A 56691-nucleotide genomic window follows, 5' to 3' on the forward strand; every position below is an offset into this window, starting at 1 on the left:
CGTGGTCCGTCTCGACGGCTGACCGCTCCCGGCCCGCCCGCCCCGGGGGGCGGCGGAGAACGCCGGAAGCAACGCAGGAAGACCACCGCAGGAACCCAGGAACCCAGGAACTCAGGAACGCAGGAAGAAAGGGCCGCCATGCGCAGACGATCCCTCCTGCGGCTGGGAGCAGCCGCTCTCGCCGCCCCCGCCCTGGCCACCGCCGTACCCGGCACGGCCGCCGCCGCACCGCGCCTCCGCATTCGCGGGGCCGACCTGTCGTCCCTGGCCAAGAGCGAGGCCCTGGGCGGGATCTACCGCCGGGCCGACGGCCGCCGGGACGACGCCGTCCGCATCCTGGCCGGGGCCGGGGTCAACTGGGGCCGGCTGAAGGTCTGGGTGGACCCGGCCGACGGCTACCACACCAGGCCGCACATCCTGCGGACGGCCCGGCGCCTGCACGCGGCGGGCATGAGGCTCCTGGTCGACTTCCACTACTCCGACACCTGGGCCGACCCCGGCAAGCAGTACAAGCCCGCCGCCTGGGAGGACCTCCACGGGACCGCGCTGGAGCAGGCCGTACGGGACCACACGGCCGACGTCCTGGGGGCGCTGCGCGCCCAGGGCACCCCGGCCGCCATGGTCCAGATCGGCAACGAGATCAACGGCGGCATGCTCTGGCCCGACGGCTCCACCGACGACTGGCCGCGGCTCGCGGCCCTGCTCACCGCGGGGGCCGAGGCGGCGCGCGCCGCCTCGCCGGGCATCCGGATCGCCCTCCACCTGGCCGAGGGGGGACGGAACGAGGCCACCCGCTGGTGGTTCGACAACGCGGTGGCGCACGGCGTCCCCTTCGACGTCATCGCCCTGTCCTTCTACGGCTACTGGCACGGCACGCTCGCCGACCTCCAGGCCAACCTGAACGACGTCTCCGCCCGCTACGGCAAGGACGTCGTCGTCGCCGAGACGGCCTACCCGTTCCGGCTGGACAGCCGGGACTCCCTGGAGAACATCATCGACCTGCCCTCCGAGCTCGTCCCCGGCTACCCCGCGACCCCCGAGGGCCAGTCCGCGTGGCTGCGCGACATCGCGGCGGTCGTGGCCGCCGTCCCGGACCGGCGGGGCCTGGGGCTGTTCTACTGGGAGCCCACCTGGACGGCCGTGCCCGGCAACGGCTGGGACCCGGCCGACCCGGCCTCCGGCAACGGCTGGGAGAACCAGGCGCTCTTTGACTACGACAACCGCGCCCTCCCCGCCCTCAGGGTGCTGGGCCGGGGCTGACGGCCCGGTCCGGCACCGGCCGGCGGGGGAGGAGGGGCGGGGCCGCCGCGGCGGCCCCGCCCCTCTGCGTCCGGCGCGCCGCACCCGTTCGGGGGGTCACGCCGCGCGTCTCACCTCACCGGGGTGAAGTCCCGCGCGCCGATGAACTCCGGGCGCCTGACGGGCGCCGCGAACGGCTCCACCGCGGCGTTCTCCACGCTGTTGAAGACGATGAAGACGTTGCTCCGCGGATAGGGGGTGATGTTGTCCCCCGAGCCGTGCATGCAGTTGCAGTCGAACCAGGTCGCCGACCCCGGCCTGCCGGTGAACAGCCGGATGCCGTGCTCGGAGGCCATCCGGGTCAGCGCCTCGTTCGACGGCGTGCCCGCGTCCTGCATCTGCAGCGACTTCTTGTAGTTGTCCTTCGGGGTGGCGCCCGCGCAGCCGAGGAACGTCTTGTGCGACCCCGGCATGATCATCAGGCTGCCGTTGGTGTCGTGGTTCTCGGTCAGGGCGATCGAGACGGACACCGTCCTCATGCGCGGCAGGCCGTCCTCGGCGTGCCAGGTCTCGAAGTCGGAGTGCCAGTAGAACCCCGAGGCGCCGAAACCCGGCTTGACGTTGATCCGGCTCTGGTGGACGTAGACGTCCGAGCCGAGGATCTGCCGTGCGCGGCCCACCACGCGCGGGTCCCGTACCAGGCCGGCGAAGACCTCGCTGATCCTGTGGACCTCGAAGACGGAGCGGATCTCCTGCGACTTCGGCTCGACGATCGAGCGCTCGTCGGCGCGGATCACCGGATCGGAGATCAGCCGCTCCAGCTCCCGGGCGTAGACGCCGACCTCGTCGGGGGTGATGAGCTGGTCGATCGCCAGGAAGCCGTCCCGCTCGTAGGCGGCGAGGTCGGAGGGCTCGATCGGCCCCGGAGCCCCCGGGTCGGACCACACGACCGGGTCCTGGCGCGGCGTGATCACCTCGGTGGCGCCCCGCGTCGGGTACAGGTCGATGGTGCGTTCGGGTGCGGTGGTCATGCTGTTGCTCCTCTCCTCTGACAAGGCCCTGTCCTCTGTGCCGGCCTGCTGCCGGGGGGATCCGCCGCCCGCGCGGCCTCCGTGCGGCCGCGGTGTTCCCGGGCGCGGCCCCGGCGCGGTCCCCTCAGACCCCTTCCGGTTCGGTGAGCAGCGGGTAGACACCGTTCTCGTCGTGGTCCTCGCGCCCGGTGACGGGCGGGTTGAAGACGCAGACGCAACGGAAGTCCGTCTTAGGACGGAGTGTGTGCTTCTCGTGCCCGTCCAGCAAGTACACGGTGCCGGGGGTGATCCAGTGCTTCTCGCCGGTCTCCTCGTTGGTGAGCTCGGCCTCGCCCTCCACGCAGTAGACGGCCTCGATGTGGTTGGCGTACCACATGGAGGTCTCGGTGCCGGCGTAGAGGACGGTCTCGTGCAGCGAGAAGCCCACGCGTTCCTTGGCCAGGATCAGGCGCTTGCTGCGCCAGGTCCCGGAGGCCGACTCCACGTCGCGGTCGGTGCCCTCGATGTCCTGCAGGGATCGGACGATCACGGTGTTCGGTGCCTTTCTTCCGACGGCCGTCCCGGTTTCCCGGAATGGGCCGAATGGGTGATGCCTGCGGTGTCCCGGGCGCTGCCGGGGGGATGCCGAGTTGCCGCTCGGCACCGCCTTACGCGGTCTCGCGGACCGCGCGGGCGAGGATCCGCAGGCCCTCGTCCAGCTCCTCGGGCGAGATGGTCAGCGCCGGGAGCAGCTTGACGACCTCGCTCTGGGGGCCGGAGGTCTCGATGAGCAGGCCGAGTTCGAAGGCGCGCGAGGCGACGGCGCCGGCGCGGGACCTGTCGTGGAACTCCAGGCCCCACACCAGGCCGCGGCCGCGGACATCGGCGACCTCGTCGCCGTGCTCGGCGGCGATGGCGCGCAGGGCGGTCTCGACCTGCTCGCCGCGGGTCAGGGTCTGCTTCTCCGTCTGGTCGTCGGTCCAGTACGCGTTCAGCGCGGCGGTGGCGGTGACGAAGGCCGGGTTGTTGCCGCGGAAGGTGCCGTTGTGCTCGCCGGGCTCCCACACGTCCAGCTCCGGCCGGAACAGGGTCAGCGCCATGGGCAGGCCGTAGCCGCTGATGGACTTGGAGACGGTGACGATGTCGGGGACGATGCCCGCCTCCTCGAAGGAGAAGAAGGCGCCGGTGCGGCCGCAGCCCATCTGGATGTCGTCGACGATCAGCAGCATGTCCTGGCGTTTGCACAGGTCGGCCAGGGCGCGCAGCCACTCGGGCCGGGCCACGTTGATGCCGCCCTCGCCCTGCACGGTCTCGACGATCACCGCGGCGGGCTGGTTCAGCCCGGAGCCGGCGTCCTGCAGCAGCCGCTCGAACCACAGGAAGTCCTCGACCTTGCCGTCGAGGTAGTTGTCGAACGGCATGGGGGTGCCGTGGACCAGCGGCACGCCCGCGCCGGCCCGCTTGAAGGCGTTGCCGGTGACCGCCAGCGCGCCCAGCGACATGCCGTGGAAGGCGTTGGTGAAGGAGACGATCGATTCGCGGCCCTTGACCTTGCGGGCCAGCTTCAGGGCCGCCTCCACGGCGTTGGTGCCGGTGGGGCCGGTGAACATCACCTTGTGGTCCAGGCCGCGCGGCCGCAGGACGACCTCCTGGAACGTCTCCAGGAAGGCCCGCTTGGCGGTGGTGGACATGTCCAGACCGTGGGTGACGCCGTCGCGCTCCAGGTAGTCCAGCAGGGCGCGTTTGAGGACCGGGTTGTTGTGGCCGTAGTTCAGTGATCCGGCCCCGGCGAAGAAGTCGAGCCAGACGCGGCCGTCCTCGTCGTACATGCGGCTGCCCTGGGCCCGGTCGAAGACGGCGGGCCAGCCGCGGCAGTAGCTGCGCACCTCCGACTCCAGGGTCTGGAAGATGCTCAGGTCCGGCTGGGTGATGGTCACGGGAATCTCCTGGAAGAGGTTCTGCGGAGGAGTGTGGGTCTGGGGGCGCCTGCCGTGCGGGGGCGCGGCGGTCAGCGGCCGGCGGAGACGGCCGCGGGTATCGGCCCGATCCGGTACAGCACCTCGGGCTCGTGCCCGCCCTCCGGGAACAGCACGCCGTCGAAGAGGACCTCGCGGTGCACCGGCGCGCCGTGCCGGCGCGCGTAGGAGGTGAACAGGCGGTTGGAGGCGGTGTTGTCAGGGGTGATCGTGGTCTCGATCCCGTCGATGCCCAGCTCCTCGGCGACCCGGGCGGTCAGCCCGTCGAGCATCGCCGCGGCGAGGCCGCGTCCGCGCTGCCCGTGGTCGACGGCCACCTGCCAGACGACCAGGGTCCGGGGGCGCTGCGGGCGGATGTAGCCGGTGACGAATCCCACCGGCCGGCCGTCGCCGTCGCGCGCCACCACGGAGGTGGCGGCGAAGTCGCGGCACCACAGGAGGTAGCTGTAGGAGGAGTTCAGGTCGAGCGTCCGGGAGTCGCGGGCGATGCGCCAGATCGCGGCCCCGTCCTCCACGCGTGGTACGTCGAGCCTCAGTCCTTCCGGTATTCCGATGGTTCTGCTGGTGGTGCTTGCATGCTCTGCCGGTGCAGCGGTCATGCAAATCCAACTTACCCAGGAAGATTTCAAATCACATCGTGATGAGGGGTTACCTTGGGGAAGTGGTTGTGATATCGCGCGTGGGTGCATGCGCGCACGAACGCCGGATGGAATGCCTGTTTTGCGGGGTATTTTTCGGGCAAACAGGAGCGCGTGTTGTCTTGATCACAGGTCCATAACATGCCGACGGGCTGTCCGAAATACACGGTTCGCCGATATCGAATCTTGGCGTTTAACGGCTTCGGAACCGGGTAGGTGATCCACGGGATTATCTTCGGAGAATTACCTCCAATTCATTTTCTATTCACGTGCGTAATCCCGGTGATATCGAATCGTGAGGTCATGCGCGCGGCTCGTCGCGGTCTTCCGGGAGAACACCCGGCCCCTTCGCCGCCGCCGGGCCGCGGGCAGGCGCCCGCGGCCCGGCGGCGGGCGCGGTCACCAGGCGGGCCGGGGTCCCGGCCGCCCGGAGCCGGGCAGGGTCCGGGCGGGGCCGGCCCCGCCCGCCGTCGCCGCCCCGGCCGGCCCCGCCGCCGTCGGGCGCGCCGGCCCGGGCCGGCCGGGCGACAGCAGCCGCTCCAGTTCGGCGAGCCCGCGCGAGGTCTGGCTCTTCACGGTGCCGACCGAGATGCCCAGGGCCAGGGCGGTCTCCTTCTCGGACAGGTCGAAGGCGTGCCTCAGCACGACGCACGCCCGTTTCCGCAGCGGCAGCCGGGCGAGCGCCCGGCGCACGTCCAGCACCGCGGGCACGTCCGGATCGGTGACGCGGTCGGGCCGCTGCGACCAGAACAGGGCGATCCGGCGGCGCTCCCGCCGCAGGCTGCGCAGGCGGGAGCGGGCCATGGCGGTGAGCACGCCGCGCGCGTACGAGGCGGGGCACTCGTCGGCGCGGGCCCGGTCCCACCGGTGCCACACCGCGACCAGGGCGTCGGCGGCGAGGTCGTCGGCTCCCCCGGCCTCCCCCAGCAGGAGATGGGCGAGACGGGACAGGTCGGTGTAGTGGCGGTCGAAGAAGGCGTGGAACTCTTCGGTGGGGGCGTCCACGCTGCCTCCTTTGGGGTCGGCGGATGCTGTGCGGTGCGCGACCACGACCCCCTGTGGCTGCGTGAACGTAGCAGGCGACTCGTACAGTGCGCCATATGAGCGAGCGCGGGAATCTGCACATCAAGGGACGCGTCCTGACCGGACCGGACCCGGACGCGGACGTCCGGGACGAGTTGTGGGTCGTGGACGGCCGGATCACCTACGAACGCCCCCGGGGCGTCCGGGAGACCGTCACGGTCGAGGGCTGGGTGCTGCCCGGCCTGGTGGACGCCCACTGCCACGTCGGCCTCGACGCCCACGGCGCCGTCGACGAGGCCACCAGCGAGAAGCAGGCGCTCACCGACCGGGACGCGGGGACGCTGCTGATCCGGGACGCCGGCTCCGCGGCCGATACCCGCTGGATCGACGACCGCGAGGACCTGCCGCGGATCATCCGCGCGGGCCGCCACATCGCCCGCACCAGGCGCTACATCCGCAACTACGCCCACGAGATCGAGCCCGGGGACCTGGCGGCGTACGTGCGGCGCGAGGCCCGGCGCGGCGACGGCTGGGTCAAGCTCGTCGGCGACTGGATAGACCGCGAGCAGGGCGACCTCGCCCCCTGCTGGCCGCGCGAGGCGGTCCGGGAGGCCATCGCCGCCGCCCACGAGGAGGGGGCGAGGGTCACCGCCCACTGCTTCGCCGAGGACTCGCTGCGCGACCTGGTGGAGGCCGGCATCGACTGCGTCGAGCACGCCACGGGGCTGACCGAGGAGACCATCCCGCTGTTCGCCGAGCGCGGCGTCGCCATCGTCCCCACCCTGGTCAACATCGCGACCTTCCCCCGGCTCGCCGAAGGCGGGGAGAAGAAGTTCCCGCGCTGGGCGGACCACATGCGCCGGCTCCACGAGCGCCGGTACGACACCGTGCGCGCGGCCTGGGACGCGGGCATCCCCGTCTTCGTCGGCACGGACGCGGGCGGCTCCCTGGCCCACGGTCTGGTCGCCGACGAGGTGGCCGAGCTGGTGGCGGCGGGCATCCCGCCGGTGGACGCCCTGTCGGCGACCACCTGGGCGGCCCGCGCCTGGCTCGGGCGGCCCTCCCTGGAGGAGGGCGCCGAGGCGGACCTGGTGGTCTACGAGGCGGACCCGCGGGCCGACGTACGGGTGCTGGCCGCACCCCGCAGAGTGGTGCTCCGGGGGCGCGTCGTGCGGTAGGCGTCCGGAACGGGGGAGCGGGCGGGGCCGGTCCCGGGACCGGCCCCGCCCCGGGAACGAAGGGGCCATGGATACCCAGGAGTTGCGATTCGAAAACCGTGACGGGTGTTACTCGTACGGGTGAACTCACGCCGTGTGTATGACTTTTGACGGTGCGTACGTCAACGATGGCAGGGTCTCAAGTCACCGGCACGAGCGATGTCCCCCATTGGCCGTGCCGGTGACGCCATGTCATCTGTGGGGGTTCCACCTGTGAACAAGTCTGTCTACAGCCTGCTCGCCGCCGCTGCCCTGGTGGGGGTGGCCGCCGTACCCGCGCACGCCACCGGGAACGGCGGCAAGGGCACGGCGAGCGCGGCCGTCCTCCGGGCGAAGCTCGACGTCTCGCTGCTCGACGGGACGGCCGCCGTGCCGCTGACCACCGAACTCAACGCCGTCCGGGCGCCCGAGAGCGCCGGGAGGACCGCCCTGACGGTCCGGCTGGAGGGCGCGCACGGCGGCAGGCCGATCAGGATGCTGCACGCGGACGCCGCCACCGCGAAGGCGACCGCGGACGAGGGGAGGAGCGAGGGGTACTCCAACGTGGTCAACGCCAAGGTGTACGTGCCCGGACTGACGCCGGGGCGGCCCCTGGTCAAGGCCGACGTGATCACCTCCCGGGCGGTGTGCGAGGCCGGCGCCCGGCCGACCGCGAAGTCGGAGATCCCCGGCACGGTCACGGTGCTCGGCAAGCAGGTCGCGGTGCGGGCCGAGGGCACCACCAAGGTCGAGGCCGACGGCCTCGGCACGGTCGAACTGCGCCTGGCCGAGACCGTCACCACCTCCCGCACCGCCGCGGCCACCGCGCTGGCGCTGGACGTCGCGGTGGACCCGGCCGAGCTGGGCGTCGCCAAGGTCAGGGGCCGGGTGACGCTGGCGGAGGCCGCCTGCGAGACGCCGGGCGGCAACGGCGGCGGGAACAGCGGCGGCAACGGCACCGCCGGCGGCGACGGCGGTGGTGACAACGGCGGCGCCACCGGTGGCGACGGCGGCGGCGACAACGGCGGAACCACCGGCGGCGACGGCGGCAAGGGCGAGACCGCGGGCAGCGGCGGGAACGAGCCGCAGACCCAGACCAGCTCCGACCGGCCCGGCGGGGGCCCCAACCTCGCCGAGACCGGCGGCGACTCCGCCACCCCGTACATCGCGGGCGGCGCCCTGGCGTTCCTGGCCGCGGGCGGCGCGCTGGTGCTGCTGCGGCGCCGTCGCGCCTCCTGACGCCCGGCCGCCGGTGAACCGGTGAAGCCGCGGCGCGGCGGCGGGACGCAGCCCGGGCCCCGCCGCCGCGCCGCTCCCGGCGCACTCCCTCAGCGCGTCCTCCGGCGCACCCCTCAGCACACCCCGAGCGCGGCCAGCGCCCGCACCAGACGGTCGGTGGTGGCCCTCTCCCGCACGGCCAGCCGCAGCCACCGCCGGTCCAGGCCGGGGAAGGTGTCCCCGCGGCGCACCGCGATGCCCAGCCCCCGCAGCCGCTCCCGCAGCGCCGCCGCCTCCGGGTGCCGGACCAGCACGAAGGGCGCCCGCGGATCCGGGGTCGCGGGCCGCAGCCCGGTGAACTCCGCGAGCCGCTCCAGCAGGTACGCCCGGTCCCCGGCGATCTCCCGCGCCGCGCGCTCGGCCTCGGCCAGCGCCGCCGGGGCGCAGCACGCCTCGGCCGCGACCAGCGCGGGGGAGGAGACCGGCCACAGCGGCTGGTGCCGCGCGAGACGGGCGACGGTCCCCGGGTCGGAGAGCACGTAGCCGACGCGCAGGCCCGCCAGTCCCCAGGTCTTGGTGAGGCTGCGCAGCACCACGGTGGTGCCCGGCAGCTCGGTGACCCGGGAGGCGAGGGACTCCCGCTCGCCCGGCACCGCGTCGATGAACGCCTCGTCCACCACCAGCGTCCGGCCCGGCCGCGCCAGCGCCTCCAGGGCGGACGCCGGGTGCAGCACGGACGTGGGGTTCGTCGGATTGCCGACGACCACCACGGGCGCCCCGGGCGGGACGAGGGCGGGGTCGAGCCGGAAACCGTCCCGTTCGGGCAGCACGACGCGCTCCACCTCGTGGCCCGCGTCCCGCAGGGCGGCCTCCGGCTCGGTGAACTGCGGATGCACCACCACCGGCCGTCCCGTGCCCGGCGCACCCTCCCGCAGCGCCCGGGCGAGCAGGACGAACGCCTCCGCCGCGCCCGCCGTCAGCAGCACGCACTCCTCGGGCAGCCCGTGCCGGGCCGCCACCGCGCGCCGGGCCGCCCGCCCGTCCGGGTAGGCGGCCAGCGAGTCGAGGGAGGCGGCGATCCGCTCCTTCAGCCAGGCGGGGGGCGTGCCGGAGCGGACGTTGACCGCGAGGTCCACCAGGTCCGCCCCCGCGTCCCTCACCTCCGCGTCGCCGTGGTGGCGCAGGTCGTGCGGGGCCGGCGCGCTCCGCCCGGGGGCGCCCGCCGGCTCAGTGGGCGTGCGCATGGCCGCCGTGGTGGTGATGGTGGTGCCCGTCGTCGTCCGGGTGGTGGTGCGGCTGCTGCGGCATGCCGACCTTGTCCTCGAAGCCGGGCAGCGCGATGCGGTAGACGCAGGAGTCGCAGTTCATCCGCAGGTCGCCCCTCAGGGCCTCCTCGTACCGCTCCCAGACCAGCCCCGCCAGCTCCTCGGTGGGGCCGATGACGTCGGCGCAGCGCACCTCGGTGTCCGGGTGGGTCCCGGCCCACTCCTCGGCCTGCGTCCGCACCCGGTCCGGCAGGATGCCGGTGAACAGGAAGTACGGCAGCACCACGATCCGGCGGGCGCCCAGCCTCCGGCAGCGCTCCAGGCCGGCGGGGACGTCGGGCGCGGCGAGCGAGACGAACGCCGCCTCCACGCCCGCGAAGCCGCGTCCCTCCCACAGCAGCCGGGCCGCCTTGTGCACCTCGGCGTTGGCGTCCGGGTCGGTCGAACCGCGGCCCACCAGCAGCACCGTCGTGCCGGCCCGGTCCCAGGGGGTCTGCCCCGGGCCGCCCAGCGCCTCGTCCAGCCGGCGCTCCAGCACGCCCAGCAGCGCCGGGTGCGGGCCCAGCGGGCGGCCGTACGCGTACGAGGTGCCCGGGTGGCGGAGCTTCTCGCGGGCCAGGGCGGCCGGGATGTCGCCCTTGGCGTGCCCGGCCGACACCAGCATCAGCGGGACGGCGGCGAAGTTCCGCACGCCGCGGCCGGCCAGTTCGGCGACGGCGTCCGCGAGCGGCGGCGGCGACAGCTCGATGAAGCCGCCCGCGACCGGGATATCCGGCCGGAGGGCGCCGAGGTCGCGCACGAAGGACCGGAACGCCTCGGCGCCGGCGTCGTCACGGGTGCCGTGGCCGACGAGAAGCAGGGCCGGCGGTGTGGTCACAGGGTCTCCTTGGCAGTGCCGGTGGAGGGCCGCCCCGCGGTCGGGTGCGGCGTCTCCAGAGGGGTGTACAGAAGGGCGTTGAGGGCGGCGGCGGCCACCGCGCTGCCGCCCTTCTCCGAGACGTTGCTGACGGCCGGCAGCCCGCTGGCGCGCAGGGCGGCCTTGCTCTCGGCCGCGCCGACGAACCCGACGGGCAGGCCGATCACCAGGGCGGGGTCCGCGTCCAGGGCGAGGAGTTCGAACAGGGCGGTGGGCGCGCAGCCGATCACCCACACCGCGCCGGGGCCCACCTCCTCCAGGGCCAGCCGGACCGCGTGCGCCGAACGGGTCAGCCCCGGGCCGCCCGAGGCGTCGGCGAGGCGGCACACCGCCCTCCGGCGGGTGATCCCGGCGGCGACCATCTCGACGTCGGCCACGACCGGCGCACCGGCGTGCAGGGCGGCGTGCGCCGCGCGCAGCGCCTCCTCGTCGGTGACCAGGTCGTCGGCGTACGCCAGGTCGGCGCTGGAGTGGATCACCCGCTCCACCACCGCCCGGGTCAGCGGCGGCAGGTGCGAGGTGTCCAGCCGGGAGCGCAGGATGCGGTACGACTCCTCCTCGATGGGGTGGACGGTGCGGGATGTCGGGGGCGTCACGGCGTCTCCTCGGGGGTGCTTCCCCCGGGCGGCGGCCCGGGGGTCTCCACGGCGGTCGTCGTCCGGGCGGCCGTCCCGGGGGCCGTTCCGCCGGCCGTGCGGGCGGTCTCCTCGATCGCGTCGACGGGGCACACCTCGACGCACTCCAGGCAGCCGGTGCACAGCTCCGCCCGCACCAGCAGCGTGCCGCCCAGCGGGCGTATCGCGTGGACCGGGCAGGTCAGCAGGCAGGCGCCGCAGCCCGCGCAGCGCGCGGTGACGGCCACGGGCGCCGGCGGGACGGCGGGCGGCATGGCGGGGAGCGCGGCGGGGGGCGTCACGAGCCCCCCTGCCAGCGGTAGCCGCGCGGGGTGACCATGCGTCCGGCGACGGTGCGGGTGGCGGTGTTGCCGACGGTCACCACGGTCATCATGTCGACCGCGGCCGGGTCGAGCCCGCCGAGCGTGGTGACGGTCACCCGCTCGCCGGGCCGCGAGGCGTTGCGCACCACGCCGACGGGCGTGTCCGGGGCGCGGTGCTCCGCCAGCAGGGCCAGCGCCTTGGGGAGCTGCCAGTCGCGTCCCCGGCTGCGCGGGTTGTAGAACGTCACCACCAGGTCCGACTCGGCCGCCGCCCGCACCCGGCGCTCGATGACCTCCCAGGGCGTGTGGAGGTCGGACAGGCTGATCGAGACGTGGTCGTGGCCCAGCGGCGCGCCCAGCAGCGCGGCGGCGGCGAGCGCGGCGGTGACGCCGGGCACGCCCACCACGTCGATGTCCGCCGTCGCCTCGGCCAGGGCGGGGGAGGCCATGGCGTACACCCCGGCGTCGCCGCTGCCGATCAGCGCCACCGCGCGGCCCGCGCGGGCCTCGGCCACGGCGGTGCGGGCCCGCTCCTCCTCCGCGCCCAGCCCCGACTCCAGCACGCGGGTGCCGGGGCGCAGCAGGTCGCGGATCTGGTCCACGTACTGGTCGAGGCCGACGACCACCGAGGCGCGGCGCAGCTCGTCGCGGGCGCGCGGGGTGAGCAGGTCGCGGGCGCCGGGGCCGAGCCCGACGAGGGCCAGTCGCCCGCGCGTCCGGCGCCGCGCCACGGCGCAGGTGGCCATCGCCGCCCGTCCGGGGACCTCCGACTTCCGCTTGGGCACGACCAGTTCGGCGCCCTCGCCGCAGGCGAGCAGCGCGGCGGCCTCCGCCACGCTCGGGGTGCCCACGGCCGCCAGCGGCGCGTCGGACGGATGGGGGACGGGCACGGCCGCCAGCTCCCCGGCGGGGTACGTCCGCACCGGCACGCCCAGCCGCCGGGCCGCCTCGACGATGCCGGGCTCGTCCGCCTTGGCCTCGACCGTGGCCAGTTCGGCGACGCTGCGGGGCGACAGCCCGGCGTCGGCCAGCGCCCGCTCCACCAGCGCGGTGATCTCGTCGGCGGGCGCGCCCCGGCTGGCCCCGACGCCGACCGCGAGGGTGGCGGGCCGCAGCACGGCCGTGCGGGCGTCCGGTTCCAGGGCGCGGTCGGTGACCAGCACGGTGTACCCGCCGCCGGACCCGGCATCGCTCTCCGCGCCGTCGCCGGCGGTCTCGATCACGTTGGGCGGCAGCGCCGGGAGGGGGAAGGGGACATGCCGCACCAGACGGACGGGCTCGCCGTCGAGGACGGCCCGCGACACCGCCGCGACGGCTCCCTCGACGGGCAGGCCGAGGGTGTCCAGACCGGGGACGCCGACGGCGTCCGTGGCGGTGGTGACGACGGGACGGCAGCCCGGCAGCACCTCGGCCACCGCGTGCGCCAGCTCGTTCGCGCCGCCCGCGTGGCCGCCCAGCAGGGCCACCGCGTACCGCTGCGCCTCGTCCACGCACACCACGCCCGGGTCGCTCTCCTTGTCGCCGAGCAGCGGGGCGACCAGCCGTACGGTCGCGCCGGTGGCCAGGAAGCAGACGATCCGGTCGCACTCGGCGAACGCGCGGGCGACGGCGTCGCGGACGGTGCCCGCACCGCCGGCGCCGCCCGTGTCGTAGACGCGGGTCGCCTCCGGCCAGGCGGCGGCCAGCCGGTCGCGGGCGCGCCGCCCGGCGGCGGTGGCGGAGACGAGGCCGATCAGGCCGTTGGGGGCGTTCACGCAAGGGCTCCTTCGGTGGCGGGGCGGGTGCCCCACAGGACGAAGACGGGATTGGCGGCGGCGAGCCGTGTCACGCCGCCGGGCAGGGGGGACAGCCGGGAGGACTGCAGCAGCACGCCGTCGCAGGCCAGCCCGGCGGCGCCGAGCGCGGCCCGCACGGCGGGCACCCGGTCCAGCGCGGCGAGCGTGACGACGACGGTGCGGCGGGCGCGGCGGGCGCACAGCGAGACGATCGCCTCCAGCTCCCGGCCCCCGCCGCCGACGAACACCGCGTCGGGGTCGGGAAGCCCCGCCAGCGCGCCGGGCGCGGCGCCGTGCACGGTCTGGACGTCCACGCCGTGGGCGGCGGCGTTGGCCCGGCAGCGCTCGGCGCCGTCGGCGGCGCGCTCCACGGCGATGGCCGCCGCGCCCAGCCGCGCGCACTCCACCGCGACCGAGCCGGAGCCCGCGCCCACGTCCCACACCAGATCGCCCGGACGCGGCCCGAGCCGGGCCAGGGCCAGGGCCCGCACCTCGTACTTGGTGACCATCGAGTCGCGGTGGACGAAGGCGTCCTCCGGCAGCGCCCACCCGGCGGGCGGGCGCCGCGGCCCGGCGAGCGCCCGGGGGGCGGGGGCCAGGAGGCGGGCCTCGTCCAGGCAGAGCACCACGCTCACCTCGTCGGGCCAGACGCGTCCGGCGGCCTCGGCGGGGGAGAGCCGCTCCACGCGCTCGCCGGCCGTGCCCAGCAGGCTCGCCACCACCAGGGTGCGCGGCAGCCCGGTGCCCGCCAGGGCGGCGCCCAGCTCGGCGGGGCCCGCGCCGGGACCGGTCAGCACGGCGGTCTTGGGGTGCGCGCGGCAGACGTTGACGGCGGTGCGCGGGTCGCGCCCGTGCGCGCTGACCACGGCCGCGTCGTCCCACGGCAGCCCGGCGCGGGCGAAGGCGAGGGCCACGGAGGGGACGGAGGGCCGCACGTCCAGGGCGCGCGGGCCGAAGCGCTCGGCGAGCGCCCGGACGATCCCGAAGAACCCCGGGTCGCCGGAGGCCAGCACCACCACCCGGCCGCCCCCGCCGGGCGCCGCGGCCAGGTGCTCCGCCACCGCGTCCAGGGCCGGGGCCAGCGGGCCCAGCACCACGCGCCGCACCCCGGGCGGCACGCCGGCGGCGTCCAGATGGCGGCGGGCGCCCACGGCCAGGGACACGTCCCGCCAGTCGGGCCCCGTGCCCGCGGCGGTGCCCGATCCGACGACGGTGATCACCGCAGCAGCCCCCCGCCGCCGGAGTGCCGGGCGATCACCGTGCGGCCCGTGAAGTCCACCAGGGCCGCCTCCGCCGCGATCCGGCGGTCCGTGAAGCGCTCCAGCACGTCCACGACCCGGCGGCACAGCTCCGCTCCCGCCGTGGGCAGCAGACCCGCCGCGTCCCACAGCTCGTAGGCGTGGCGGGCGGTGTTGGCCACGGCGACCTCGGCCGCCACCGGCTCCGGCCCGCCCACCGCGCGGGTGACGCCGGCCAGGACGGAGGTGTCCACCTTCGACCGCGTGTAGTGCGTCATCAGCACGCCGGAGGCCAGCTTGGTCAGCTTCCCCACCATGCCGACGAACACCACCCGGCCCACACCGTGCTCCACGGCCCGCCGCAGCGCGGCGCCCGTGAAGTCGCCGACCTCGATGAAGCACACCTCGGGCAGGTCCGGCAGCAGCTCCATGGCGCCCTTCTCGGTGCGGCCGCCGGTGCACAGCACCACGGCCGGGGCGCCCTGCGCGGCGGCCACCGACACCGCCTGCTCCACGCTCGCCCGCCACGAGGCCGTCGAGAAGGGCCGCACGATCCCGGTCGTCCCCAGGATGGAGATGCCGCCGAGGATGCCGAGCCGGGCGTTGGTGGTCTTCCGGGCGCGCTTCTCGCCGTCCGGCACGCTGATGGTGACGTCCACGCCGCGGGAGGCGACGTCGACGACCTCGCCCACCGCCCGGCTGATCATGGCGCGGGGCACCGGGTTGATCGCCGGGCCGCCCACCTCCAGACCGAGCCCCGGCCTGGTGACGACGCCGACGCCGATCCCGCCGTGCAGCCCGATGCCCGGCTCGTCCCGCCAGCTCACCGTGGCCGTCAGGTGCGAGCCGTGGGTGACGTCCGGGTCGTCGCCCGCGTCCTTGACCACGACCGCCTCGGTGCGGCCCGGCCGCAGCTCCGTGGAGCTCTCCACGGCGAACGTCACCCGCCGCCCCGACGGCAGCGCGACCTCCACCCACGGCTGGGGCTCGCCCGTGACCAGGTGCAGCGCGGCGGCCCGGGCCGCCGCCGACGCGCAGGTGCCGGTCGTCCAGCCGGTGCGCAGCGCCTTCGGCCGCTGCTTGGCGGTGCGCGGCAGGTCCGGCTCCCGCAGCACCGGCCCCGGCTCGGGCTCCCGGTCCGGCCGCTCACCCACGGTCCGTCTCCAGGGGTGCCGGGGCGCCCGCCCGCCGGGCCGCCCGCAGCGCACGCCGGGCCGCGGGCTCGGCACGGCGGTGGCCGTGGAAGTGCCCGGGGTGGTACAGGTGCGAGCGGGTGCCGGAGGCGGACAGCGCCGGGCCGACGAGGAACAGCGTGTGCTTCCACAGCCGGTGCTCCTTGACGGTCTCCTCCAGCGTGCCGACCGTGCAGCGCAGCACCAGCTCGTCCGGCCAGGTCGCCTGGTGGGCGATCACCACCGGGGTGTCGGTCGGGTAGCCGCCCTCCAGCAGCTCCACCGCGAGCTGCCCGGACCGCGCCGCGGACAGGAAGACCGCCATGGTCGTGCCGTGCCGGGCGAACTCCCGCACCTCCTCGCCGGGCGGCATCGGCGTCTTGCCGCCGCCCAGCCGGGTGAGGATCACCGACTGGGCGACCTCCGGGATCGTCAGCTCCCGTCCCGCGATGGCCGCCACCGCCGAGAACGACGACACCCCGGGCACGATCTCCACCTCGACGCCCAGCTCCGCGCAGCGGTCCACCTGCTCCTGGGTGCCGCCCCACAGCGACGGGTCGCCGGAGTGGATCCGCGCCACCTTCAGGCCCTCGCGGGCGGCCCGCTCGTAGACGGCGACGACGTCCTCCAGGGACATCGACGCCGAGTCCAGCACCTCCGCGTCGGCGCGGGCGTGCTCGAGGACCTCCTCGCGCACCAGGCTGGCCGCCCAGATCACCACGTCGGCCTCGGCGATGGCGCGGGCGGCGCGGAAGGTGAGCAGGTCCGCGGCGCCGGGCCCGGCGCCCACGATGGTCACCTTCCCGGCGCGGGGCGCGGCGGTGTCCGGTGCGGTGGTGTCCGGCGCGGCGGTCACAGTTTGCCTCCTCGGCTCTCGCGGCGGGCGGGGGCGATCAGCGTGGACAGATAGGGCAGGGACCCTCCGGCGGCCAGTTCCTCCGCCAGCTCGGCCGCCGGGCGGATCGACTCCTCCGGCAGCCCCAGCGACGAGCCCCACACCGCCCCCTCCAGGCGGCCCGTGGCGCGCAGCGCGTCGGCGACCTCGCCGGCCAGCCGCCCGAACTTGTACGCCACCACCGTGCCCGGACCCCGGAGGGCCTCCTCGAGCACCGCCGTCCCCGCCGTCACCGGCACCAGCGTCAGCGGTTCCGTGCCCTCGGCGAGCACCGCCCCGCCGCGCGCGGCCAGGTCCTGCATCGCGGTGATGCCCGGCACGGTCTCCACGGCGGTCCCGGGCACCAGCCCGGCGACGGTCTGGGCCAGGTAGGTGAAGGTGGAGTAGACGTTGGGGTCGCCGATGGTGGCGAAGGCCACGGTCCCGTGGACGCGCAGCAGTTCGGCGACGCGCTCGCCCGCCGCGTCCCAGGCGGCCTCGCGGCGGGCCCGGTCGCTGCGCTCGTTGAGGGCGAAGACGACCCGCTCGACCCTCTCGCGCGACACGTGGTGCAGCACGGTGGCCTCCGCCCTGCCCGTGCCGCCGTCCTCCATCACGGGCACGACCACCGCGCCCGCCGAGCGCAGCGCCTTCACCCCCTTGACGGTCACCAGATCCGGATCGCCGGGGCCGACCCCGACGCCGATCAGCCGCGGCCCGCTGCCGGTGCTGTTCATGCGGCACACCTCTCGACACACCCGTTGACGAAACGCCGGGCCACGGACGGCTCGGCGGCCCAGTGCACATGCAGATACGAGGCGTGCACACCGCCCCTGACGAAACCCTCGACCCGCCGCTCGCGGCCGGCGCCCCAGGTCAGGCCCCACGCCGGGGACCGGTCCGCCCCGAGGTCCCCGGCGTGGGGCTCCACCGCCGTGCGGTGGAATTCGTGGCCGCGCACCCGCGTCCCGGCGGCGGCCAGGACGCTGTCGCCGACGGCGACCGCCTCCCGGTAGCCCAGGGTGAGCCGCTCCGTCATCCGGGCGGTCACGTCCAGCACCCCGCACATCGGGGCGCCGTCCAGCTCCCGCGCCAGGTACAGCAGTCCGGCGCACTCGGCGGCGACCGGCGCCCCGGAGGCGGCCAGCGCCGCCACCTCCCGGCGCAGCGGCTCGTTCGCCGACAGCTGGGGCGCGTACACCTCCGGGAAGCCCCCGCCGACGACCAGCCCGGCCGTCCCCGGCGGCAGGGCGGTGTCCCGCAGCGGGTCGAAGACGGCCACCTCCGCGCCCGCCGCCCGCAGCAGCTCGGCGTGCTCGGCGTAGGAGAAGGTGAACGCGGCCCCGCCCGCGACGGCCACCACCGGCCGCCGCCCGCGCGCCGCCCCGGCGGGGGCGGCCGGGGGCGCCCACGGCTCCTGCGGCAGCGGCGGCGCGGAGTGCGCCAGGGCGAGCAGCGCCGTCAGGTCGCAGCCGGACCGCACCCGCTCGGCCAGCTCGGCCACCGCCCCGGCCGCCTCCGCCCGCCGCTCGGCCGCCGGGACCAGGCCCAGGTGCCGCGACGGGGTGCGCACCCCCTCCGCGCGGCGCAGCACGCCCAGCACCGGCACGCCCGAGGCGTCCAGCGCCTCGCGCAGCAGCTCCTCGTGGCGGTCGGAGGCGACCTTGTTGAGGATCACCCCGGCGACGCGCACCTCCGGGTCCCAGGACGCGAAGCCGTGCACCAGCGCCGCCACCGAGCGGGACTGCGAGGAGGCGTCCACCACCAGCACCACCGGTGCCCGCAGCACCTTCGCCACCTGCGCCGTCGAGCCGAGTTCGCCCTGCCCGGCGGCGCCGTCGTACAGCCCCATCACGCCCTCGACCACGGCCAGGTCCGCGCCGGCCGCCCCGTGGAGGAACAGCGGCGCGATCAGCTCCGGGCCGCACAGGTACGCGTCGAGGTTGCGGCCCGGGCGTCCGGTGGCCAGCGCGTGGTAGCCCGGGTCGATGTAGTCCGGGCCCACCTTGTGCGGGGACACCTCCAGCCCGGCCGCCGCGAAGGCGGCCATCAGGCCGGTGGCGACGGTGGTCTTGCCGCTGCCCGAGGAGGGCGCGGCGATCACCAGCCGGGGGACGGCCGTGCTCATGCGCCGATCACCGCCCGGCTCACCATTCGATGCCCCGCTGGCCCTTCTGGCCGGCGTCCATCGGGTGCTTGACCTTGGTCATCTCCGTCACCAGATCGGCGGCGCCGACCAGTTCCGCGGGCGCGTTCCGCCCGGTGATCACCACGTGCTGGGCGCCGGGACGGCTCCGCAGCACCTCCACGACCTCGCCGGTGTCCACCCAGCCCCAGTGCATCGGGTAGGTGAACTCGTCCAGCACGTACAGCCGGTAGGTCTCGGCGGCCAGGTCGCGCTTGACCTGCTCCCAGCCCTCGCGCGCCGCCTCCTCGCTGGAGGCGATGTCGCGCTGGACCCAGGACCAGCCCTCGCCCATCTTGTGCCAGACGACGGTTCCGCCCTCGCCGCTGTCGCCCAGCACGCGCAGTGCGCGCTCCTCCCCGACCCGCCACTTGGCGGACTTCACGAACTGGAACACCCCGATCGGCCAGCCCTGGTTCCAGGCGCGCAGCGCCAGCCCGAAGGCGGCCGTCGACTTGCCCTTGCCGACGCCCGTGTGGACCGCCAGCAGCGGGCGGTTGCGGCGCTGGCGCGTGGTGAGTCCGTCGTCGGGTACGACGGTCGGCTGTCCCTTCGGCACTACGCGGCCCTCCTGTGGTGGTGAAGCGGGGTCTGCAGGGAGCGGACGAGCGAGGTGACGGCGTCGGCGCGCAGCTCGTCCAGGGTCACGGCCGGGCCGCCCAGTTCGGCGGCGAGCGCGCCCGCCAGGCCGAGCCGCACCGGCCCCGACTCGCAGTCGACCACGACCGACGCGGTGCCGTCGGCGGCCAGCAGCCGTGCCGCCTGCCGCGCCCGCTCCACCGGCCGGGGGCCGCCGGTGGCCCGGCCGTCGGTGACGGCGACCAGCAGCGGGCGCCGCGACGGGTCGCGCAGCCGCTCCACCCGCAGCACCTCGCGGGCCCTCAGCAGCCCGGCGGCCAGCGGGGTGCGCCCGCCGGTGGGCAGCGACTCCAGGCGCGCGGCGGCGGCGTCCACCGAGGAGGTGGGCGGCAGGGCCACCTCGGCGTCCGCGCCGCGGAAGGAGACCAGGCCGACCTTGTCGCGGCGCTGGTAGGCGTCCAGCAGCAGCGACAGCACCGCCCCCTTGACGGCGCCCATCCGCTTCCGGGCGGCCATGGAGCCGGAGGCGTCCACGACGAACAGCACCAGGTTGGACTCCCGGCCCTCGCGCACGGCCTCGCGCAGGTCGTCCCGGCGGACCACCAGGCCCGGCCCGGTGCGTCCCCGCGCCCGCTGGTGCGGGGCGGCGGCCCGGACGGTCGCGGCCAGGTGGAGCCTGCCCAGCGCGCCCCGCGGGCGGCGGGCGCCGGTGGTGCGGCCCTGCGCGGTACGGGCCCGGGAGCGCCGTCCGGCCGCGCCCTCGCCCACGCCGGGCACGTACAGGGCCCGGGCGCGGAACGGCTCGCCGGCGCGGGCGGGGGCCTGCTCGCCGGCGCCGTCCCGTCCACCGCTCTCCTCGGTGCGGGACTGCCCGGGCACGGAGGGCTCCGCGGTGCCGGACGGCTCCCCGGGGCCGTCCTGCGGGGGCCGCCCACCCCCGCCGGGCCCGCCGTCCCCGCCGCCGTCCGGGCCGTCGGGGCCGCTGTCCGGGCCGTCGGGGTCCGGCTCGCCGTCCTGCCCGCCGTCCCCGCCGCCGTTCTGCCGCAGGGTCTCGTCGAGCTTCTCCTCGTCCAGCCCCGGCGCGTCGAAGGGGTTGCGGCGCCTGCGGTGCGGCAGGGCCAGCAGCGCGGCCTGCCGGACGTCCTCGGCCGCCACGTCGGTGCGCCCGGCCCAGGCGGCCAGCGCGCAGGCGGTGCGGGCCATGACGATGTCGGCCCGCAGGCCGTCCACCTCGAACGCCGCGCAGGTCGCGGCGATCTGCCGCAGCGCCGCGTCGCCCAGCCGCACCTCCGGCAGCAGCGCCCGCGCCGCCGCGATCCGCTCCCGCAGCGCCGCCTCCTCGTCCGCCCAGCGGGCGGCGAAGGCGACCGGGTCCTCGTCGTACGCCAGCCGCCGCCGGACGACCTCCATCCGCTCGCCGGTCTCCCGGGAGGCGGCGACCTCCACGGTCAGCCCGAAGCGGTCCAGCAGCTGCGGGCGCAGCTCGCCCTCCTCGGGGTTCATCGTCCCCACCAGCAGGAAGCGGGCGGCGTGCCGCACCGAGACGCCCTCGCGCTCGATGTGGACCACGCCCATCGCGGCGGCGTCCAGCAGCGAGTCGATGAGGAAGTCCTGCAGCAGGTTGACCTCGTCGACGTAGAGGACGCCCCGGTGGGCCTGCGCCAGCAGGCCCGGCTCGAACGCCTTCACGCCCTCCGCCAGCGCCCGTTCGATGTCCAGCGCCCCGACGAGCCGGTCCTCCGACGCGCCGACCGGCAGCTCCACCATCCGCGCGGGACGGCTCCCGGAGCGCCCCGCCTCGTGCGGGCCGTCCGGGCAGTGCGGGTCGGGCCGGCGCGGGTCGCAGGAGAAGCGGCAGCCGGGCACGGTCTCGACCTCGGGCAGCAGCGCGGCCAGCGCCCGCACGGCCGTGGACTTCGCCGTCCCCTTCTCGCCGCGCACCAGGACGCCGCCGACGGCCGGCGAGACCGCGTTCAGCAGCAGCGCCAGCCGCAGGTCGTCCATGCCGACGATCGCGGTGAACGGGTAGGTGGCAGTGGTGGCAGTGGTGGTCATGCGTCGCCCTCCGGGTCGTCGGAGCCGCCTTCGAGGTCGCCCTCGAGCTCGAGGTAGATCTCCCGGAGCCGGTCCAGGGTCTCCGCCTCCGGCTCGGCCCACAGTCCGCGGTCGGCGGCCTCCAGCAGCCGCTCGGTGATGCCGCGCAGCGCCCACGGGTTGGAGCGCCTCATGAACTCCTGGTTGGTCTCGTCGAAGACGTACTCGGCGGCCAGGCGCCGGTACATCCAGTCGTCCACGACCCCGGCCGTGGCGTCGTAGCCGAAGAGGTAGTCGACGGTGGCGGCCATCTCGAAGGCGCCCTTGTAGCCGTGGCGCCGCATCGCCGCCATCCAGCGCGGGTTGACCACCCGCGCCCGGAACACCCGGTGGGTCTCCTCGCCCAGCGTCCGCGTCCTCACCTGGTCGGGGACGGCCGAGTCGCCGACGTACGCCTCGGGTGAGGAGCCCGTCAGGTGGCGGACCATGGCGACCATGCCGCCGTGGTACTGGAAGTAGTCGTCGGCGTCGGCGATGTCGTGCTCGCGGGTGTCGACGTTCTTCGCCGCCACCTGGATGCGGCGGAAGGCCGTCTCCATGTCGCCGCGCGCCGGACGGCCGTCCAGGCCGCGCCCGTAGGCGTAGCCGCCCCACACCGCGTACACCTCGGCCAGGTCGGCGTCCGAGCGCCAGTTGCGGGCGTCGATCAGCGGCAGCAGTCCGGCCCCGTACGCGCCCGGCTTGGAGCCGAAGATCCGCGCCGTGGCCCGGCGGCGGTCGCCGTGGGCGGCGGTGTCCTCGTCCGCGTGGGCCCTGACGTAGTTGGACTCGGCGGGCTCGTCCAGCTCGGCCACGGCCCGCACCGCGTCGTCCACCAGGCCCACCACGTGCGGGAAGGCGTCGCGGAAGAAGCCGGAGATGCGGACGGTGACGTCGATGCGCGGACGCCCCAGCTCCTCCAGCGGCACGACCGTGAAGCCCGTCACCCGCCGCGAGGCGTCGTCCCACACCGGCCGGCAGCCCAGCAGCGCCAGGATCTCCGCGATGTCGTCGCCCTGCGTGCGCATGCAGGAGGTGCCCCACACCGTCAGGCCCACCGACTTCGGGTACGCGCCGTGGTCGGCCAGGTGCCGGGCCAGCAGGGAGTCCGCCAGCGCGCTGCCGACCTCCCACGACAGCTTCGACGGAATCGCCTTGGGGTCCACGGAGTAGAAGTTCCGGCCGGTCGGCAGGACGTTGACCAGACCGCGGGTCGGCGACCCGGAGGGGCCGGCCGGAACGTACCCGCCGTCCAGCGCGTGGAGGACGTTGCCGATCTCGTCGGTGGTGCGCGCCAGCCGCGGCACGACCTCGTCGGCGGCGAACTCCAGGGCCCGCACCGCGCCCGGCACCGCCTCGCCCAGCACCTCGGCGACCACCCCGCCGGCCGCCTCGCGCGCCCAGTCGCGGGCCTCCATGCCCTCCACCAGCCGCCGCGCCAGGTGCTCCAGCAGGTCGATCGCGTCGGAGGCGGTCCGCGCCGGCCCGTCGGCCAGGGACGTCAGCGCCTTCGGCACCTCGATCCGGGCGCCGGGCTCGGCCAGCAGCGCCGCCTCCTCCAGCCCCACGTGCCCGGCCAGCACCGCCCGCAGGCCCGGCAGGGCGCCGCCGACACCGCCCCACACCTGCGCCGAACGCAGCACGGCCAGCACCAGGTTGACGCGCGGCTCGCCCACCGGGCCGCCGCCCAGGACGTGGAGGCCGTCGCGGATCTGCACGTCCTTGATCTCGCACAGCCAGCCGTCGATGTGCATGACGAACTCGTCGAACTCGTCCTCGTCCGGCTGCTCCTCCACGTGGAGGTCGTGGTGGAGCTCGGCGGCCCGCACCAGCGTCCAGATCTGGCTGCGCACCGCCGGGGCCTTGGCCGGGTCCAGGTCGGACACCAGCGCGTACTCGTCCAGGAGCTGCTCCAGCTTCGCCAGGTCGCCGTAGGAGTCGGCCCGGGCCATCGGCGGCACCAGGTGGTCGACGACCGTGGCGTGGCCGCGGCGCTTGGCCTGGGTGCCCTCGCCGGGGTCGTTGACGATGAACGGGTAGACCAGCGGCAGGTCGCCCAGCACCGCGTCCGGCGCGCAGCCCGCCGACAGGCCCAGGCCCTTGCCCGGCAGCCACTCCATCGTGCCGTGCTTGCCCATGTGGACGATCGCGTCGGCGCCGAAGGAGTGCTCCATCCACCGGTAGGCCGCCAGGTAGTGGTGGGAGGGCGGCATGTCCGGGTCGTGGTAGATCGCGATGGGGTTCTCGCCGAAGCCGCGCGGCGGCTGGATCATCACGACCACGTTGCCGAACCGCAGCGAGGCCAGCACGATCTCGGCGTCCTCTCCCTCGCCGTCCACGTAGAGCGAGCCCGGCGGCTCGCCCCAGTGCTCGCGCATGGCGTCGCGCAGCTCCGGGTCGAGCGCGGCGAACCACTCCCGGTAGTCCTTCAGCGGCACCCGGGCGGGTGCGGCGGCGAGCTGCTCCTCCGTCAGCCACTCCACGTCGTGGCCCCCGGCCGCGATCAGGCGGTGGATCAGCTCGTCGCCGTCCTCCGGCGGTTCACCGGTGTCGTAGCCGGCGTCCCGCAGGGCCCGCAGCAGCTCCACCGCCGAGGCGGGGGTGTCCAGGCCGACCGCGTTGCCCACCCGCGAGTGCTTGGTGGGGTAGGCGGTGAAGACCAGCGCCAGGCGCTTGCCGGCGTTCGGCTTGTGCCGCAGGGCGGCGTGCCGCGCGGCGATCCCCGCCACCCGCCGGGCCCTCTCGGGGTCGGCGGCGTAGACGGGCACCCCGTCGGGGCCCTCCTCCTTGAAGGAGAACGGGACGGTGATCAGCCGGCCGTCGAACTCCGGGATCGCCACCTGCATCGCGGCGTCCATCGGCGACAGCGCCGCGTCCGAGGACTCCCAGGCGGCGCGGGAGCCGGTCAGGCACAGCCCCTGGATCACGGGCACGTCCAGCGCGGCCAGGGCGCCGACGTCCCACGCCTCGTCGTCGCCGCCGGCGCTCGCGTCGGCCGCGCGGGTGCCGCCGGCCGCCAGGACGGTGGCGACCAGCGCGTCGGCCCGGCCCAGCAGCTCGTACAGACCGGGGTCGGCCCCGCGCAGCGAACCGCAGTAGACGGGGAGGGCGTTGGCGCCGCGCTCCTCGATCGCGTCGCACAGCACGTCGACGAACGCGGTGTTCCCCGACAGCTCGTGGGCCCGGTAGAACAGCACGCCCACGGTGGGCCGGGACGGATCGGACCCCCGGTCGCCGTGCACGCCCCACTCGGGCATCGGCCGCGGCGGGGCGAAGCCGTGGCCGGTCAGCAGCACGGTGTCGGACAGGAAGCGCACCAGTTCGGCCAGGTTCTCCGGGCCGCCCGCCACCAGGTACTCCAGCGCCTCGGCGACCACGCCCGCCGGAACGGTGGACATCGCCATCAGTTCGGCGTCCGGCACCGACTCGCCGCCCAGCAGCACGGTGGGCACGCCGGAGGCCAGCAGCGCCTCCAGCCCGTCCTCCCAGGCGCGCCGGCCGCCCAGCAGGCGCACGACGGCGATGTCCGCGCCCTCGATCAGGCCCGGCAGCTCCCCGGCGACGTCGACGCGCGCGGGGTTGGCGATGCGGTACGGGGCGCCGGAGGCACGGGCCGCCAGCAGGTCGGTGTCGGCGGTGGACAACAGCAGGACCGTGCTCATGGAACCCCCATCGGTGCGTACGCCCTCCACGCCGGCCGGGCCGGTCGTCTCGGTCGCTTCGGTTGCGTCGGGTGTCTCGGTTGCGTCGGATGTTCCGGTTTTCCCGGGTGTTTCGGTCATACCGGTCACGGTGCTCCCGGCGGCACGAACGGCAGGCCCTCCGGCGCGCCGTCCTCGATCAGCCGCAGCAGCGCGCCGGTGTCGGCGTGCTCCTCGATCAGGTCGCCCAGCCGGTCGAGCTGCTCCTCGCGGAGCGCGGCGAAGGACGTGTCCGGAGCGGGGACGAACGCCCGCCCGGCGTCCGCCGCCACGCGCCGCAGGAAGGCCCGCCGGAAGCCGTCGCTCTCCAGCGACCCGTGCCAGTGGGTGCCCCACACCGAGCCGGTGCGGCAGCCGTCCAGGAACGGCTCGTCCCCGCCGGCCACCTCGGCCACGCCGTGGTGGATCTCGTAGCCCTCCACGGGCTCGCCCAGCGCCTCGCCGGACGGCCGGGCCAGGGTCTTCTCCGGGGAGAAGCGCACCCGCACCGGCAGCAGCCCCAGGCCGTCGACCGTCCCGGCCCGCGACTCCACCTCGTCCTCGATCCGCTCGCCCAGCATCTGGAAGCCGCCGCAGATGCCCAGCACCGGGCGTCCCTCGGCGGCCCGGCGGACCAGCGCGTCGGCCAGACCGCGCTCGCGCAGCCAGCGAAGCGCCTTCACGGTGCCGCGGGTGCCGGGCACGACCGCCAGGTCGGCGTCGGCCAGTTCCTCGGGCCGGTCGCAGAACCGCACGACCACGCCCGGCTCGGCCGCCAGCGCGTCCACGTCCGTGAAGTTCGACATCAGCGGCACGGGCACCACCGCCACCCGCAGCACGTCACGGCCGTGCGGCGGCGCGACGGCCGACTCGCGGACGGCGCCGCGCAGGGAGACGCGCAGCCCGTCCTCCTCGTCGATGCCGAGCCCGTGGCGGTACGGCAGGACGCCCAGCACCGGCCGCCCCGTCAGGCCGCGCAGCATCTCCAGGCCAGGCTCCAGCAGCGTCACGTCGCCGCGGAACCTGTTCACCAGGTAGCCCGCCACCAGGGCCTGGTCCTCGGCCGACAGCAGGGCGGTGGTCCCGAAGAGGGAGGCGAAGACGCCGCCGCGGTCGATGTCGCCGACCACCACGACCGGCAGCCGGGCCGCGCGGGCCAGGCCCATGTTGACGATGTCGCTGTGCCGCAGGTTGATCTCGGCCGGGCTGCCGGCGCCCTCGCAGATCACCGCGTCGTGGGTGCGCCGCAGCTCGGCCAGGCAGTCGGTCACCGTCCCCAGCAGCCGCTCCTGCCGCCCCGCGTGGTAGCCGCGCGCGCTCAGCTCGCCCACCGGCTTCCCCAGCAGCACGACCTGGCTGGTGCGGTCGCCGCCCGGCTTGAGCAGCACCGGGTTCATCAGCGCGGTGGGCTCCACCCGGGCCGCGGCGGCCTGCATGGCCTGGGCCCGGCCGATCTCGGCCCCGTCCCGGGTGACGAAGGAGTTGAGCGACATGTTCTGCGCCTTGAACGGCGCCACCTTCACGCCCCGGCGGGCCAGCCAGCGGCAGATGCCCGCCGTGACCACGCTCTTGCCCGCGTCCGAGGTCGTCCCCGCGACCAGCAGCGCACCGCCCGTCACCGTGTTCTCCTGTTCCGCCCGGTCCGCCCGGTCTGCTCGATCCGCCCGTTCCGCCGCTTCTCCCGAAGGGCCCCGGCGGCCGCGCACACCGCCAGCGCCAGCGCGCCCACCCGGCGCGACAGGCGCACCGCCCGCTCGATGTCCGCCGCGCGCACCGGACGGCCGGAGGCGTGGAGCACGGGCCGGTGCTCGACCCGGCCGCCGTACGACAGCGTCCCGCCCAGCCGCAGCCCCAGCGCGCCGGCGAACGCCGCCTCGACCACCCCGGCGTTGGGGCTGGGGTGGCGGCGGGCGTCCGCGCGCCAGGCGCGGAGCGCGCCGCGCGGGTCGGGACCGGCGAGGACGGCCAGCAGGGCGGTCAGCCGGGCGCCGGGCCAGCCGGCGGCGTCGTCCAGCCGGGCCGAGGCCCAGCCGAAGCGGAGGTGGCGCGGCGAGCGGTGGCCGACCATCGCGTCCAGGGTGTTGACGGCCCGGAAGCCCGCGAGCCCCGGCACCCCGCAGGCCGCGCCCCACACCAGGGCGCCGACCACGGCGTCGGAGGTGTTCTCGGCGACGGACTCCACGACGGCGCGGGCGATGCCGTCGGCGTCCAGCGCCTGCGGGTCCCGTCCGCACAGGTGGGGCAGCCGGGCGCGGGCCGCGTCGAGGTCGCCCGCCTCCAGGGCGGCGGCGATCGCCCGGGCCTCGCGCGCCAGGGAGCTGCCGCCGACCACCGTCCAGGTCGCGGCGGCGGCCAGGGCGGTACGGGCGGCCGGGGAGCGGCGCACGGCGCGGTCCAGCGCCGCCGCGGCGGCCACGGCGCCGCCCGCGCACACGCCGGTGTACAGCGCGCCCGCGCCGCGGTGGTCGCGCCACAGCAGGCGCTCCAGGGCGGCGGCGGCACGCCCGAAGGCGGCGACGGGGTGCTCGCGGCGGGGGTCGCCCGCGATCAGGTCGAACAGGTATCCGAGCACCGCTCCGTACGCGTACTCCTGTGCCGCGGGGAGATCCGGGAGGGCGGTGGCGGTGGTGTGGTCGGCGCGCATGGCGTCAGCGTGCCGCGGCGCCTCGTGCGGTCACCGTGGGGAGTGCTGGGGCAGGCGGAATGCCGGGCATGGCGGTATGTCCTCACTCAGGGTCCTCGCCCTGGATCGACGTGACCGGCGGTGAGAGTCTCCTGGCTCCCGGATCCGCGCTTCCCCGGCCTTCCAGCCCGGTGCACGGGCCGTGGCGCTGGGTGGGGGAGCGCTCCCCGGTGACAGTGGCGGGACCGCGCCGGATTCGCACCGGCTTCCTCTCCTGCCGCCGTTGGGCAACGGGAAGTCCACCACGTGCCGGGAAGAGGCGTCAACTCCGCGATGACCTGCGGCGGCGCGGTGTGCGGAACCGCACACCGCGCGGGGAGCCGGAGGGGGCGGGCGAGGGGACGCGAAGGCGCCCGGCGGCATCGCCGCCGGGCGCCGGAGGGGAGGGGGCGCGGCTCAGGCCGCGATCAGGTAGATGCCGTAGACCACGGCGGCCGCGCACAGGGCGAAGCTGACGTAGGCGCCGACGCGGCCGAGGAGGCCCGCGCCGCCGTCCCCCGCGGCGTGGCCGGTGCGGGTGCCGACGATGCCGAAGGTGAAGACGCACACCAGGCCGACCGTCATCACGAGGCTGACCCCGAAGACCTGGCCGAGAGCGGCCCAGTCGATGTCCATGACGCTGATTCCTTTGCGGTTGCCGTGGGATTCCTGCGCGGTTCCCGCGCGGCGTTGTGAGGGCGCTGGGAGGGGACGTTAGGAGGCGGAGGAGGAGAGGGGGGCGGAGGCCGCGGTCCTCTCCTCGGCGGCACGGGTCCCGTTCGCCGCGGGGGCGGGCTGGGGCGGGACGACCTGCGCGGAGGCGTCGGCGTCGCCGGCGGGGGCCGTCTCGACGTCGTTGACGTTGGTGTGGTCCACCGGCTCCTTGCGGGAGGCCAGCCAGATCGCGGCGCAGGCCGCCACGGTGAGGATCGTGACGACGGTGACGCCCCAGTCGCCCTGGGTGGTCAGGAGGGCGGCGCCCGCGGCCACCAGGCCGGCGGCCGGCAGGGTCAGGCCCCAGGCGGCGAGCATCCGGCCCGCAGTGCTCCAGCGCACGCTGCCGCCCTTGCGGCCCAGGCCGGAGCCCATGATCGAGCCGGAGCAGACCTGCGTGGTGGAGAGGGCGAAGCCCAGGTGGGAGGAGGCCAGGATGGTGACGGCCGAGCTGGTCTGGGCGGCGAAGCCCTGCGCCGGCCGGATGTCGGTGAGGCCCTTGCCCATGGTGCGGATGATCCGCCAGCCGCCCAGGTAGGTGCCCAGGGCGATGGCGATGCCGGCCGAGGCGATGACCCACATCGGCGGGTCGGCGTCGGCGCCCAGCGCGCCGCCGGAGATCAGGGCGAGGGTGATGACGCCCATCGTCTTCTGGGCGTCGTTGGTGCCGTGGGCCAGGGAGACCAGGGCGGCCGAGGCGATCTGCCCGGCGCGGTAGCCCTTGGCCACGTCCTTCTCGTCGTTGTTCCGGGTGATCCGGTAGGTGAGCCTGGTGGCGAGCATCGCCGCGATGCCGGCGACCAGCGGCGCCGCCAGGGCGGGCAGCAGGACCTTGGAGACGACCGCGCCCATGGAGACGGCGCCGATGCCCACGGAGGCGATGGTGGCGCCGATCAGGCCGCCCATCAGGGCGTGGGAGGAGCTGGAGGGGAGGCCCGCCAGCCAGGTCAGCAGGTTCCAGATGATCGCTCCGACCAGCCCTGCCAGCACCACGGCGGGATCGACGCCGGAGTCCTCGTTGATGAGGCCCTTGGAGATGGTGGCGGCGACCTCGACCGAGATGAAGGCGCCGACGAGGTTCAGGACCGCCGACATCGCCACCGCGGTCTTGGGCTTGAGTGCCCCGGTGGAAATGGTGGTGGCCATGGCGTTGGCCGTGTCGTGGAAGCCGTTGGTGAAGTCGAACACCAAGGCCGTGACGATCACGATCCCGATGAGAAGCGTGATGTTTTCCATTCACCCAGGCAATCAGTCGAAGGGGCGGTACGCGGCGAAGGTAGGGATCCAGGGTGAACGCAAGGTGAACTGGGGGCGGATTCACGGTATCCCCGTGGACCTGTGCAGGGAGGCGGGAAACACACCGCGCACCGAACGTCACCCGGACGCAGCTCTCCGTCGCGCTACAGTGCTCCGCCGGAGGTGGGACGGATGCGGCGGACCTGGGACGACGCCTGGCGCGAACTGGTGGACACGGCCCGCCGGACGGTGGCCGACGGGCTGGTCGTGGGCACCTCCGGCAACGTCTCGGCACGGGTCGGCGACACCGTCCTGGTGACGCCCAGCGGAGTGCCGTACGACCTGCTGGGGCCCGGGGACCTGTGCGCCGTCGACCTCGGCGGACGGCAGGTGGCCGGGGAGCTGAGGCCCACCAGCGAGCTGCCGATGCACCTGGCCGTCTACCGCGCCACCGGCGCCGCGGCGGTCGTCCACACCCACGCGGTGCACGCCACGGCCGTCTCCACCCTGGTGGAGGAACTCCCGGCGGTCCACTACATGACGGCCGCCCTCGGCGGCCCGGTGCGTGTCGCACCCTACGCGACGTACGGCAGCGCGGAACTGGCCGCCCACGCCCTGGAGGCCCTGCGCGACCGCACCGGCTGCCTGCTGCGCAACCACGGCACGCTCGTGTACGGGGACGGTCTGCGCCAGGCGTACGACCACACCGCGCAACTGGAGTGGATGTGCCGCGTCTGGCTCGCCGCCGCCTCCGTGCCCGGCCGCACCCCGGCGCTCCTGCCCGCCGGGGAGCTGGACCGGGTGGCCGAGCGGCTGCGCGGCTACGGACAGGGGGACGGCCAGGACGGCCGGGGGGCGGAGCGGAGGCCCGGCTGAGCGCGGTCCGCGCTCCGGCGGCGGGCCCTCCGGATCACCCGCCGGCCCCGGCCCACTGGCCCCGGCGGCGCCGCGCCGCCATCCTGGGCAGGATGAGCCTGCGCAAAACGACAGCCCTGGCCGCCACCACCACCGTGCTCGGCGTCGCCGCGGCCGCGGTCGTGGCCGGGCGGTACGCGGCCCACGCCGCCCTCAGGCCGCCCGCCGGCCGCTCCCTGCCCGTCGGGTTCCGGGAGCCGCCGCTGACGGTGCACGCCACCGCGGCGGGGCAGATCTCCCTGACCCGCTCGCTCGCCTCCGGACTGCCCGGCACCTACGCGCTCACCGGCCCCGGCCGGCACGCCGTCGTCGGCCCCGTGCTGGACGTCCCCTCCACGGCCGACACCGTCGTCAGGCGGCTGGAGCGCGTCGACCGGGGCCGTCTCGCCCCGGGCGACCGGGTACGGCTCACCCCGCAGCTGTACACCGGCAACCCCCGGGACGCCCTCGGCCTGGAGCACGAGGACGTGACGGTGCCCGGCGAGCTCGGCGCGCTGCCCGCCTGGTACCTGCCCGCCGTCCGCGACGTGTGGGTGATCGCCGTGCACGGCCTGGGCGCCACGCGCGAGCACCCCATGAACCTGCTGCCGTTCCTCCACGGGATGGGTCTGCCGGTGCTCGTGCTCTCCTACCGGGGCGACCCCGGAGCGCCCCGGTCCCCCGCCGGCACCGCACGCCTGGGCGACTCCGAGTGGCGCGACCTCGACGCGGCGGTCCGCCACGCCCTGGACCGCGGCGCCCGGAGGGTCGTCCTGTACGGCTGGTCCACCGGCGCGTCCATGGCGCTGCGCACCGCGGCGCACTCCCCGCTCCGCGACCGGGTGGGCGGGCTGGTGCTGGACTCGCCCGTGCTCGACTGGCGGGCGACGCTGCGGGCCCTCGCCGGGGGCCGCCGCGTTCCCGGCCCGCTGCTGCCGCTGGCGGTGCGCGCCGCGCAGGGCCGGGCCCGGCTGCACCCCGGCCCCCTGCCGGAGCTGGACGACCCGGCGGTCCTGGAGCTCCCCACCCTGATCCTCCACGGCCCCGACGACGCCGTCGCCCCGTGGGACCTCTCCCGCGAGCTGGCCGCCCGGCGGCCCGATCTGGTCTCGCTGCACGTCGTCCGGCAGGCCCCGCACGCCGCCATGTGGAACGCCGATCCGAAGGGCTACGAGGAGGTGCTGCGCCGCTTCCTCGTCCCCCTGCTGTAGCCCTCTCCGCGGCGGGGCCGCGGGGGTTTCCGCGGGACGCTCAGATGATGCCTGCGCACGGACGTTTGGGCTTTCGGGGGGTTGTCGACAAAACTGCTCCCGTGACGTCCCGTACACCGCGAGACACCAGGCTGCGCCTCGTTACCCGTCAGCCTCTCGCCGCCGCGCGCAGGGCCGTGAGCGCGCGCCGACGGCGGAGCGCGCCCCGGCCCCCCGAGGGGCTCCATCCCCGTGACCAACTGGCCCGGCAGGCGAGGGCCTGTCTCGACGACGCCGTGCGCCTGGCCCGCTGGGCGGACGCCACCGGTCTGTCGCCGGCGGCCGAGGCCGGGCGGGCCGCGGCCGATCTGCGGATGCCGGTGGACCAGGTGCCCGTCCACTGGGACCGGGCCCGGCTCGCCGGCCTGATCGAACTGCACGACGGCACCGCCGTGCCCGGCTGGCGGCTGCGTGCCTGGGACCGCGACGACTCCGCGGTGCTGCGCGGCTGGGTCGCCCTCTTCGACGCCTGGTCCCTCGCGTTCCCGGCGCCCGGCGACGCCGATCCGGCGCTGGTGGGCGACGTCGTGGTGGCGGCCCCGCAGTTCCTGTCCGTGATGCACCTGTCGTCCGGCCCGGTGACCGTCCCGCTCCTGCTGGACTTGCTGCGGCAGCGGATAGCGGAACTCCGCGCGGAGCGCGGGAAGGACTCCGCGGAGCGCGGGAAGGACTCCGCGGAGCGCGGGAAGGACTCCGCGGAGCGCGGGAAGGACTCCGCGGGGGGAGCGGGCGGCCCGGAGGGGGGGCTCGGGGATCCCGTCGTCCGGGATCTGCCCGCGCTGCTCGACTGGGCGCTCGACGGTCTGGCCTCCGTCGGCGCCCTGACGCGCTGCGCCGAGGACGGGGAGGGCCGCCCCGGCCAGGCGGTGCTCACCCCGCTGGGCAACTGGGCGGTGTGGGTGAAGCTCGAACAGATCTGCGTCGCCGCCCAGAGTCCCGCCGGGAACATAGAGCACCCCGCCGAGGACATGCTGCGCGGCTGCTCCCGGCTCTCGCCCGGGGAGGCCCGCGCCGAGTACCGGGCCTGGCTGGCCGCGCGCCCCACCGGTCCGGCCGTCGCCGAGCTGCTGGACGCCGCCCGCGGCGAGGACGCCCTCATCCGCGGTCTGGCGTTCGAGGCGCTGCGCGTCGTCGGCGCCCCCGCCGAGTCCGCGGTCCGGGAGGTCGCGGACGAGCCGACGCTGCGCCCCTACGCCCTGCTCTGGCTCGCCGAGCACGACGGGGCCGATCCCGCGGACCTGTCCGGCGGCGCTCCCGGCGTCCTGACGCGCGAGGAGGCCACCTGGCTGTGGGTGGACACCGCCGCGGCCATCGCCGACCACGGCGACGGGCGGCTGCTGGTGGAGCACCTGGACTCGGCCGTCCAGGAGAGCGTCCCGGCGCTGCTGGAGGAGGTCCGCGCCACCGGCCACCCCCGTACCGTCCAGGTCCTGGTGGCGCTCGCCGCCGCCCATCCGGATCCCGTGCTGGCCAGGGCCGTGCGCCGGGCGGCCTTCCAGGTCCACACCGGCGAGGTGTGACGGCTGCCGGGGCTCCCGTGCCGCCGGCGGCACGAGAGCCCCGGAAACCGTTTGCGCGCCGCCGTTAGACTTGCCGCATGGCAAATCTCCTCGCGCATTAGGCCGGCGTACGCCGTCTCCCAGCCCACGACCACGACGTACGCACGTCCACCCCGCACAGGAGTATTTCCTTGATCACCGCCACCGGACTCGAGCTGCGCGCCGGCGCCCGGGTCCTCATCGAGTCGGCCTCCTTCCGCATCGCCCGGGGCGACCGCATCGGCCTGGTCGGCCGCAACGGCGCCGGCAAGACCACCCTCACCCGCTGCCTGGCCGGCGAGGGCGTCCCCGCCGCCGGGACCATCACCCGCAGCGGCGAGATCGGCTACCTGCCGCAGGATCCGCGCACCGGCGACCTCGACGCGCTCGCCCGCGACCGCATCCTCTCGGCCCGGGGCCTGGACACCGTGCTGCGGAAGATGCGGGAGAACGAGGAGCGGATGGCCAGCGGCAAGGGCGCCACCCGCGAGCGGGCGATGAAGAAGTACGAGCGGCTGGAGACGGAGTTCCTCACCAAGGGCGGTTACGCCGCCGAGGCCGAGGCCGCCACGATCGCCGCCAGCCTGGGTCTGCCGGACCGGGTGCTCGCGCAGCCGCTGGGCACCCTCTCCGGTGGTCAGCGGCGCCGTGTGGAGCTGGCCCGCATCCTCTTCTCGGACGCCGACACCCTGCTGCTGGACGAGCCGACCAACCACCTCGACGCCGACTCCATCGTCTGGCTGCGGGACTTCCTCAAGACCTACCGCGGCGGCTTCGTCGTCATCTCCCACGACGTCGACCTCGTGGAGACGGTCGTCAACAAGGTCTTCTACCTGGACGCCAACCGCGCCCGCATCGACGTCTACAACATGGGCTGGAAGCAGTACCTGGTCCAGCGGGAGGCGGACGAGAAGCGGCGCAAGCGGGAGCGGGCCAACGCCGAGAAGAAGGCCGCGGCCCTCGCCGCCCAGGCCGACAAGATGCGGGCCAAGGCGACCAAGGCCGTCGCCGCGCAGAACATGGCGCGCCGTGCCGAGCGGCTGCTGGCCGGGCTGGAGGAGGCGCGCCAGGCGGACAAGGTGGCCAAGCTGCGCTTCCCCGACCCCGCGCCGTGCGGCAAGACCCCGCTGACGGCGGAAGGGCTGTCCAAGTCCTACGGCTCCCTGGAGATCTTCACCGATCTGTCGCTGGCGATCGACAGGGGCTCCCGGGTGGTCATCCTGGGCCTCAACGGCGCGGGCAAGACCACTCTGCTGCGGCTGCTGGCCGGGGTGGAGAAGCCCGACGGCGGGAGGGTCGTCCACGGCCACGGACTCAAGCTGGGCTACTACGCGCAGGAGCACGAGACCCTGGACCCGGACCGCACGGTGCTGGAGAACATGCGCTCGGCCGCGCCCGACATGGACATGGTCGACATCCGCAAGACCCTGGGGTCGTTCCTGTTCTCCGGCGACGACGTGGACAAGCCGGCGGGAGTGCTCTCCGGCGGTGAGAAGACCCGGCTGGCACTGGCCACGCTGGTGGTCTCCTCGGCCAACGTGCTGCTGCTGGACGAGCCGACCAACAACCTCGACCCCGCCAGCCGCGAGGAGATCCTCGGCGCGCTGCGCGCCTTCACCGGCGCGGTGGTGCTGGTCACGCACGACGAGGGCGCGGTGGACGCGCTCCAGCCGGAGCGGATCGTCCTGCTCCCGGACGGTGTGGAGGACCTGTGGGGCGACGAGTACGCGGACCTCGTCGCGCTCGCCTAGACCGGGGACACCCGGACGGGGCACCGTGATCACTCCGTTCTGGATCATTCGGCCGACGTGCGGTCCGTCATCTGAGTGAGTCCGGCTCGTACCGCGGCGCGGTCGCGCGTCGAGGGCGCGGCTGGTGTGGCATGGGCCTCCCGGTGCGCGGGACCGGCCTGCTGGAACCTCTCTGACCTGCCGCTTCCTCGTCCGGCGGGACCGGGCGTCCGCCGGGCGCACTGCGGAATGCCTCCTTCCGTCGGCTTCCGGGGCTTGCCCGGCGGACAAGAAGGCCGTACGGACCTTGTCGAATGGGTGGCCAGATGTCCGGCAAGGGGTGATCATGAGAGTTCAGAGCGCACTTCCCATGAGGAGGCACGGGTGGCCGAGACTCTGAAGAAGGGCAGCCGGGTGACCGGCGCCGCGCGCGAGAAGCTCGCGGCTGACCTCAAGAAGAAGTACGACTCCGGTGCGAGCATCCGGGCGCTGGCCGAGGAAACCGGCCGCTCCTACGGATTCGTGCACCGGATGCTCAGCGAGTCCGGCGTGACCCTGCGCGGTCGCGGCGGTGCGACGCGGGGCAAGAAGACCGCGGCATCCTGAGAGCCGGGGTCGCTCCGAGGGGCGCCACCCGGTCGGCCGGCTGACCGGCTGGGTGGTTACTCTTCAGTCACTTGCTGTGGAGAGCCCTCGGGAGACCCTCATGACCCTGCTCGACAAGGACGGCGTCCGGCTCGCAGTCGACGGCGCCGTGGCCACGGTCACGCTCGACCGCCCGGCCAGGCGCAACGCCCAGACCTTCGCGATGTGGCGCGCGCTCGCCGAGGCCGGACGGCTGCTGCCGGGCGAGGTCCGCGTCGTCGTCCTGCGCGGGGAGGGGCCGTCCTTCTCCGCCGGACTCGACCGGCAGGCCTTCACCCCCGAGGGGTTCGAGGGCGAGCCCTCCTTCACCGACCTGGCGCGGAGCTCGGACGCCGAGATCGACGCGGCCATCGCCGGCTACCAGGAGGCCTTCACCTGGTGGCGGCGGAACGACGTGGTGAGCGTCGCCGCCGTGCAGGGCCACGCGGTCGGCGCGGGCTTCCAGCTCGCGCTCGCCTGCGACCTGCGCGTGTGCGCCGACGACGCGCAGTTCGCGATGCGCGAGACCAGCCTCGGGCTGGTCCCCGACCTCACCGGCACGCACCCGCTCGTCTCCCTCGTCGGATACGCCCGCGCGCTGGAGATCTGCGTGACGGGCCGCTTCGTCCGGGCCGAGGAGGCCGAGCGGATCGGCCTGGCCAATCTGGTGGTGCCCCGCGCCGAACTCGAGGCGGCCACCGCCGACCTGGCGGCGGCGCTGCTCGCGGCCCCGCGCGACGCGGTGGTCGAGACCAAGGCGCTGCTGCGCGGCGCGGTGGAGCGCACCTACGACGAGCAGCGCGCGGCCGAGCGCGAGGCGCAGGGACGCAGGCTGCGCGACCTGGCCGGCCTCGGCGAGTAGAACCCCGCGGCGAAGCCTCCCGCGTGTGCCGTCCGGCCCGGCCGGACGGCACACGCGGACGGTGCACGCGGGACGGCGCGGGCCTCAGAAGCCGTGGCGGGCTCCGCCGTCGACCGGGAGCATCACACCGGTCACATAGGAGGCGGCGGGCGAGAGCAGGAAGGCCGCCGCCCTGCCGAACTCCTCCGGGGTGCCGTAGCGGCGCAGCGGGATCCCCGCCGAGCTGCGCTCGCGGGCGGCCTCGGGGTCGTCGGCGAGCGCGTCGAGCTCGCGGATCCGGTCGGTGGCGATACGGCCCGGCAGCAGCCCGACGACGCGGATGCCGCGCGGCCCCAGCTCGTTCGCGAGCGACTTGGCGAAACCCGCCAGGCCAGGCCGCAGCCCGTTGGAGATCGTCAGTCCGGCGATCGGCTCGTGCACCGAACCCGACAGCACGAAGCCGATCACCCCGCCCTCCGCCAGGCGCCCGGCCGCCGTGCGGGCCAGCCGCACCGCACCGAGGAAGACCGATTCGAACGCCGACCGCCACTGCTCGTCGGTGGTGCTCTCGAAGGAGCCGGGCGGCGGCCCGCCGACGCTGATCAGAACCCCGTCGAGGCGGCCGTGCCGGTCGTGTGCGGCGGCCACCAGACGCTCGGCGGCGTCCGGGTCGGCGTTGTCCGCCGCGACGCCGGAGGCGTTCCCGCCCAGCCGCTCCGCGGCCTCGGCCGCCGCCTGCCCGGTGCGGCCGGTGACGACGACCCTCGCGCCCTCGGCGACCAGTTCCCGGGCGGTGGCGAAGCCCAGCCCGCGGGTGGCGCCGGTGACGAGGTACACCCTGTCCTGCAGTCCAAGATCCATGGTCTCAGTCTGCCGGTCGGTCCGTCCCCTTCGCGGCGGAGGGGGCGGGGGAGGGGCGTCCGGCCGGAACCCTCCCGTCCGGGCCGTTTCCGTCCGGGCTGCTCCCGCCCGCGCCGGCCCCGGGAGCGGCGCCGTCCCGTCCGCCCTCCGCCAGGCGCTCCCGGAGTTCGCGGCGCACCAGCACCACCCAGCCGACGGGAACCCCCGCGGCGAACAGCCACCACTGGAACGCGTACGCCAGGTGCGCGCCGATGCTGTCGTGGTCCGGCTCCGGAAGGGGCCGGGGCTGCTCGCCGGACGGCTCGGGGGAGGTCTCTGCCAGCGCGATGTAGCCGCCGAGGACCGGCCGGTCCATCTCCCGTGCCGCCCGCCCGCTGTCGATCAGCATCACCTGGCGCGGCGGCAGGCCCCGCTTCTCCTTGACGCCGCCGCTCTCCGTCTCGTCCTGCATCAGCCGGCCGGTCACGGTGACCTTCCCGGAGGGGGCCGGCGGCACGTCGGGGAACTTCGTCAGGTCGCCGCCGGCCGGGATCCAGCCGCGGTTGACCAGCACGGCCGAGCCGTCTGCGAGGAGCAGCGGGGTGAGGACGTGGTAGCCGATCTCCTTGCTGTCGCCCGGGGTCCGCTGCCGGACCACCTTCTCGTGCCGGGTGTCGTAGGTTCCGGTCGCCGTGACCGGGCGGTACCGGGCGTCACCCTCCGGGCCGCGGCCCGGGGTGGCCAGTTCCCTCACGGGCACCGGATCGGCGGCCAGGCTCGCGGCGATCAGCTCGTTGCGCGCCACCCTCTCCTCGTGCCGGTGGAACTGCCAGAAGCCCAGCCGCACCATCACCGGGATCAACAGGAGCGCGACAAGGGTCAGGATCACCCACTGCCGGGACAGCAGGAAACGGTACGAGGACGACACGGTTCGACGGTACCCCGTGGGGCGTCACTCCCCGGGAGCGGGGGCCACGTCCTGCAGGAGCTGGGTGAAGGCCCCCTCGTCGATCACCGGGATGCCGTAGGCGCGGGCCTTGACGACCTTGGAGGTGCCCGCACCGGGATCGTTGGTGACCAGCAGGCTGGTGAGCCGCGACACACTCGTCGCGACGTGGAGCCCGGCCTCGACCGCCCGGTCCTCCAGCAGCTCGCGTTCGACGGAGGTGTCGCCGGAGAACGCCACCCGCATGCCCTGGACGAGCGGCTTGCCCGGCTCGTACCGCCCCGGGTTGGGGTAGGGGCAGGCGGGGCGCTTGCGCGAGGGGCGCCAGTTCCCCGCGTAGGACCGCCGGCGCGCACCGTCGGAGGCGCCCGCGGAGGCGATGCTGTCGGTCCACTCGGTCAGCGGCTGGCAGGCCAGCAGGGGCAGGCGTATGCCCCTGCCGGCCGCCAGGTGCAGGCTGGGCCGGAACGCCTCGGCCAGCACCCGGGCGTCGTCCAGCGCGTGGTGCGCCCGGCGCTGCACGACGCCGTAGTGCGCGGCGAGCGTCTCCAGCCGGTGGTTGGCCAGGGGCAGCTCCAGCTCCTTGGACAGGGCGATGGTGCACAGCCGCTGCCGCACGGGGGCGACGAGGCGGGCGCGGGCGTACTCGCGGGCGATCATCGACCAGTCGAAGACGGCGTTGTGCGCGACCAGGACCCGCCCCCGCAGCCGCTCGGCGAACTCCTCGGCGATCTCCGGGAAGAGGGGGGCGTCGGCCAGCATCTCGCTCGTCAGGCCGTGTATCCAGGTCGGCCCGGGATCCCGCTGCGGGTTGACCGGGGTGTACCAGTGGTCCACCACGTCCCCCCGGGCGTCCAGCCGGTAGACGGCCGCGGAGACGATGCGGTCGTCCCGGGCCAGCCCCGTGGTCTCCACGTCCACCACCGCGTAGCCGTCCGGGTATTCACTGGGCCAGGCCGGGGTGGTGGGCTGCGCTGCGGGCCGCGCGTCGGCCGCCGACTGGTCTTCGAGCATGGTCACAGAGGATACGGGCCGCCACTGACACCATCACATCGCCGCAGGTCGAACCCGGGATCCGGGTCGCCGGCGGCCTGCCGCGCGCAACGGGGCGGCGGGTCCGGGCAGAGCCCGCCCGCCCCCCGCGGCGTCCGGCCTGGAGCGTGCCCGTTCCCGCCGGGGTCATGCCTTTGGCCCTTCCCCCGTCCTCGCCCGGTGGGAGGGGGAGACAGAGGGAGGGGCCGGACCCGCCGGGTCCGGCCCCTCCGTCCAGCCGTGCCGGGCCGCGTCCCCCGGGCGGGGGACGGCCGTGTTGCTTGACGTTACTTGACGGCGTCCAGGGCGTCGACGATGCCGTGGCCGTAGAAGCCGTTGACGTTCTTGCCGCCCTCACAGGTGGAGTCCTCGACCCCGTTGCCGTCCGGGTCGTAGAACTCCGGGCAGCCGGGGTTGTCGGCCTGCCCCTTCATCATGAGCTGGAGCATCGCCGGGCTCGCCCAGGGGTGCCGGCTCTTGAGCAGCGCCGCCACGCCGGAGGCGTGCGGGCTGGCCATCGAGGTGCCCTGCAGGTAGGCGTAGGAGCCGTTCGGCATGGTGGACAGGATCCGGCCGTTCTTCGCCGGGGTGTCCGGGATCTGGTAGCGGTCCCCGCCCGGCGCCGCGATGTCGGCGACCTTGTAACCGTAGCTGGAGTAGTACGACTTGACGTTCTGCACGCCCGTGGCCGTGACCGTCACCACGCCCGGGAGCTGGGTCGGGAGGTCCAGGCACTCCGAGGGGTCGATGGTGCGCTCGACCGGAGTGGTGTCGTTCGGGCTGGAGTCGTCGACGATCGCGTCGGAGGCGAGGTCGTGGTTGGAGTTGCCCGCCGAGGCGAGGTGCAGGGTGCCCTTCTTCTCGGCGTAGCGCGCGGCCCGGCGGACGGCCTCCAGGATCGCGCCCTGGTCGGCGTCGTCCTCGCAGTTGTACATGTACGGGTCGACGTAGTAGCTGTTGTTGGTGATCTCCACGCCCTTGTCGGCCGCGAAGACGAAGGCGCAGACCACGGCCTCCGCGTAGAACAGGCCGCTGTCGCGCTCGGTCACGTTGATGGAGGACACCTTCACGCCCGGCGCGACGCCCGCCACGCCGATGCCGTTCCGCGCCGCGGCGATCGTGCCCGCGACGTGCGTGCCGTGGTAGTCGTCCTCGGTGTACGGACGCCAGGCGCCCTCGCTGGTGTCGGCCACGCCGCCGGCGCGGTTCGCCGACTGGCTCGCCGAGAAGTTGGGGGCGATGTCCGGGTGGGTGTCGTCCACGCCGGTGTCGATGACCGCGACCGTGACCTTCTCGCTGCCGGGGTTGACCTTGGCGGCCTCGTCCGCGCGGATGGCGCGCAGGCCCCACAGGTCGGCCTCCAGCGGCTCGCCCTCGGCGGCGGCGGTGGTGGCGCTGACGCGGGCCTTCTCCGTCACGTACTCCGGCGCGCCGACCTCGGTGGTGCCCGCGGACTTGAGCGGCGCGGTGCGGGTGGCGCCGGCGGACTCCACGCCGCGGACCCGGCGCATCCGCTCGGCGAAGGAGGGGTCGGACGAGTGGGCGACGATCACGCCGATCCTCTGGTGCGTGACGACGACCGTGCCGCCGGCCCTGGCTATCTCCTTCTGCACCCGCTTGACCGTGCCGGGGGCGGTGGAGGAGGTGTTGACGACGTACGACAGCTTCTCGCCGTCCGTGGCCGCGGACGCCGCCGCGGGGAGGTCGGCCTCCTGGGCCAGCGCCGTACCGGTGCCGGGCAGCAGCGCCAGGGAGGCGGTCAGCGCCAGCCCGGCCGGCACCGCGAGGGCGCGGCGTCGGCTGGAGGGTCTCGATGCCATGGATTCTCCATCGGATCTTCGGTGATGGGACCACCGGCCTTCCGGCCGGCGGCGGGTCGCTCCGGCGGAGGAGGGGAACCGTTCCTCCGCCCGCGGCGCCCCGGTCCGGCCCCCGGTGTCACGGGGATCGGTCCGGGCGGGCCGCGCTGCCTTGGGCCGGAAGCCTCCTGCCCCGGGCGGGAGCGGGGTCACGCCTGCGCGAGCACAGCTCGACAACATTCCGTCCGGTTATCGGAGCTGTCCGTACGGATGTATGACGTGGGAAGTTATCTCCCCCGAGGGGGAAGTGGCAATGGTCGGTTTCCGCGGATCGCCCCCGCACGGCCGATCCGTCCGGCGCCCACCGCCCGCGGCGGACGTCGCGTACGCTGCCTGGCAGATGTCCGTCCGCGGGAGGGCTGTCGGGATGCTGTTGGACACCTATGGCCGGGTCGCCACCGATCTGCGCGTGTCGCTCACCGACCGGTGCAATCTGCGCTGCACCTACTGCATGCCCGAGGAGGGCCTCCAATGGCTCGCCAGGCCCGACCTGCTCACGGACGACGAGATCGTCCGCCTCGTGGGGATCGCCGTGACCCGGCTCGGGGTGCGCGAGGTGCGCTTCACCGGCGGCGAGCCGCTGCTGCGCCCCGGAGTGGTGGGCATCGTCGAGCGCTGCGCCGCCCTGGACCCCCGGCCGGAACTGTCGCTGACCACCAACGGCATCGGACTGGAGCGCACCGCCGGGGCGCTGCGCGAGGCCGGCCTGGACCGGATCAACGTCTCCCTCGACACCCTCGACCCGGAGGTCTTCGAGCGGATGACCCGCCGCAGACGGCACGCCGACGTCCTGCGCGGTCTGGAAGCCGCCCGGGAGGCGGGGCTCGCACCGGTCAAGGTCAACGCCGTGCTGATGCCCGGACTCAACGACACCGAGGCTCCCGGCTTGCTCTCCTGGGCCATCGAGCACGGCTACGAGCTGCGCTTCATCGAGCAGATGCCGCTCGACGCCCAGCGCGGCTGGCGGCGCGAGGACATGGTCACCGCACAGGACGTCCTCGCCTCGCTGCGCACCCGCTTCACCCTCACCCCCGAGGGCGGGGAGAGCCGCGGCTCCGCCCCCGCCGAGCGCTGGATCGTCGACGGGGGACCGCACCGCGTCGGAGTGATCGCCTCCGTCACCCGGCCCTTCTGCCGCGCGTGCGACCGCACCCGGCTGACGGCCGACGGGCAGGTCCGCACCTGCCTGTTCGCACGGGAGGAGTCGGACCTGCGCGGGGCACTGCGCTCGGGGGCGGACGACGCGGAGATCGCCGGACTGTGGAAGGCGGCCATGTGGGGCAAGGAGGCGGGCTCGGGACTGGAGGGGCCCGCCTTCCGCCAGCCCGACCGGCCGATGTCAGCGATCGGCGGCTGAACCGTCCCGCCGGCCCTCCCACTCCTCCAGGAGCACCACCTCCTTGAGGAAACCGCGCACCCCCAGGAACTGCGACAGGTGCTCGCGGTGCTCCTCGCAGGCCAGCCAGGTCTTGCGGCGCTCCGGGGTGTGCAGTTTGGGGTTGTTCCAGGCCAGCACCCACACGGCGGCCTCACGGCAGCCCTTGGCGGAGCAGACGGCGGCGCTCTCGGCGCCCTCGGCGTTCTCGGTCGTGGAGTCGGTCACGACCTCATACAAACACGGCGACGCCGGGCGGCCACGGGGGGAGCCGCCCGGCGTCGGTCTGCCGCTCCGACGGGGGATGCGGAGCGTGTACGCAGTATGGCACGCACACCCGTCCCCCGGGCACCGGAACGGCACGATTGCCCCCGGGTTTCCCGGGCCCGCCCCGAGGACGGTTCAGCGCCGCGGATCGGCGCCGCCCGCCGGGCCGGACCGGCTCGGCGCCTGCCCGTCCCCGTCCCCGGGCTCCGGAGCCTCCGGCTCCCGCGGGGCCTGCCACACCGTGTAGTCCTCCGGGCCCCACACCTTGCGGTCCTCCGGGCGCTCCCCGGCCTCCGCGCGCTCCGCCGGACCCAGTGCCGGACGGGGCGGTGCGGGAAGGTAGGAGTCCGGCAGCGAGGGCGCGTTCTCCCGCCCCGCGTTGGCGATGACCACCGCCACGTACGGCAGCACCGCGCCGAGCACCAGGGTCGCCACGGCCAGGGGGCGCTGGACGTTCCACAGCAGCACGGTCAGCAGCACCGACACGGTGCGCACCAGCATCGAGATCACATAGCGCCGCTCCCGGCCCCGGACGTCCTCGGCGAGACCCTGGCGGGCTCCGGTGATCCGGAAGACCTCGGGACCGTGCTGCTTGCGCCTCAACTCCACCACCTGCCCAGACCGCCGGTTCCCGGCTTTTCCCACACTACGCCCCGACTCCGCCGCATACGAAGGCGGGGAGGGGGCACCCGATGCGCCAGGGACGAATCCACCCGGACGGCCCCGCGGCCGTCCGGGGGCGTCCGCGGAAGCAAGCTGAACGCGCAGAGCGCATCGCGCGCCGCACGAGGAGGCGACATGAGCTGGTTGTGGGCGATCATCGTGGGTCTGGTCCTGGGTGTCCTGGCCCGCGCCATCCTGCCCGGCAGGCAGAACATCCCCCTGTGGCTGACGGCCATCTTCGGCATCCTCGGCGGGATCCTGGGCAACGCCGTGGCCGGGGGGATCGGGGTGGAGGACACCGCAGGCATCGACTGGGTCAGGCACCTCCTCCAGCTCGCCGGCGCCCTGCTGATCGTCGGACTCGGCGCCCCGCTGTACGCGGCCATCAGGGGCCGCGGCCGGAGGACCGTCTGACGGCCGTCCGGCGGACCACCCGGCGGCTCCCGGCGCCGACGGCGCCGGGGGACGGGCGAGGGGGCCGGCACACCGCGCGGTGTGCCGGCCCCCTCGCCCGTCCTTGTGCGCCCGGACCCGCTCAGAGCCCCCTGACCTCGGCGACCTTGCGCCCCGCCTTGAGGTAGACGGTGCCGGACACCCCGGCCTCCGCCAGCTTCTCCGGGACGACCTCGGCCAGCGGGCGCAGCGCGTCCGCCTCGGACAGCACGACCGCCTCCTGACCCCGCTCCGTCTCGACGACCAGGCGCAGCCCGTTCTGCTTCGCGACGCGCCGGGCCGCCGAGGCGCTCGGGGTGAACCCCAGCACGGTCGCCAGGACGGCCGCGACGCCCTTCCCGCCGTGCTCGGCCGCGTCCACCACCGGCAGGCTCTCCACGTCGGAGAAGGACTTCCTGGAGAACTGCGCGGTGAACCCCGCACGGGCCGCCATCGCCGCCTCGGTGCCGTGGATGGCGGCCACGACCTCGCCGGCCAGGACCTTCTTCAGGTCCATCGGGTGCAGCGTCCTCTTCTCCAGACGCTCGGTCACCAGGTCGATCTCGGCGTCGGTCCACTCCGTCCAGGCCCGCAGGTACGGCACCATCAGACGGTCGGGAATCGACATGATCTTCCCGAAGACGTCGTCGGCGGTCGCGCTCAGCGCGATGTAGTTGCCCTTGGACTTCGACATCTTCGCGCCCGAGCCGTCGGTGCCCTCGATCAGCGGCATGGTGACGATCATCTGCGGCTTCTTGCCGTAGATCTCCATCACCTTCCGGCCCATCTGCATGTTCAGCAGCTGGTCCACGCCGCCCAGCTCGATGTCGGCGTCGATCTCCGCGGAGTCGATGGCCATCGCCACCGGGTAGATCAGCTCCGACATCGTCAGCCCGTGCCCGGCCGCCAGCCGGTTGCGGAAGTCCTCGCGCTGGAGCAGCGACGAGGCCGGCACCTGGGACAGGATGCCGATCAGCCGCGGCAGGGCGATGCCGGCCAGCCACTCGCTGTTGTGCCGGAAACGCACCTTGTCGAAGTCGAAGAACGGCTTCACCTGGTCCCGGTAGCCCGCCAGGTTGCGCGCGATGTCCTCGTCCGTCAGCGGCGGACGCTCCGAGGAACGCCCCGAGGGATCGCCGATCCTCGCGGTGATGTCGCCGATGATCAGGGTGACGTCGTGCCCCATCCGCTGGAAGCGGCTCAGCACGATCATCGGGACCGTGTGGCCCAGGTGCACGTCGGCCGCCGTCGGGTCGATGCCCAGCTTGACGTGGAGCCCGCGCCCGGCCTCCCGCGCGGCGTCGATCCGCTCGGCCAGCCCCTCCACGGACGGCAGGACGTCCACCGCCCGCCCGGCGATCAGCTCCGCCTGCTCCTTCGCGGACAGATCGGTCAGGTCGAGATAACGGCGCGCGCCCGTCTCCACGAGCAGCCGCTCGACGGTTTCGTCGGAGGAGAGGTCCTGTGCCAGCAGGTCGCAGGCACGCTGCACGGAGTCGCCGAGGCGTGTCACGTTTGTTCCCGGTGATCGAGTCGGATGGATGGGCGGCCCGGTGGCCGCCAACGGTTCTGCGGAGAGTCTATGCCGCTCACACCCCCCGGCTGACGGAGCTCATGTTGAAGTCCGGCACGCGCAGCGGAGGCATCGCCGCCCGGGTGAACCAGTCCGACCACTCGCGCGGCAGCGTGCGCTCGGTGCGTCCCGCCTCGGTGGCCCGCGCCAGCAGGTCGACCGGCGACTCGTTGAACCGGAAGTTGTTCACCGCGCCGGTGACCTCGCCGTTCTCCACCAGGTAGACCCCGTCCCGGGTCAGCCCGGTCAGCAGCAGCGTCGCCGGATCGACCTCGCGGATGTACCACAGGCAGGTCAGCAGCAGGGCCGGGCCGTCGTGGCCGGAGTCGCGCACCATCTCCTCCAGCGAGGCGGTGCCGCCCCCGTCCATGATCAGGTTGTCGATGCCCGGCGCCACCGGCAGCCCCGTCAGCTCCGCCGAGTGCCGGGTGGTCAGCAGGTGGCGCAGCTCGCCGTCGCGCATCCAGTCGGTGGCCGCCAGCGGGAGCCCGTTGTCGAAGACCGAGGCGTCGTCGCCGGAGGAGTGCGCGATCACGAACGGCGCCGCCTCCAGACCGGGCGCGCCCGGGTCGCTGCGCAGCGTCAGCGGCAGCTCCGACAGCCGCTCGCCGACCCGCGTGCCGCCCCCGGGCCTGCTGAACACCGTGCGCCCCTCGGCGGCGTCGCGCCCGGCGGACGACCACATCTGGTAGATCAGCAGGTCCGCCACGGCGCTCGGCGGCAGCAGCGTCTCGTACCGCCCCGCGGGCAGTTCCACCTGCCGCTCGGCCCACTCCAGCCGCCGCGCCAGCTCGGCGTCCAGCTCCCGCGGGTCGACGTCCGCGAAGTCGCGGGTCGCCCGCCCGGCCCAGGCCGACCGGGTGCGGTCCGGCGACTTGGCGTTGACCTCCAGCGTGCCGGTGGGCTGGTCGTGGCGGAGCCGCAGCCCGGTGGAGGTCCCCAGGTAGGTGGAGACCACCTGGTGGTGGGCGAAGCCGTACAGCTCGCGGCCCTCCGCGCGGGCCCGGGCGAAGGACTCGCCCAGCGCGGGGGCGAAGGAGGCGAAGACCGCCGAGGAGGTCTCGGCCGGGGCCTCGGTGAAACCGGGGGAGGCCGGCACGCCCTCCACCAGCGGTCTCGCGTCCTCGGCCGGGCCGGCGCTCCGCGCGGCCTCCTCCGCGGCCCGCACCAGCGGCTCGATGTCGTCGTCCGTGACGGCCGACCGGGAGACCACCCCCGACGCCGTCCCCTCGGCGCCGTCGACGGTCGCGACGACGGTGAGGGTGCGGCCGCGGGTGACGCCGTTGGTCGTCAGCGCGTTGCCGGCCCACCGCAGGTTGGCGGTGGACTCCTCGTCGGCGATGACCACGCAGCCGTCGGCCCGCGACAGCTCCAGCGCGCGCTCGACGACCTCGTGGGGGGCGGGGGACGCTGAAGACGCCGAAAACACGGTCATCGGCCGGCCTCCTGGGCAGTGTTGAGGATGTTGACGCCGCGGAAGAGCGCGGAGGGGCAGCCGTGCGAGACGGCGGCGACCTGGCCCGGCTGGGCCTTGCCGCAGTTGAACGCGCCGCCGAGCACGTACGTCTGCGGCCCGCCGACGGCCTCCATCGACCCCCAGAAGTCGGTGGTGGTCGCCTGGTAGGCCACGTCGCGCAGTTGCCCGGCGAGCCGTCCGTTCTCGATCCGGAAGAAGCGCTGCCCGGTGAACTGGAAGTTGTGGCGCTGCATGTCGATCGACCACGAGCGGTCGCCGACCACGTAGACGCCCCGCTCCACCCGCGAGATCAGCTCCTCGGTGGACGGCCCGTCCGGATCCGGCCGGAGCGAGACGTTCGCCATGCGCTGCACGGGGACGTGGGAGGGGGAGTCGGCGTAGGCGCAGCCGTTGGAGCGGCCCAGCCCGGTCAGCTTCGCGATCCGCCGGTCGAGCTGGTAGCCGACCAGGATCCCGTCCCTGATCAGGTCCCAGGACTGGGCCTCGACGCCCTCGTCGTCGTAGCCGACCGTCGCCAGCCCGTGCTCGGCGGTGCGGTCGCCGGTGACGTTCATGACCGGCGAGCCGTACGTCAGCGTGCCGAGCTTGTCGGGGGTGGCGAAGGAGGTGCCCGCGTACGCCGCCTCGTATCCCAGGGCCCGGTCCAGCTCGGTGGCGTGGCCGATGGACTCGTGGATGGTCAGCCACAGGTTGGAGGGGTCGATCACCAGGTCGTAGACGCCCGGCTCGACGCTCGGCGCGCGCATCTTCTCGGCCAGCAGTTCCGGGATGCGCTCCAGTTCCCCGTCCCAGTCCCAGCCGGTGCCCGTCAGGTACTCCCAGCCGCGCCCGACAGGGGGCGCCAGGGTGCGCATCGAGTCGAACTCGCCGGACCCGGCGACGGAGACGGCCGTCAGCTCGGGGTGCAGCCGCACCCGCTGCTGGGTGGTGACGGTTCCGGCGGTGTCCGCGTAGAACTTGTTCTCCCGGACGGTCAGCAGCGAGGCGTCCACGTGCGACACCCCGTCGGCGGCCAGGAGCCGCCGGCTCCACTCCGCCAGCAGTCCCGCCTTCTCCGCGTCCGGCACGTCGAACGGGTCGACCTCGTAGGACGAGACCCACGTCCGCTCGCCGTGGGCCGGCTCGTCCGCCAGTTCCACCCGTTCGTCGGCCCCGGACGCCTCGAGCACCCTCGCCGACAGCCTCGCCATCTCCACGGCCTGCTCCGCCACCCGCGCGGCGGCGTCCGGGGTCAGGTCCACGCCCGAGGCGAACCCCCACGCCCCGCCGTGCACCACCCGCACGGCGAAACCGGCGTCGGTGACGTCCGAGGACCCGGCGGGACGCGCGTCGCGCAGCCGCCACGAGGCGCTGCGGATCCGCTCCAGACGGAAGTCGGCGTGCTCGGCTCCCAGTTCCCGGGCCCGGGCGAGCGCCGCGTCGGCGAGCGGGCGCAGCGGCAGCGCGAGGAAGGACTCATCGATCCGGTGCTCCACGGACGCTCCTCCTTGTCGATGCATGACGGGAAGTGAATCACGCCGGGCCGTCCGGGCGCGGCGTGTTCTCCGGTGACGGATCCCGCCGGCCGCGCCTGCCCTGCCGGGAGCACCGGGGAACACGTGGAGGGGGCGGGACGCCGGTGTGTTTCGCGGGCGGCGCCGGGGTACTCACCGCGGAGCCGGACGCCGTACCGAGGCCCGGCGTGAAGGAGGCGCGGACATGAGCGACTACTCCGGCCCCTACGGCACGGACCACGACCCCTCCGAGATGGTCAGGGCCCGCACCAGGGAGAAGGAGGCCGAGGAGCGCGCCCGGCGCGCCGGGCGGGACGACCGGACCCGGCCGGAGCGCGAGGGCCGCCCGGGCGACGAGGGCGAGGGCGAGGAGACCGGGGAGTAGCGGCAGCCGGCGGTTTCCGGGCGCCTCCGCATCCGGCGGGGTGCGGCGCCGGGACGGGGCGTGCCCGCGGGAGAGCCGGCCGCGCCGGTCACCGCCGCCGGGCGCCTCCGCGTGCCCGCGCACCCCGCGAACCGGCGCGGGAGGGGACGGCCGGATCCGGGACGGGCGGCCGCCGCGGACGCCCGTACCGGCATTCGGCCGAGTTTTCTGTAGGAACTCCACAGTGCCCCGGCGGACCCCCTGTCGGCCCCCCGTTCTCCGGAGAGGGGAGGCGGGCGATAGTTTCTCGGGAGTACCTGCTGCTCCCTACGGAAGGGTGTCCCCTTGAGCCGCTCGGTTCTCGTCACCGGAGGAAACCGCGGCATCGGCCTCGCCATTGCCCGTGCTTTCGCCGACGCAGGCGACAAGGTCGCCGTCACCTACCGCTCCGGCGAGCCCCCGGAGGACTTCCTCGCCGTCAAGTGCGACATCACCGACGCGGAGCAGGTGGAGCAGGCCTACAAGGAGATCGAGGAGCGGCAGGGGCCGGTCGAGGTGCTGGTCGCCAACGCCGGCGTCAACCGCGACCAGTTGCTGCTGCGGATGTCCGAGGAGGACTTCTCCTCCGTCCTGGAGACCAACCTCACCGGAACGTTCCGGGTGGTCAAGCGCGCCTGCCGGGGCATGCTCCGCGCCCGCAAGGGGCGCATCGTGCTGATCTCCTCCGTGGTGGGGCTGCTGGGCTCGGCGGGGCAGGCGAACTACGCCGCGTCCAAGGCCGGGCTGGTCGGCTTCGCCCGCTCGATCGCCCGGGAGCTGGGCTCCCGCAACATCACCTGCAACGTCGTCGCGCCGGGCTTCGTGGACACCGACATGACGCGCGCGCTCACCGAGGAGCAGCGCGAGGCGATCGTCGGCCAGGTGCCGCTCGGCCGCTACGCCCGGCCCGAGGAGGTCGCCTCCTCGGTGCGCTTCCTGGCCTCGGAGGAGGCCTCGTACATCACCGGAGCCGTCATTCCCGTGGACGGCGGATTGGGTATGGGTCACTGAACGTCATGAGCGGACTTCTCGCCGGAAAGCGCATCCTCGTCACCGGGGTGCTCACCGAGTCCTCCATCGCCTTCCACGTCGCCAGACTCGCCCAGGAGGAGGGCGCCGAGGTCGTCCTGACCGGTTTCGGGCGGCTGACGCTGGTGCAGCGGATCGCCAAGCGGCTGCCCAAGGAGGCGCCGGTGATCGAGCTGGACGTGCAGAACAAGGAGCACCTCGCCACCCTGGCCGACCGGGTCGCCGAGCACCTGGGGGAGGGCGTCGGGCTGGACGGCGTCGTGCACTCCATCGGCTTCGCGCCGCAGGACGCGCTCGGCGGCAACTTCCTCAACACCGAGTGGGAGTCGGTCGCCACGGCGGTGGAGGTCTCGGCGTACTCGCTGAAGTCCCTGACCATGGCCCTGCTCCCGCTGCTGGAGCGGCGCGGCGGCTCGGTCGTCGGCATGGACTTCGACGCGCAGGTGGCCTGGCCCAAGTACGACTGGATGGGCGTGGCCAAGGCCGCGCTGGAGTCCACCTCCCGCTACCTGGCCCGCGACCTGGGACACAAGGGCATCCGCTGCAACCTGGTGTCCGCCGGGCCCATCAAGTCCATGGCGGCCAAGTCCATCCCGGGCTTCGAGGAGCTGGCGGACGTGTGGAACACCCGCGCCCCGATCGGCTGGGACCTCACCGACCCCGAGCCCGCCGCGCGCGGTGTGGTCGCCCTGCTCTCCGACTGGTTCCCCAGGACGACGGGCGAGATCGTGCACGTGGACGGCGGCGTCCACATGATGGGCGCGTAGCCGCGCCGTGTCACTCCCGGGGGGCGGCGGATGCCGCCCCCCGGGGCGTTTCGGTGCCGGCGGGGGCGTCACACCCCGTCCTCGCGCACCGGGGTCCCGTCCGCGGGCGTCGTCGGCGCCGGCGGGGCCCTGCCGCGGTGAGGACCTCCGCCGCGGTGGGCCTGTTCCGGGCCGCACCGCGGCGGAGGTCTGCGTGCCCCGGCGGGGAAGCCCGGCCGGCCGTGCGGGGCGGGCGCCTCCGGGCGGGCTCAGCAGGGGTCCGCGCGCCGGTCCCGCGGGCCGCGGCAGGTCCGTGCGTACGAGCCCGCCTCCCGTGCGGCCGTCTCCGCGTCGCCGTCGCGGATGGCGTCCACCAGCCGCCCGTGGTCCAGGTACTCCTCGGTGCGCAGTTCCTCCCCCATGCCGCTGCGGAGGAAGGTGCGCAGGACCGTGCCGAGGTCCGCGTACAGCGCGGTGAGCACCTCGTTGTGGGAGGCCCTGACGATCGCCAGGTGGAGCGTGACGTCCGCCTCCACGAAGCGCTCCACCTCGCCCGTCCCCCAGGCCGCCTCGCGCCGTTCCAGCAGCGACCGCAGTTGGCGCAGGTCCTGCTCGGTGCGCCGGTGCGCGGCCAGCCGGGCGGCCTCGGCCTCCAGCACCGAGCGCAGTTCGGCCACGTCGCGCGGATCGGCCCCGGCGAAGCGGCGGTGCATCACCCCGGCCAGTTCGCTGGTGGCGACCACGTAGGTGCCCGAGCCCTGCCGGATGTCCAGCAGTCCGTTGTGGGCGAGGGCCCGTACGGCCTCGCGCACGGTGTTGCGGGCCACTCCGAGCTGCTCGACCAGTTCGGGTTCGGTCGGGATGCGGGAGCCCACCGGCCACTCGCCGGAGGTGATCTGGTCGCGGAGGGCGTCGATCACCTGGTCGGCCAGGGCGGAGCGGCGGGGCGAGGTCAGGGGCATGCCGCCCCCCGGGTGGGCGGGCACAGGGACACGCACATGAGATGGCCTCGATTCATCCTATGATTCTATGATGTCTGCCATGGCCAATGACCCCGCGACAATCGACCACCGGACGGGCGGGGGGAGGGCACCGACCAGGGTAGGGACCCGCCCCGCCGGACGGGCGGGCACCGCGGCCTCCCCCTGGAGGCGGCGTCTGCTGGTGGCCGGCCTCGTCCTGGCGGCACTCAACCTCCGCCCCGCCATCACCGGGCTCGGCCCCCTCCTGGAGGAGGTCCGCGACGGACTGGCGATGAGCGGCACCGTCGCCGGGCTGCTGACCTCCGCGCCCGCGCTGTGCTTCGCCGTCTTCGGCAGCGCGGCGCCCCGCCTGGCCCGCCGGCTGGGCCCCGCCGCCGTGGTGTTCGCCGGGATGGCCGCCGTCGCCGCCGGCCTGGCGCTGCGCCCCCTCGCGGGCGGCACGGGGGCGTTCCTGGCTGCCGGCGTGCTGGCGCTGGCCGGCATCGCGGTGAGCAACGTGCTGATGCCCGTGATCGTCAAGCGCTGGTTCCCGGACCGGATCGGCCCCATGACCGGTCTGTACTCCATGGCCCTCTCCCTGGGCACCGCGGCCGCGGCGGCCCTCACCGTCCCGGCGACCAGGGCGCTGGGCGGCGACTGGCGGCTGGGGCTGGGCGTGTGGGCGCTGCCTGCCGCGCTCGCGGCGGCGGTCTGGCTGCCGGTCGCCCGCGGCCGCCGCCGCACCCGCTCGGGGGACGCCGCCGCGGGGACCACCGGGGACGCCGCCGGCGCCGGAACCTCCGACGGCGGCCCGGACGGGGACGGCCGGACGCCCCGCCTCCGCATCACCCGCTCCGCGACCGCCTGGTCGCTCGGCGTCTTCTTCGGCCTCCAGTCCACCGCCGCCTACATCGTCATGGGCTGGCTCCCGCAGATCTTCCGCGACGCCGGGCTCCCCGCCACCACCGCCGGACTGCTGCTCGCCGCCACCATGGGCCTGGGCATCCCCCTGTCCTTCGTGCTGCCGCGGATCGCCGCGCGGCTGCGCCACCAGGGGCCGCTCGCCGCGCTCCTGGCCCTGTGCGGACTCGGCGGGTACGCCGGACTGTGGCTCGCCCCGGCGGAGGGAGCCTGGGCCTGGGCGCTGCTGCTGGGCGTCTCCAACTGCGCCTTCCCCCTGGTCCTCACCCTGATCGGCATGCGGGCGCGCACCGGCGCCGGGGTCGCCGGACTCTCCGCCTTCGCCCAGGGCACCGGCTATCTGATCTCCGTCCCCGGACCGCTGCTGGTCGGGGCCCTCCACCAGCACACCGGCGGCTGGGACGCCCCCCTGGCCCTGATGGCCGCCCTGATGGCCGCCCAGCTCTGCGCGGGCCTGGCGGCGGGCCGGGACCGGTGCGTCGAGGACGACCCCCGGGTGCGAGACTGAACCCATGCCAGTGCTGGAACCCCATCCCCCCAACGGTCAGAAGAAGCTGCTCGCCGTGCTCGGCGTGATGCTCGGCATCACGATCGTCATCGCCGTCGTCGCCACCGCCATCGCCCCGTAGCCGGGCGGGCCGCCGGCCCCCCAGGGGGCGGTGAGGCCGTCCCCACCGCCCCCTAGGGGGCCGGCCTCAGGGGGCAATGGGTGGCTCACCGGATGGGACCGCCGCTTCGCGGCCCGTAGCGTCTCGGTGGACCGAGCGCCACGAGACACCACGGAGGCGAGCCCCATGGCGGCCCACGCACCCAGCAGGACCGACCGCCGGCGCACGGCGGGCTCCGCGGACACGCGGCTGCCGTGGTGGGCCGTGGCGCTGCCCGCGGCCGCCTTCGCCGTGCTGCTGGCGCTGACCGCCGGCGGCGAGGCGTCCGCCGCCGAGCCCCCGCAGTCCCTCGTCCGGCTGCTGGAGTACCTCCGGCAACTCCTGTGGCGGTGATCCGCGGACGGCCCGGAACCGGTCCGCGGATCACCGGCGGGCACCGGGTCACCCGGCCGGGGAGGGCCCCCCAACTCCCCGCGCCGCACGCCGCCATTCGTGCGAAGCTGGACGCATGAGCGTCGATGTGCCCCGCAGGATCGTCATCCTCCGACACGCCAAAGCCGACTGGCCGCCCCAGGTGGCCGACCACGACAGGCCGCTCGCGGAGCGGGGCCGCAAGGACGCCCCGGAAGCGGGCCGTTGGCTCGCCGCGAGCGGCATCGTCCCCGAGCTCACCCTCTGCTCCACCGCCAGCCGCACCCGCGAGACGTGGAAGCTGGTCGCCCACGAGCTTCCGAAGCGGCCGAGGACGGTCTACGAGGAGCGGCTCTACGAGGCCGTGCTCGGTCAGCTGATCGAGGTGGTCAACGAGGCGCCGGACGACGTCCGGGACCTGATGCTCGTCGGCCACAACCCCGGCATGCACGCACTGGCCGACGCCCTGGCGGGCGAGGCGGAGGGGGACGCCAGGACCCGTCTGGACCGCATCGGCTTCCCCACCTCGGCCATAGCGGTGATCTCCTTCACCGGGTCCTGGAAGTCCGTCGAACACGGCGTCGGCCGCCTGGAGGCGTACTGGGCGCCGCACGAGTAGCCGCGCGGACGGGCCGCCCCGGCGCCGCGCCCGGAAGGGGCACGGCGCCGGGACCGGGTCAGGCCCGGGCGGCGTCGGCCGCCTCGACCTCCTCGCGCGTGATGCCCAGCAGGTACAGCACGGTGTCCAGGAACGGCACGTTCACCGCCGTGTGGGCCGCCTCCCGGACCACCGGCTTGGCGTTGAACGCCACGCCCAGCCCGGCGGTGTTGAGCATGTCCAGGTCGTTGGCGCCGTCGCCGATCGCCACGGTCTGGGCGAGCGGGACCCCGGCCTCGGCCGCGAAACGGCGCAGCAGCCGCGCCTTGCCCGCCCGGTCCACGATCTCCCCGACGACCCGGCCGGTCAGCCTGCCGTCGGCGATCTCCAGGGTGTTGGCCGAGGCGAAGTCCAGGCCCAGCCGCTCCTTGAGGTCGTCGGTCACCTGGGTGAAGCCCCCCGAGACCACCCCCACCTGGTAGCCCAGGCGCTTGAGGGTGCGGATGAGGGTGCGGGCGCCGGGCGTGAGCCGCACCTCGGAGCGGACCTTGTCGACCACCGACTCGTCCAGCCCCTCCAGCAGCGCCACCCGCGCGTGGAGCGACTGCTCGAAGTCCAGCTCGCCGCGCATCGCGGCCGCGGTCACCTCCGCGACCTCCTTCTCGCACCCGGCGTGCGCCGCGAAGAGCTCGATCACCTCGTCCTGGATGAGGGTGGAGTCCACGTCCATCACCACCAGGCGCTGGGCGCGCCGGTGCAGTCCGGCGGAGACCACGGCGATGTCCACGCCCAGGGCCGCCGACTCGGGGGCCAGCGCGGTCCGCAGCGCCTCGGTCTCCGCTCCCGAGACGGCGAACTCCACGGCCGTCACCGGATACTTCGCCAGCCGGAAGATCCGGTCGATGTTGCCGCCGACACCGGTTATCCGGGCGGTGACGGCGGCCGTCGCCTCGGCGGTCAGCGGATTGCCCAGCACGGTGACGTGGGAGCGCCCGGTACCGCGCGGCCGGTTGTCGCCCCGGCCGGAGATGATCTCGGCCTGGAGCCGCATCGACTCCGCCCAGCCGTGCACCGTCGCCCGCAGCTCCCCCTCGGCGCCGCTGCCGCCCGGCGTGGTGACCAGGGCGCACAGGGTTATCCGGCCCCGGGTGACGACCTGCTCGATGTCGACGACGTCGACCGAGTAGGCGGCCAGGGTCTCGAAGAGGCCGGCGGTGATGCCGGGCCGGTCCCTGCCGAAGATCTTCACCAGGAGAGTGGGGGTGTCCTCGCCGATGGAGGCGGCAACGGGCGGCGGAGTCTGCGAAGCGCTCATGATGATCCCTACGGTATCGAGCACCGGCGCGGCCCCGTACGCGCGTCCGCACCCCGGACAGCCCGCGGGCGGCCCCGTCCGGTGCCGTCCGGCACCGCCCGCGCACGGCGTCCGGGCGGTTGTTCGGTACGGATTCGCACCGTCTCCTCACGGTCCGCGCGGTCGCGTGCGGACCCGGCACCCCGGTACCCGTTCCTCCGGGAATTCCTCACCCGGGACGAAGCGGACCGTAGCGGTTCCGCAACCATCCGCCGGGGGCGGCTTTCTGTCCGGCGCGGACGCCTGGAATAGTTCCCCCACGATGTTCGCCATCCCTAGACCCCCTGACACACGGGGGGTAGCTCGGGGGACAACTTTGTGGGGCATGGAGTGCCGGAACTCGCACTGGAAATGAACGGACGGACCTGGACGCTTGACCCGTCCAGGTCATATGCCCTGGGGCGCGACCCCCAGGGCGACATCGTGGTCGACGACGCCAGGGTCTCCTGGCGGCACGCCGTACTGCGCTGGAACGGCAGCGCCTGGCTCCTGGAGGACCAGGGCAGCACCAACGGCACGTACACGCAGGGCCGGCGCGTCCAGCAACTGGAGCTCGGCGCGGGCACGGTCGTGCACCTGGGCAACGCCGCCGACGGGCCGCGCCTGGCCTTCTCCGGTCCGGCCGCGGGCGTCCCCGTCTCCTACAGCGCCCAGGCCGCCGCGCCCGCGCAGCAGCCAGCGGCCCAGCCGCAGCACGGCGGCCCCGGCTGGGGCGGGCAGCCCCAGGCCCCGCAGCCGGCGGCCCCGTACCAGGGACCGCCCCAGCAGCCGGTGCAGCAGCAGCCGGTGCCGCAGCAGTACGCGCCGCAGCCCGCCCAGGGCGGTGTCCCGCCGCAGGGCGGCGCGCCTCTCCACGGCGACCACCGCAGCCCGACCACGTTCCACCAGTTCTCGCTGGGCCGCGTGATGCGGATCGGCCGCGCGCTGGAGAACGAGCTGGTCGTCGCCGACCTCCAGGTGTCCCGGCACCACGCGGAGTTCCGGGCCACCCCCGACGGCCGCTTCGAGATCCGCGACCTCGGCAGCCACAACGGCACCTACGTCAACGGCCAGCCGCTGCCCAAGTCGGGCTCGGCGGTCATCGGCCCCGACGACATCGTCGGCATCGGCCACTCGACCTTCCGCGTCGTCGGCGACCGGCTCGAGGAGTTCGTCGACACCGGTGAAGTCGCCTTCTCCGCCCGCCACCTGACGGTCAAGGTCGACGGCGGCAAGGTGA

Annotated in this window: 52 protein-coding genes, 1 pseudogene and 1 riboswitch (2 of these 54 running past the window's edge); of the genes and pseudogenes, 20 read left to right on the forward strand and 33 right to left on the reverse strand. The window is 74.8% G+C overall.

The genetic code is table 11. The features are described from left to right. Together ABD358_RS20710 and ABD358_RS20715 are read left to right on the forward strand one after the other, a co-directional pair. Positions 1-22, forward strand: the end of a protein-coding gene (locus ABD358_RS20710) for a beta-galactosidase (protein ID WP_344632585.1). 1985 nt of this gene lie to the left of the window's left edge; 22 of the gene's 2007 nt are visible here — the last part of the coding sequence; its start codon lies beyond the left edge, outside the window; its stop codon occupies positions 20-22. Between the two features lie 116 nt (positions 23-138). Beyond that, the gene (locus tag ABD358_RS20715; protein WP_344632586.1) at positions 139-1260 is read left to right on the forward strand and encodes a glycoside hydrolase family 53 protein; all 1122 of its coding nucleotides are present in this window, start codon (positions 139-141) and stop codon (positions 1258-1260) included. 110 nt (positions 1261-1370) lie between these two features. On the opposite strand, the gene thpD is transcribed toward ABD358_RS20715, so the two are convergent. The 5 genes from thpD to ABD358_RS20740 form a co-directional block, all read right to left on the reverse strand. After that, complete coding sequence (thpD, locus tag ABD358_RS20720) at positions 1371-2270, reverse strand: ectoine hydroxylase (protein WP_344632587.1); 900 nt, start codon at positions 2268-2270, stop codon at positions 1371-1373. A gap of 124 nt (positions 2271-2394) precedes the next feature. Further along, complete coding sequence (locus ABD358_RS20725) at positions 2395-2799, reverse strand: ectoine synthase (protein WP_344632588.1); 405 nt, start codon at positions 2797-2799, stop codon at positions 2395-2397. Between the two features lie 118 nt (positions 2800-2917). After that, on the reverse strand, positions 2918-4186 hold the full coding sequence (ectB, locus tag ABD358_RS20730; RefSeq protein WP_344632589.1) for a diaminobutyrate--2-oxoglutarate transaminase: 1269 nt from the start codon (positions 4184-4186) through the stop codon (positions 2918-2920). Positions 4187-4257: 71 nt separating this feature from the next. After that, complete coding sequence (ectA, locus tag ABD358_RS20735; protein ID WP_344632590.1) at positions 4258-4824, reverse strand: diaminobutyrate acetyltransferase; 567 nt, start codon at positions 4822-4824, stop codon at positions 4258-4260. A 438-nt stretch (positions 4825-5262) separates the two neighbouring features. Next, entirely contained in the window at positions 5263-5868 is a 606-nt protein-coding gene (locus tag ABD358_RS20740; protein WP_344632591.1) for a SigE family RNA polymerase sigma factor, read from the reverse strand. A 95-nt stretch (positions 5869-5963) separates the two neighbouring features. On the opposite strand from ABD358_RS20740, the gene ABD358_RS20745 reads away from it, so the two are divergent. Both ABD358_RS20745 and ABD358_RS20750 read left to right on the forward strand, forming a co-directional pair. Further along, positions 5964-7064 (forward strand): amidohydrolase family protein, encoded by a 1101-nt coding sequence (locus ABD358_RS20745; protein WP_344632592.1) that lies wholly within the window; start codon positions 5964-5966, stop codon positions 7062-7064. A 252-nt stretch (positions 7065-7316) separates the two neighbouring features. Continuing rightward, the gene (locus ABD358_RS20750; protein WP_344632593.1) at positions 7317-8321 is read left to right on the forward strand and encodes an SCO1860 family LAETG-anchored protein; all 1005 of its coding nucleotides are present in this window, start codon (positions 7317-7319) and stop codon (positions 8319-8321) included. A gap of 113 nt (positions 8322-8434) precedes the next feature. Here ABD358_RS20750 and cobC read toward each other — a convergent pair whose 3' ends face one another. The 17 genes from cobC to ABD358_RS20835 form a co-directional block, all read right to left on the reverse strand. After that, a complete protein-coding gene (cobC, locus tag ABD358_RS20755) occupies positions 8435-9544 on the reverse strand; it encodes an Rv2231c family histidinol phosphate aminotransferase CobC (RefSeq protein ID WP_344632594.1) in 1110 nt (369 codons plus the stop codon). After that, on the reverse strand, positions 9528-10442 hold the full coding sequence (locus tag ABD358_RS20760; protein ID WP_344632595.1) for a sirohydrochlorin chelatase: 915 nt from the start codon (positions 10440-10442) through the stop codon (positions 9528-9530). Before ABD358_RS20760 ends, cobC begins: the two co-directional genes overlap by 17 nt. Continuing rightward, positions 10439-11077: a precorrin-8X methylmutase gene (locus tag ABD358_RS20765; RefSeq protein ID WP_344632596.1), complete on the reverse strand. Its 639-nt coding sequence runs from the start codon at positions 11075-11077 to the stop codon at positions 10439-10441. The genes ABD358_RS20760 and ABD358_RS20765 overlap by 4 nt, the downstream gene beginning before the upstream one ends. Then, positions 11074-11397 carry an ATP-binding protein gene (locus tag ABD358_RS20770; protein ID WP_344632597.1) on the reverse strand — a complete coding sequence of 108 codons (324 nt, stop codon included), beginning with the start codon at positions 11395-11397 and terminating at the stop codon, positions 11074-11076. The genes ABD358_RS20765 and ABD358_RS20770 overlap by 4 nt, the downstream gene beginning before the upstream one ends. Further along, positions 11394-13154, reverse strand: coding sequence for a precorrin-3B C(17)-methyltransferase (cobJ, locus tag ABD358_RS20775; protein ID WP_344632652.1), 1761 nt, complete (start codon positions 13152-13154; stop codon positions 11394-11396). The genes ABD358_RS20770 and cobJ overlap by 4 nt, the downstream gene beginning before the upstream one ends. 14 nt (positions 13155-13168) lie before the next feature. Beyond that, positions 13169-14413, reverse strand: coding sequence for a precorrin-6y C5,15-methyltransferase (decarboxylating) subunit CbiE (gene cbiE / locus ABD358_RS20780; protein ID WP_344632598.1), 1245 nt, complete (start codon positions 14411-14413; stop codon positions 13169-13171). Beyond that, entirely contained in the window at positions 14410-15585 is a 1176-nt protein-coding gene (locus tag ABD358_RS20785; protein WP_344632599.1) for a cobalt-precorrin-5B (C(1))-methyltransferase, read from the reverse strand. Before ABD358_RS20785 ends, cbiE begins: the two co-directional genes overlap by 4 nt. Beyond that, the gene (gene cobM / locus ABD358_RS20790) at positions 15578-16459 is read right to left on the reverse strand and encodes a precorrin-4 C(11)-methyltransferase (RefSeq protein WP_344632600.1); all 882 of its coding nucleotides are present in this window, start codon (positions 16457-16459) and stop codon (positions 15578-15580) included. Before cobM ends, ABD358_RS20785 begins: the two co-directional genes overlap by 8 nt. Next, a complete protein-coding gene (cobI, locus tag ABD358_RS20795) occupies positions 16456-17214 on the reverse strand; it encodes a precorrin-2 C(20)-methyltransferase (RefSeq protein ID WP_344632601.1) in 759 nt (252 codons plus the stop codon). Before cobI ends, cobM begins: the two co-directional genes overlap by 4 nt. Continuing rightward, entirely contained in the window at positions 17211-18605 is a 1395-nt protein-coding gene (locus ABD358_RS20800; RefSeq protein ID WP_344632602.1) for a cobyrinic acid a,c-diamide synthase CobB, read from the reverse strand. Before ABD358_RS20800 ends, cobI begins: the two co-directional genes overlap by 4 nt. Positions 18606-18624: 19 nt before the next feature. After that, positions 18625-19221, reverse strand: coding sequence for a cob(I)yrinic acid a,c-diamide adenosyltransferase (gene cobO / locus ABD358_RS20805; protein ID WP_344632603.1), 597 nt, complete (start codon positions 19219-19221; stop codon positions 18625-18627). Next, a complete protein-coding gene (locus ABD358_RS20810; protein ID WP_344632604.1) occupies positions 19221-21296 on the reverse strand; it encodes a putative cobaltochelatase in 2076 nt (691 codons plus the stop codon). The genes cobO and ABD358_RS20810 overlap by 1 nt, the downstream gene beginning before the upstream one ends. Further along, positions 21293-24976, reverse strand: coding sequence for a cobaltochelatase subunit CobN (gene cobN / locus ABD358_RS20815; RefSeq protein WP_344632605.1), 3684 nt, complete (start codon positions 24974-24976; stop codon positions 21293-21295). The genes ABD358_RS20810 and cobN overlap by 4 nt, the downstream gene beginning before the upstream one ends. A 125-nt stretch (positions 24977-25101) precedes the next feature. Next, positions 25102-26613 carry a cobyric acid synthase gene (locus tag ABD358_RS20820; RefSeq protein ID WP_344632606.1) on the reverse strand — a complete coding sequence of 504 codons (1512 nt, stop codon included), beginning with the start codon at positions 26611-26613 and terminating at the stop codon, positions 25102-25104. Then, positions 26610-27638, reverse strand: coding sequence for a cobalamin biosynthesis protein (locus ABD358_RS20825; RefSeq protein WP_344632607.1), 1029 nt, complete (start codon positions 27636-27638; stop codon positions 26610-26612). The genes ABD358_RS20820 and ABD358_RS20825 overlap by 4 nt, the downstream gene beginning before the upstream one ends. A gap of 105 nt (positions 27639-27743) precedes the next feature. Further along, positions 27744-27936: riboswitch (cobalamin riboswitch) on the reverse strand. Between the two features lie 137 nt (positions 27937-28073). Further along, on the reverse strand, positions 28074-28292 hold the full coding sequence (locus tag ABD358_RS20830) for a hypothetical protein (RefSeq protein WP_344632608.1): 219 nt from the start codon (positions 28290-28292) through the stop codon (positions 28074-28076). A 78-nt stretch (positions 28293-28370) separates the two neighbouring features. Next, complete coding sequence (locus ABD358_RS20835) at positions 28371-29606, reverse strand: inorganic phosphate transporter (protein ID WP_344632609.1); 1236 nt, start codon at positions 29604-29606, stop codon at positions 28371-28373. A 192-nt stretch (positions 29607-29798) separates the two neighbouring features. On the opposite strand from ABD358_RS20835, the gene ABD358_RS20840 reads away from it, so the two are divergent. The 6 genes from ABD358_RS20840 (at position 29799) to ABD358_RS20865 (ending at position 36504) form a co-directional block, all read left to right on the forward strand. Next, positions 29799-30482 (forward strand): class II aldolase/adducin family protein, encoded by a 684-nt coding sequence (locus ABD358_RS20840; protein ID WP_344632610.1) that lies wholly within the window; start codon positions 29799-29801, stop codon positions 30480-30482. Positions 30483-30574: 92 nt separating this feature from the next. Beyond that, on the forward strand, positions 30575-31711 hold the full coding sequence (locus tag ABD358_RS20845) for an alpha/beta hydrolase (RefSeq protein WP_344632611.1): 1137 nt from the start codon (positions 30575-30577) through the stop codon (positions 31709-31711). Between the two features lie 101 nt (positions 31712-31812). After that, positions 31813-33270, forward strand: coding sequence for a hypothetical protein (locus ABD358_RS20850; protein WP_344632612.1), 1458 nt, complete (start codon positions 31813-31815; stop codon positions 33268-33270). 170 nt (positions 33271-33440) lie between these two features. Beyond that, positions 33441-35039 (forward strand): ABC-F family ATP-binding cassette domain-containing protein, encoded by a 1599-nt coding sequence (locus ABD358_RS20855; protein WP_344632613.1) that lies wholly within the window; start codon positions 33441-33443, stop codon positions 35037-35039. 363 nt (positions 35040-35402) lie between these two features. Further along, positions 35403-35624 (forward strand): helix-turn-helix domain-containing protein, encoded by a 222-nt coding sequence (locus tag ABD358_RS20860; RefSeq protein WP_177213862.1) that lies wholly within the window; start codon positions 35403-35405, stop codon positions 35622-35624. A 100-nt stretch (positions 35625-35724) separates the two neighbouring features. Continuing rightward, positions 35725-36504 (forward strand): enoyl-CoA hydratase/isomerase family protein, encoded by a 780-nt coding sequence (locus tag ABD358_RS20865; RefSeq protein WP_344632614.1) that lies wholly within the window; start codon positions 35725-35727, stop codon positions 36502-36504. An 84-nt stretch (positions 36505-36588) separates the two neighbouring features. On the opposite strand, the gene ABD358_RS20870 is transcribed toward ABD358_RS20865, so the two are convergent. The 4 genes from ABD358_RS20870 to ABD358_RS20885 all read right to left on the reverse strand — a co-directional run bounded on the left by ABD358_RS20870 (position 36589) and on the right by ABD358_RS20885 (position 41121). Beyond that, complete coding sequence (locus ABD358_RS20870) at positions 36589-37344, reverse strand: SDR family oxidoreductase (RefSeq protein WP_344632615.1); 756 nt, start codon at positions 37342-37344, stop codon at positions 36589-36591. Positions 37345-37348: 4 nt separating this feature from the next. After that, positions 37349-38251 carry an SURF1 family cytochrome oxidase biogenesis protein gene (locus ABD358_RS20875; RefSeq protein WP_344632616.1) on the reverse strand — a complete coding sequence of 301 codons (903 nt, stop codon included), beginning with the start codon at positions 38249-38251 and terminating at the stop codon, positions 37349-37351. Positions 38252-38275: 24 nt separating this feature from the next. Next, entirely contained in the window at positions 38276-39283 is a 1008-nt protein-coding gene (locus ABD358_RS20880) for a DEDDh family exonuclease (protein ID WP_344632617.1), read from the reverse strand. A gap of 305 nt (positions 39284-39588) precedes the next feature. After that, on the reverse strand, positions 39589-41121 hold the full coding sequence (locus ABD358_RS20885; RefSeq protein ID WP_344632618.1) for a S8 family peptidase: 1533 nt from the start codon (positions 41119-41121) through the stop codon (positions 39589-39591). 406 nt (positions 41122-41527) lie between these two features. Here ABD358_RS20885 and moaA point away from each other — a divergent pair, with 406 nt between their 5' ends. Continuing rightward, positions 41528-42517 (forward strand): GTP 3',8-cyclase MoaA, encoded by a 990-nt coding sequence (moaA, locus tag ABD358_RS20890; protein ID WP_344632619.1) that lies wholly within the window; start codon positions 41528-41530, stop codon positions 42515-42517. Here moaA and ABD358_RS20895 read toward each other — a convergent pair. Together ABD358_RS20895 and ABD358_RS20900 are read right to left on the reverse strand one after the other, a co-directional pair. Continuing rightward, positions 42500-42763, reverse strand: a complete 264-nt coding sequence (locus ABD358_RS20895) for a hypothetical protein (RefSeq protein WP_344632620.1) — start codon at positions 42761-42763, stop codon at positions 42500-42502. The genes moaA and ABD358_RS20895 overlap by 18 nt on opposite strands. 309 nt (positions 42764-43072) lie before the next feature. Beyond that, positions 43073-43414, reverse strand: a pseudogene (locus ABD358_RS20900) (DUF3099 domain-containing protein); the annotation flags it as partial. Positions 43415-43600: 186 nt separating this feature from the next. On the opposite strand from ABD358_RS20900, the gene ABD358_RS20905 reads away from it, so the two are divergent. Then, positions 43601-43879, forward strand: coding sequence for a GlsB/YeaQ/YmgE family stress response membrane protein (locus tag ABD358_RS20905; protein ID WP_344632622.1), 279 nt, complete (start codon positions 43601-43603; stop codon positions 43877-43879). Between the two features lie 121 nt (positions 43880-44000). Here the strand turns inward: ABD358_RS20905 and tyrS are convergent, their stop codons facing one another. From tyrS to ABD358_RS20920, 3 genes are all read right to left on the reverse strand, one after another. Beyond that, complete coding sequence (gene tyrS, locus ABD358_RS20910) at positions 44001-45410, reverse strand: tyrosine--tRNA ligase (protein WP_344632623.1); 1410 nt, start codon at positions 45408-45410, stop codon at positions 44001-44003. A gap of 76 nt (positions 45411-45486) precedes the next feature. After that, a complete protein-coding gene (locus ABD358_RS20915) occupies positions 45487-46905 on the reverse strand; it encodes a metallopeptidase TldD-related protein (protein ID WP_344632624.1) in 1419 nt (472 codons plus the stop codon). Then, positions 46902-48422 carry a TldD/PmbA family protein gene (locus ABD358_RS20920; protein ID WP_344632625.1) on the reverse strand — a complete coding sequence of 507 codons (1521 nt, stop codon included), beginning with the start codon at positions 48420-48422 and terminating at the stop codon, positions 46902-46904. The genes ABD358_RS20915 and ABD358_RS20920 overlap by 4 nt, the downstream gene beginning before the upstream one ends. A 223-nt stretch (positions 48423-48645) precedes the next feature. On the opposite strand from ABD358_RS20920, the gene ABD358_RS20925 reads away from it, so the two are divergent. The 3 genes from ABD358_RS20925 (at position 48646) to fabI (ending at position 50639) form a co-directional block, all read left to right on the forward strand. Further along, complete coding sequence (locus tag ABD358_RS20925; protein WP_344632626.1) at positions 48646-48825, forward strand: hypothetical protein; 180 nt, start codon at positions 48646-48648, stop codon at positions 48823-48825. 324 nt (positions 48826-49149) lie between these two features. Continuing rightward, entirely contained in the window at positions 49150-49854 is a 705-nt protein-coding gene (gene fabG, locus ABD358_RS20930; RefSeq protein ID WP_344632627.1) for a 3-oxoacyl-[acyl-carrier-protein] reductase, read from the forward strand. A gap of 5 nt (positions 49855-49859) precedes the next feature. Then, entirely contained in the window at positions 49860-50639 is a 780-nt protein-coding gene (fabI, locus tag ABD358_RS20935) for an enoyl-ACP reductase FabI (RefSeq protein ID WP_344632628.1), read from the forward strand. A gap of 248 nt (positions 50640-50887) precedes the next feature. Here fabI and ABD358_RS20940 read toward each other — a convergent pair whose 3' ends face one another. After that, positions 50888-51580: a FadR/GntR family transcriptional regulator gene (locus ABD358_RS20940; RefSeq protein ID WP_344632629.1), complete on the reverse strand. Its 693-nt coding sequence runs from the start codon at positions 51578-51580 to the stop codon at positions 50888-50890. A gap of 79 nt (positions 51581-51659) precedes the next feature. On the opposite strand from ABD358_RS20940, the gene ABD358_RS20945 reads away from it, so the two are divergent. The 4 genes from ABD358_RS20945 (at position 51660) to ABD358_RS20960 (ending at position 54139) form a co-directional block, all read left to right on the forward strand. Further along, on the forward strand, positions 51660-53009 hold the full coding sequence (locus tag ABD358_RS20945) for a CynX/NimT family MFS transporter (protein ID WP_425576380.1): 1350 nt from the start codon (positions 51660-51662) through the stop codon (positions 53007-53009). A gap of 4 nt (positions 53010-53013) precedes the next feature. Next, positions 53014-53130 carry an SGM_5486 family transporter-associated protein gene (locus ABD358_RS20950; RefSeq protein ID WP_344632631.1) on the forward strand — a complete coding sequence of 39 codons (117 nt, stop codon included), beginning with the start codon at positions 53014-53016 and terminating at the stop codon, positions 53128-53130. Positions 53131-53295: 165 nt separating this feature from the next. Continuing rightward, the gene (locus tag ABD358_RS20955) at positions 53296-53502 is read left to right on the forward strand and encodes a hypothetical protein (protein ID WP_344632632.1); all 207 of its coding nucleotides are present in this window, start codon (positions 53296-53298) and stop codon (positions 53500-53502) included. Positions 53503-53617: 115 nt separating this feature from the next. Further along, on the forward strand, positions 53618-54139 hold the full coding sequence (locus ABD358_RS20960; protein ID WP_344632633.1) for a SixA phosphatase family protein: 522 nt from the start codon (positions 53618-53620) through the stop codon (positions 54137-54139). A 58-nt stretch (positions 54140-54197) separates the two neighbouring features. Here ABD358_RS20960 and serB read toward each other — a convergent pair whose 3' ends face one another. Continuing rightward, positions 54198-55433, reverse strand: coding sequence for a phosphoserine phosphatase SerB (gene serB / locus ABD358_RS20965; protein ID WP_344632634.1), 1236 nt, complete (start codon positions 55431-55433; stop codon positions 54198-54200). A gap of 390 nt (positions 55434-55823) precedes the next feature. Between serB and ABD358_RS20970 the strand changes: the two genes are divergently transcribed. Further along, positions 55824-56691: the start of an ABC transporter ATP-binding protein/permease gene (locus tag ABD358_RS20970; protein ID WP_344632635.1), read on the forward strand. 1649 nt of this gene lie beyond the right edge of the window; the window shows 868 of its 2517 coding nt (coding positions 1-868); its start codon is at positions 55824-55826; its stop codon lies off the right edge, out of view.

Origin of the sequence: Streptomyces glaucosporus, from assembly GCF_039533345.1 — a bacterium.
Classification (GTDB): Bacteria; Actinomycetota; Actinomycetes; order Streptomycetales; family Streptomycetaceae; genus Streptomyces; species Streptomyces glaucosporus.

What these genes read in the sequence shown, in the direction of transcription:
- ABD358_RS20715 (WP_344632586.1), top strand. Translation starts at nt 139, where the DNA reads ATGCGCAGACGATCCCTCCTGCGGCTGGGAGCAGCCGCTCTCGCCGCC.
- thpD (WP_344632587.1), bottom strand. Translation starts at nt 2,270, where the DNA reads ATGACCACCGCACCCGAACGCACCATCGACCTGTACCCGACGCGGGGC.
- ectA (WP_344632590.1), bottom strand. Translation starts at nt 4,824, where the DNA reads ATGACCGCTGCACCGGCAGAGCATGCAAGCACCACCAGCAGAACCATC.
- ABD358_RS20745 (WP_344632592.1), top strand. Translation starts at nt 5,964, where the DNA reads ATGAGCGAGCGCGGGAATCTGCACATCAAGGGACGCGTCCTGACCGGA.
- cobC (WP_344632594.1), bottom strand. Translation starts at nt 9,544, where the DNA reads ATGCGCACGCCCACTGAGCCGGCGGGCGCCCCCGGGCGGAGCGCGCCG.
- cobI (WP_344632601.1), bottom strand. Translation starts at nt 17,214, where the DNA reads ATGAACAGCACCGGCAGCGGGCCGCGGCTGATCGGCGTCGGGGTCGGC.
- ABD358_RS20800 (WP_344632602.1), bottom strand. Translation starts at nt 18,605, where the DNA reads ATGAGCACGGCCGTCCCCCGGCTGGTGATCGCCGCGCCCTCCTCGGGC.
- ABD358_RS20810 (WP_344632604.1), bottom strand. Translation starts at nt 21,296, where the DNA reads ATGACCACCACTGCCACCACTGCCACCTACCCGTTCACCGCGATCGTC.
- cobN (WP_344632605.1), bottom strand. Translation starts at nt 24,976, where the DNA reads ATGAGCACGGTCCTGCTGTTGTCCACCGCCGACACCGACCTGCTGGCG.
- ABD358_RS20825 (WP_344632607.1), bottom strand. Translation starts at nt 27,638, where the DNA reads ATGCGCGCCGACCACACCACCGCCACCGCCCTCCCGGATCTCCCCGCG.
- ABD358_RS20830 (WP_344632608.1), bottom strand. Translation starts at nt 28,292, where the DNA reads ATGGACATCGACTGGGCCGCTCTCGGCCAGGTCTTCGGGGTCAGCCTC.
- ABD358_RS20835 (WP_344632609.1), bottom strand. Translation starts at nt 29,606, where the DNA reads ATGGAAAACATCACGCTTCTCATCGGGATCGTGATCGTCACGGCCTTG.
- ABD358_RS20840 (WP_344632610.1), top strand. Translation starts at nt 29,799, where the DNA reads ATGCGGCGGACCTGGGACGACGCCTGGCGCGAACTGGTGGACACGGCC.
- ABD358_RS20845 (WP_344632611.1), top strand. Translation starts at nt 30,575, where the DNA reads ATGAGCCTGCGCAAAACGACAGCCCTGGCCGCCACCACCACCGTGCTC.
- ABD358_RS20865 (WP_344632614.1), top strand. Translation starts at nt 35,725, where the DNA reads ATGACCCTGCTCGACAAGGACGGCGTCCGGCTCGCAGTCGACGGCGCC.
- ABD358_RS20870 (WP_344632615.1), bottom strand. Translation starts at nt 37,344, where the DNA reads ATGGATCTTGGACTGCAGGACAGGGTGTACCTCGTCACCGGCGCCACC.
- ABD358_RS20880 (WP_344632617.1), bottom strand. Translation starts at nt 39,283, where the DNA reads ATGCTCGAAGACCAGTCGGCGGCCGACGCGCGGCCCGCAGCGCAGCCC.
- ABD358_RS20885 (WP_344632618.1), bottom strand. Translation starts at nt 41,121, where the DNA reads ATGGCATCGAGACCCTCCAGCCGACGCCGCGCCCTCGCGGTGCCGGCC.
- moaA (WP_344632619.1), top strand. Translation starts at nt 41,528, where the DNA reads ATGCTGTTGGACACCTATGGCCGGGTCGCCACCGATCTGCGCGTGTCG.
- ABD358_RS20905 (WP_344632622.1), top strand. Translation starts at nt 43,601, where the DNA reads ATGAGCTGGTTGTGGGCGATCATCGTGGGTCTGGTCCTGGGTGTCCTG.
- ABD358_RS20915 (WP_344632624.1), bottom strand. Translation starts at nt 46,905, where the DNA reads ATGACCGTGTTTTCGGCGTCTTCAGCGTCCCCCGCCCCCCACGAGGTC.
- ABD358_RS20925 (WP_344632626.1), top strand. Translation starts at nt 48,646, where the DNA reads ATGAGCGACTACTCCGGCCCCTACGGCACGGACCACGACCCCTCCGAG.
- fabI (WP_344632628.1), top strand. Translation starts at nt 49,860, where the DNA reads ATGAGCGGACTTCTCGCCGGAAAGCGCATCCTCGTCACCGGGGTGCTC.
- ABD358_RS20940 (WP_344632629.1), bottom strand. Translation starts at nt 51,580, where the DNA reads ATGCCCCTGACCTCGCCCCGCCGCTCCGCCCTGGCCGACCAGGTGATC.
- ABD358_RS20945 (WP_425576380.1), top strand. Translation starts at nt 51,660, where the DNA reads ATGGCCAATGACCCCGCGACAATCGACCACCGGACGGGCGGGGGGAGG.
- ABD358_RS20950 (WP_344632631.1), top strand. Translation starts at nt 53,014, where the DNA reads ATGCCAGTGCTGGAACCCCATCCCCCCAACGGTCAGAAGAAGCTGCTC.
- ABD358_RS20955 (WP_344632632.1), top strand. Translation starts at nt 53,296, where the DNA reads ATGGCGGCCCACGCACCCAGCAGGACCGACCGCCGGCGCACGGCGGGC.
- ABD358_RS20960 (WP_344632633.1), top strand. Translation starts at nt 53,618, where the DNA reads ATGAGCGTCGATGTGCCCCGCAGGATCGTCATCCTCCGACACGCCAAA.
- serB (WP_344632634.1), bottom strand. Translation starts at nt 55,433, where the DNA reads ATGAGCGCTTCGCAGACTCCGCCGCCCGTTGCCGCCTCCATCGGCGAG.